The organism is Hyphococcus sp. D3-15, assembly GCF_055809375.1.
The window spans coordinates 1683266-1738199 of sequence record NZ_CM147910.1 but is presented as its reverse complement, the minus strand read 5'-3'; the positions used below and the strand labels follow the sequence as shown (position 1 = coordinate 1738199).

Genomic DNA, 54934 nt, shown 5'->3' with positions numbered 1-54934 from the left:
GATCGCCCTGCCCTTCATGCACGAACAGCAGCTGATCGCCGTCGCCATTGCGCGCCAGCGCCGGCATCGCCTGATCCAGTTTCCAGAATCGCAATTCCGTCGCGCTGTTGTGCAAAATGCGCGGCGCGCTCCAGGGCGACGCACTGGCGCCTTTCATCGCTGCAAGGTCAAAAGCGCGCGGGCGCAACGGGCCTTCGAAATTCACCCATCCTGTTGGCGGGCGCTTGTGATGCATAAAGGCGGCGGGGCCGAAAAACCCTTCTTTGGAAATCTCCCGCTCATAGGTTCCCGCCGGCATGTCCGCATGGGCTTGCCTTGAGCTCTCGCCCTCGACCCGGCTTGGGGTGATCCATTTTCTCGCCATAGCGTCTCCTTCAGGCGATCTCGCGTCGCCAAAATTAGTAACATTTGTTACCATTTATCCGATGCCGCCGCAATAGGCCCGTGAAGCTGCGGGGAAAAGCCGCCCTTTCCCTCATGCCGAGCCTTTGGTAACGCCTGTGCGAGCGCGGCTTGTCCGCTGAATTGGCGGGCCTATCTTTTAGGGCCTGATTGCATTTGAGGATCCCCGTGAAAAAGACCCGTTTGTTGATTCTGGGCTCCGGCCCTGCCGGACTCACCGCCGCGATCTATGCCGCCCGCGCAGGGCTGAAACCCCTCCTGGTGCATGGCATGCAGCCTGGCGGCCAGATGACCATCACCACTGATGTGGAGAACTATCCCGGTTTTGCAGACGTCATTCAGGGTCCATGGCTGATGGAGCAGATGCAAAAACAGGCCGAACATGTGGGGACGGAATTCGCGCAGGACCTCATCACCGATGTCGACATTTCCAAGCGCCCCTTCACCCTGAAGGGCGATGGCGGCGAAACCTATGTCGCCGAAACATTGATCATCGCCACGGGCGCGCAAGCGAAATGGCTCGGCTTGCCGTCCGAACAAAAATTCCAGGGCTTCGGCGTTTCCGCCTGCGCCACCTGCGACGGATTTTTCTATCGCGGCAAGGATGTGATCGTCGTTGGCGGCGGCAATACCGCTGTTGAAGAAGCGCTGTATCTCTCCGGCCTCGCCAAAAAAGTGACGCTTGTGCATCGGCGCAATGAGTTGCGCGCGGAGAAAATCCTGCAGACGCGTTTGTTCAACAAGGAAAATGTTGAGATTGTCTGGGATCACGCGCTTGATGAAATTCTCGGCGATGAAAACCCGCTGGGCGTCACTGGCGCGCGTCTGAAACATGCGCAGACGGGCGAGACGAAAGAAATCAGCGCAGATGGCGTCTTCATTGCGATCGGACACAAGCCGTCGACCGAACTGTTCGAGGGCAAGCTGGCGATGAAGGATCATGGTTATTTGATCACCAAACCGGACTCGACCGCGACCGAAATTCCCGGCGTCTACGCTGCGGGCGATGTTACTGACGACATCTATCGCCAGGCGGTGACCGCCGCCGGCATGGGCTGCATGGCGGCGCTTGAAGTCGAAAAATTCCTCGCAGCGGAAGACGCCGGTCTCGCCGCAGCGGAATAATCCGGCCAAGCTCTTTTACAGGCCGTGATTGACCATCCACTGGACGCCGAATTTGTCCGTGCACATGCCGAAATAGGAGCCCCAAAAGGTCTCCTGCATCGGCATGGTTTCCACTCCGCCTGATTTTAACTTGGCGTAGACCGCATCCGCCTCAGCGCGTGAAGGCGGCGAATAGTTTATTGAGAAGTTTGTACCGCGCACAAAAGATTCCGCATGGCCTTGCGCAGTGTCCGACCCTTGCAGCACGCCGCCATCGACAGGCAGCGACACATGCATGATGCGGTTCAACTCGTCTTTGGCGACACCCGCCATGTCAGGCGGTCCGTCGGCAAATCGTTGCTTGATGATGTAGTCGCCGCCAAAGACGGATTTATAAAAATCAAACGCCTCTTCGCAATTTCCGTCGAAGGTCAGATAGATATTCAAGCTCATGGTTCTCTCCCCGGTCGGGCGTCAGGCAAGCCCCAGCTTCGCGCGCGTTTCAGCCGCGTTTGTCACCTCGCGGCCAGCATTGCGCGCGCAGGCGGCCAATGCTTCGATCATCGGGCCATTTGATGACGCCTTTTCGCCGCTGGGCAAGTAGAAGCAATCTTCAAGCCCGGTGCGCAAATTGCCGCCCAGCTCTGCCGCGCGCTGATGCACGGCCCACACATCTTCGCGGCCGATCACCGTCGCCTGCCATGGCATGCCTTGCTTTTTGTATTTGATCAGGAAAGGCAACAGATCCGGATCCGCCGGCATGCCGCTCGCAACGCCCATAACGAAATTATAGTCAGCATGGTCGGTCATGCGATTTTCCATGTAAAGACCGACCGAACGCACGATGCCGATATCGAAACATTCAAATTCAGGAATGATCCCCACCTCGTTCATCACATCAATGAAGTCTTTCACTTTTGATGCGGGATTGTCGAACACCATGGGCGGCCAGGCCCAGGAACCATCCCGGCGCGTCTTCAGATAATTAAGCGTGCCGGCATTGCAGGCCGCCATTTCCGGTTTGCAGGCGCGCAGATAGTCCAGAACATATCCGTATTCCGAACCGACAACGCCAGTCGTCATATTGATGATGACGCCGGGGCAGGATGCGCGGATCGCATCGTTGATTTCATTGCAGATCGCCGGGTCCCAAGTCGGTAGATGGCCTTGCCCGGCTTCCTGACGACGGTAATGCACATGCATGATCGTCGCGCCGGCGTCATACGCTCTTTTGGCTTCCTGTCCCATCTGCTCCGGCGTCACGGGAACGGGATGCTGCTCGGGATTGGTGAGCACGCCGGTCAGCGCGCAAGTGATGATCGCCTTGTCCGCCATTTACGCCTCGCTTTCGAACGCCACCAGCTTTGCGCGAATGGCGATTTGATCGCCTTCCTTCGCCAACACCTCGGCGATAATTCCATCGCGCGGCGCTTTCAACTGATGCTCCATTTTCATCCCTTCGATGGTCGCAACGACAGCGCCCTTTGAAACACGGTCGCCGGACGCAACGCGAACGCCGGTGACAAGCCCCGCCATTGGCGCCTTCACCACATCGGCGCCGCCCGCGGCGTCACTTGCAGGCGCTAAAGTGAGGTCCGTATAGCGTTCCCATACGCCGCCCGCATCGAGTTCTATGGCGTCTCCGTCGCGCCAATAGCGCGCAACGCCAATTCGGCTTTCGTGACGGTAGCGGATCGTATCTTGTGTCTTCGTCAGGACTTCAATCACCGCGCCTTCGCCGCCTTGCGCAGCTTTGACCTTCGTCCCGTCAAGAAAGACCTCCGCTTTGCGTATTTCGCCGCCGCTGGCGACGAGATGAAGCGGAAAGCCCGCCTCGCCCCTTGAATGCCAGCCGGTGAGCATGTCGCCAAAGGGCGGGTCAGTGAACGCCGCGCCAGCCAGGGCCAGCGCCGCTGCGCCGCCCGGGGCCTCGCGCTTTGCCAGCCGCTCCAAATTGCGCTCAATATAACCGGTGTCGGCTTGGCCCTTCGCAAAGGTCTCATCTTCGAGCAGCGATATAAGGAAGTCCCGGTTATGAGCGAATCCGAGCAACACCGTTTGCCGTAGCGCCATGGCGAGCTTCAATCGCGCTTCGTCCCGCGTTGCGCCATATGCGATCACTTTTGCGATCATCGGGTCATAAAAGGCGGTAACGACATCGCCCTCTTCCACACCTGTATCGGTGCGCACATCCTCAATTTCCGGCAATGCAAGCAACCCGACCCGACCTGCATGCGGCATGAATCCATGGCTAGGGTCTTCGGCGTATAGTCGCGCCTCCATCGCCCAGCCTTCAACTTCAACATCATCCTGCTCAAGCCAGAGGCGTTTTCCCTGCGCAACGTCAAGCTGAAGATCGACAAGATCCAGCCCCGTCACCATTTCCGTAACCGGATGCTCGACCTGAAGCCGCGTGTTCATTTCCAGGAAATAGAATTCATCACGCGCCGGATCGAAAAGAAATTCCACCGTGCCGGCGCCGACATAGCCAACGGCTTGCGCTGCTTTCACGGCCGCCGCCCCCATCTCCGCGCGTTTGTCAGCATCTATAACCGGTGATGGCGCCTCTTCGATGACTTTCTGATTGCGCCGTTGCAGGGAACAATCGCGCTCACCCAAATGAATGCAATGTCCCTGCCCATCAGCAAAAACCTGAATTTCGACATGACGCGCAGCGCTCACCGCACGCTCTATGATGAGCCGGTCGTCGCCGAAAGCGCTTTTCGCCTCCTTGCGCGCGCCGGTAATCGCATCCTGCAAGTCAGCTTTGTCCTGCACAATGCGCATGCCGCGACCGCCGCCGCCAGCCGAAGCTTTCACCATCACCGGAAAGCCGATCTTGTCGGCTTCTTTGATTAGCGTTGCATCGGACTGGTCGGCGCCCTGATAGCCCGGCACGCAAGGCACGCCCGCCTCAATCATTCGGCGTTTCGATTCCGCCTTGTCACCCATGGCGGCGATAGCCGCCGCCGGCGGGCCGACGAATATCAATCCGGCGTCTACGCAAGCTTGCGCAAATTCGGCGCGCTCAGACAGGAAACCATAACCGGGATGCACAGCATCGGCGCCGGTCGCCCTTGCGGCTTCGATAAGGGCGACGACATTCAGATAGCTTTGCGACGGCTCCGATCCGCCGATATGCACGGCCTCATCGGCCATGCGCGCGTGCAACGCATCCGCATCCGCGTCGGAAAACACAGCGACGGTTTTATCCCGCGCGCGCGCGCAGTCCGCATGATGCGGCAGGCGATTTCGCCGCGATTGGCGATCAGGAGTTTGTTGATCTGCGTCATATCTCTTTCGGTGCGGAATAGGTTTCGACCCATGGCGCCGCCTCTTTCGCTGCGAACGCCATGGCGCCCTTGCGCCCCTCGCCGCGCAGGCATTTGGCGAAATCCTCCGCAGCCTGATCTAGTTGCAAAGGATCGATGGAAGCAACGGCGCGGTTGAAAATCGATTTGGTCGCTGCATTCGCCTCGGGTTCGCAGCGGCCAATGGCGGCGAGCACTTCCGCGAGCGCGCCGTCTATTCCCCGGCGCCGTCTGCGACCCTGTCAATTAGACCTATGCGCAGCGCCTCATGCGCCCCGAAATGCGCCGCCGTCAAAGCAAGCCGCCGTGCATTGGATAGCCCTAATCGCCGCACGACAAAGGGCCCGATCTGCGCTGGCGGCACCCCAAGCGCGGTTTCTGAAAGCGAAAAGCGCGCATGTGACTCGGCGATCGCCACATCAGAAACCGCAAGTAGTCCGTTGGCGCCGCCGAAGGCGGGCCCTTCAACAACCGACACCAGCACCTGCGGGATCGCATCGAGCCTCAACAGGACGTCCCCAAAAATGCGGTTCGATGCCGCCACCGGATCCGCGTCGCCTTCCGCAGGAGGCGGCGCCATCACCAATGATGCAAACTCTTTGATGTCGCCGCCGCCGCAAAAGGCGCCGCCCGCCCCGCGAAGAATAACGACGCGTATGTCGCGATTTTCCGCAAGCCAGTCACACAAAGACGACAAACCGCGCAAAATGGCGCTGTTGATGGCGTTTTTCGCCTTTGGACGATTAAGCGTTACAAACAGCGCCGACTGGCGCTGCGCGAGAATGATGTCATCATAATCCGGCAAGTCAGTCATGGCTCATGCCTTGTTCAATTTCCCCGGCAAGGTACCCATATATTTACAAATGATCGACAACATAACTTCATCCGCGCCGCCGCCAATAGAGCCCAACCGGCCATCGCGATAAGACCGCGACACCAGCGTTTCCTCCATGTAGCCCATGCCGCCCCAATATTGCAGGCACGAATCATTCACTTCGCGCGCCAGGCGTCCGACCTTCAACTTGGCCATGGAGGCGAACATGGTCGCGTCTTCGCCGCGCATCATTTTATCGACCGCGTCCCAGGTGAGCGAGCGCAACGCCTGAACTTCTGTTTTCAGTTCGGCGAGGCGGAAATGCACCACCTGGTTATCGAGGATGGGCTTTCCGAACGCCTTGCGTTGGCGGGTATAGTCAATGGTGGCGTCTATCGTGTTGTCCATGCTAACCAGGCTCGACAACGCCGCCCACAAACGCTCCTCCTGGAATTGAAGCATCTGATACATGAAGCCCGCGCCCTCTTCGCCAATACGGTAACGCTGCGGCACGCGGACATCCTCGAAATAGAACTCCGCCGTATCAGAACTCCGCATACCGAGTTTGTCGAGCTTGCGGGCGACGGTGACGCCTTTCCGATGTTTTCCTTTGTCGTCTTTCAGCGGCAGACACATCAGGGTCTTGTTTTCATGACGCGCGCCTTCGCCGGTATTGGCGAGCAGGCACATCCAGTCCGCCTGCGTGCCGCTGGTAGTCCACATCTTGCCGCCATTGACGATGTAGTCGTCGCCGTCTTTCGTCGCTGTCGTCTTGATCGAAGCAACATCTGATCCGGCGCCGACTTCCGACACGCCAAGACAAGCGACATAATCGCCGGAGATTGACGGACGCAGGAAATCTTCCTTCGCTGTATCAGTCCCGAATTTCGCCAGCGCCGGCGTCGCCATGTCGGTTTGAACGCCGATCGCCATGGGAATGCCGCCGCAATTGATATGACCCAGCGTTTCCGCAACGACCGCGCCATAAGACCAGTCGAGCCCCATGCCGCCATAGTCTTCAGGCTTGGTGACGCCGAGCAGGCCGAGATCACCCAGGCCCTTATAAACCTGATGGGCCGGGAACATGCCCGCTTCTTCCCATTCATCCACATAGGGATTGATTTCCGCATCAATGAAACTCTTCAGCGTCTTGCGGATCTGTTCATGTTCGGTGGTGAGTTTCATCAGCCTCTCCTACATCCTCGCTACGCCGAAAACATTCGGTCGTAGTTCACGCCGCGCGGCTTCCGCGACCGTATCAAGGCAAAACGCCAAAATCTTGCGGCTGTCGCGCGGGTCGATAAGCCCGTCATCCCAGAGCCGCGCAGTGGCGAACAGCGCCTGCGATTCCGCATCGTAAGTCTCGACAATCTGTTTCGCCATGGCGTCGAGAAAAGCCGTGTTCGGCTCCTCGCCTTTCCGGCGCGCGCCATCTTCGGCGACGATGCGCATGGTCTTCGCCGCTTGTTCGCCGCCCATGACCGCGATGCGGTTGTTCGGCCAGGCGAAGATGAAGCGCGGATCGAATGCGCGACCGCACATGCCGTAATTGCCGGCGCCGAACGACGCGCCGATATGCAGCGTCAGTTTCGGTACGCGCATATTGGTTACGGCCTGGATCATCTTGCTTCCGTGCTTGACGATGCCGCGCTGTTCCGCGTCCGTGCCGACAAGATAGCCAGTGGTGTTCTGCAGGAAGACGACAGGGTTCCCCGCTTGCTCCATCAACTGGATGAACTGCGCGACCTTCGCGGCGCCGTCGGCGTCGATCGGCCCGTTGTTCGATATGACCCCGACCTGATGGCCCGCAATCGCCGCATGGATGCAGACCGTCGCAGGACCATAGCCATCCTTGAACCCAAGCATGTCGGAGCCGTCAACAAGCCGCGCAATCACCTCGCGGGAATCGTAAGGCTGGCGATAGTCGACGGGAACGATGCCGAGCAATTCCTCCGCGCTATATAGCGGTTCATCAAAGGACCGGCGCTCCTGCGCCTTGTTCCAACCGAGCTTCGACATGATATCCCGTGCTATGCGAAGGCCGTCGCCGTCATTTTCCGCCATGTATTCCGCCGTGCCGGAGACGTGATAGTGCATCTCCGCCCCGCCGAGATCTTCGTCGGTGGCGATTTCGCCCGTTGCGGCTTTCAGGAGCGGCGGCCCTGCCAGGAACACTTTCGATTTGCCGCGCACTGCGACAACATAATCGGAAAGCCCGGTCTGATAGGCGCCGCCTGCAGTCGATGAACCATGCACAACCGACACGACCGGACAGCCGGCGGCGGAGAGCCGCGCGAGATTGGCGAAGGTGCGCCCGCCCGGCACAAACATCTCCGCCTGTCGCATCAAATTGGCGCCGGCGCTTTCAATCAGTTGAACGAAGGGAAGCTTGTTCTGCAGCGCCAGCTCCTGCGCGCGCAACGCCTTGTGCACGCCCATTGGCGTCGCCGAGCCCCCCTTGATGCCGCTATCCGACGCGGAGACGACACAACGCACGCCGGACACTAAACCGATGCCGGCGATGCCGCCGCCGCCCGATATGTTTCGATCGCCATCATCGTCATGCATCATGTAACCGCACAACGTAGACAGCTCGACAAAGGGCGCGCCGCGATCAAGCACGAGCGCCAGTCGTTCGCGTGGCAGCAATTGCCCGCGCTTTTCGAATTTCGGTTTCGCGCGAGCGGATGTTTCGGTTATTTTTCGCTCAAGCGCACGGAACTCTTCGATCAATTTCAGATGATCGCCGCGGTTCTTTGCAAAGGCGTCGCTCGCGCGGTCGATTTCGCTTTCAAAAACCGGCATTGCGTCCTTGGTCTTCCCTGATGCTGTTATTTTGCCGGGATTGTCGCCCGGCGCGGGCGTCAAGGTCAAACACTTCCAATGGCATGGGGAGGACTTTTAGCAGTTAACGCTGCGCCCGGTCATTGCGCGGGGAAGCTATCTGAATAAGGCTCATGCATCATCTAGGAGTCGTCGATGACTGACCCATCCGAGACTATGAATATCGCCGGCGAAGGCTATCTGCCCGGCCTGTTGGGGATCGCCTTCACCGCCGCTGGAGATGGCTGGGTCGAGGCGGAGCTTGCTATCCGCAAAGCGCTGATGGCGCCCAATGGATTTCTTCATGCGGGCTCGGTCGTCACCCTCGCGGACACCGCCTGCGGCTATGGCTGCGTGCGCGCCCTGCCCGAAGGGGCAAGCGGCTTCACGACGGTGGAACTCAAATCAAATTTTACAGGCACGGCACGCGACGGCGTCGTCACCTGCCGCGCGGAGGCCAAACATCTCGGGCGCACCACGCAGCTCTGGGATGCGACCGTCAAACATCGTGAGACTGGAAAAATCATCGCCCATTTCCGTTGCACGCAGATGGTGCTGTGGCCGAAAGGCTGAATTAGGAAACACAGGCCCGCTTGAAAGCCTCGCGCCCAGACAAACTCCCCCACCATTGTTCCACATTCGGCGTCATGGCTTCATCAATGCCAAGCGTATTGGCGAAATAGAGTGCATAGCCGACACAGATATCCGCCATGGTGAAGCGATCCGCGCAAAGATAGTCCCGATCCGCAAGCGCCGCGCCCACCGAACGCCAGCGGCCAAGAAACCATTTGCGATAATCTTCGACCACTTGCGGCAGACGGCGTCCTTCAGGCTCAAGCGCCGAATAGCGAAAGACTAGCGTCTGTGGAAAGGTAAGCGTCGCATCGGACCGGTGCAGCCAGTTCAAATAGACGCCATAATCCGGCTCATCCGGCGTCACGGCGAGCGGCGTCGGCCCATATTTGACGCCGAGATATTCGCAAATACCGGCGCTTTCCGTCATCATCACGTCGCCATCAATGAGGCACGGCACAGTGCCCAGCGGATTGACGTCCTTATAGGATTTGTCGAATACGCGCGGCGGGAACTGCAGCGTCACCAACTCATAGTCGAGCCCCAATTCCTCCAGCGCCCAAACGCAGCGTAAAGACCGAGCACCCTGACAATGATAGAGTTTCATCCCTAAGCACTCGCCCGCAGCGTGGTCTTCAATATTTTGCCGGAGGGATTGCGCGGCAAGGCCTCCATGAACTCCACATATTTCGGCATTTTGAACTCAGCGATCTTGCCTTTTAGAAATTTCTTGACTGCATCCGCATCGAGCTCGGCGCCTGCGCGCTTCACCGCGACGACTTTCACAACCTCGCCCCATTTTTCATCAGGCGCGCCGATGACGGCGACTTCGGCGATGCCCGGACATTTCGCCAGCACATTTTCAATTTCCGCCGGATAGACATTTTCGCCGCCGGAAATGATCATGTCCTTGATGCGGTCGACAACATAGATGTAACCGTTCTCATCCATATAACCAGCGTCGCCGGACCAGTACCAACCATCGCGTATCGCATCTCCCGTCGCATCGGGCTTGTTCCAATAGCCCTGCATGACAAATCGCGATCGCGCGACAATCTCACCGGTTTCGCCTTGCGGCATCGGCGCGCCGGTGGATGGATCGCAAATCCTGACGTCGCAATCCGGCAAAGCCTGACCGGCAGAAACGCGCTGTTTTTCACCTTTCGCGTGGTCATCATGGGCAAGCACGGTGACACCGCCCGTCGTCTCGGTCATGCCGTAAAACTGGGTAAACACAGCATTCGGCATGGCGGCCATGGCCGCATCCAGGAGCGGTTCCGGCATCGGCGCAGCGCCATAACTGACGCCTGCGAAATTGTGCAGCGGCGCACCCGCCGCTTTCGCGGCTTCCAAAATCATCATGATCATCGCCGGCACCAGGAACGCGTTAAGCGGCGCGCCGCCCTGCGCCTCTTTTACTATCGCCGCGGGATCAAACTGGCGATGCTGTATGATCGGCATAGAGCGGGCTATTCCCATCAGGCCAAAATTGACGCCCGCCACATGAAAATGCGGCAAAGCGTGGAGGACGACTTCATCCTCCGTCTGCGGAATGACGACGCCCGCCGTCTCCCCAGACGCGCCAACCTCGAAATAACAACGGTTCGGCAAGATCACGCCTTTTGGCAAACCTGTCGTGCCGCTGGTGTAGAGCTGCACCACAACATCATCAGACGTTAAAGCAATATTCGGGTCTATTGCTTCCTGCGCATCTATATGCGCGTCAAAGCAGTTCGCCGCGCCGGTCTCTAGCGTCATGGTTTTCACGTCGGCGCCGCCGGCTTGCGTCAGCGCATCCAGGAAAACCGTTTCCCCGACGAGCTGCACCGGATTGGCGTCATCGATAATTTGCAGCACTTCCGCCGGCGCCAGACGCCAGTTGATCGGCGTCATGACAGCGCCGATTTTCATGGCGCCAAAAAGCGTATCCCAAAATGTTGCAACATTGCGCGCGAGCCATGCGATACGGTCGCCGCGCTTGACGCCAAGGGCGAGCAATCCTTGCGCGGCGCGATTGGACCGCGCATCCATCTCGCCATAGCTGATGCGGCGACCTTCAAAAATCAGCCCCGTCGCGTCGGGCTGCCGGCGCGCCTGCTCCCGGATCAAATCGGCGACAAGGGGCGGATTGAGAATTTCGCGCTGGATCATTCGGGTCCCTATCTTTTCCTTGTTTTTGGCGATTATGACGCGAACATCCGGCAAGGCAATCCATATGCGGCCTCGCTTGGGAGCCCGTTTTCGGCATATCTCCTGTGTTTGCCGGTTGCGGAATGCGCCCGCTTTCCTTTAGCTATTGCAACGCTCAAGGAGACTTTCATGCCGTCTATCGCCGATCTCAAATCGAAAATGCGCCTGCCGGTCATCGGCGCGCCGATGTTCATCGTTTCAACGCCGAAGCTCGTTATCGCGCAATGCCAGGCCGGCGTGATCGGATCGTTTCCCGCGCTTAATGCCCGGCCTGCCGAATTGCTCGATAAATGGCTGGTGGAAATCAAGGATGCACTTGCCCGGCATGAGGACGAGCAACCCAATCTTCCGACCGCGCCCTTTGCCGTCAATCAGATCGTGCACCGCACAAATGAACGGCTGATGCATGATGTTGAAGCATGCGTGAAACATGAAGTTCCTATCGTCATCACGTCACTGGGCGCGCGCGAAGAAGTCTATGAGGCGATCCATTCTTATGGCGGCATCGTGCTACATGACGTCATCAACAATAAATTCGCGAAAAAGGCGATTGAGAAAGGCGCGGACGGATTGATCTGCGTCGCCGCCGGCGCCGGCGGACATGCGGGCATGCAGTCCCCGTTCGCCTTGGTGCAGGAAATTCGCGAATGGTTCGATGGGCCGCTCGCCCTGTCCGGCTCAATCGCGCGCGGAGAATCTGTGTTGGCGGCGGAAGCGATGGGCGCGGATTTCGGATATGTGGGCTCAGCCTTCATCGCAACCGAAGAAGCGAACGCCGATGACGCCTACAAACAAGGCATCGTCGATGCTTACGCGGATGATATTGTCTATACGAATTATTTTTCCGGCGTGCACGGCAACTATCTCAAACCCTCGATCCGCAATTCTGGCATGGACCCCGACAATCTGCCCGAAAGCGATCCATCAAAAATGGATTTCAAATCCGGAGGCGACAACGCCAAGAAGCTCTGGAAGGACATTTGGGGCTGCGGCCAGGGCATCGGCGCGGTCAAGGAAGTCACGACCACGGCCGCCCTTGTGGACCGGATGGCCCGGGAATATGACGCGGCCAAAGCAGGGCTTTGCACCCGATGAGCATGCGCGCGCCCTTGGCGCTGATCGGGCTCGTCGCCCTCGCCGCTTGCGGGCGGAATGAAAATGAGGTGGGCGAATTCAAGAACGATTTCGTCGGCAACGAGATCAAGGTGCAGGCGCTTGCGGACCCGAAGGTTGCCGGCGTCACCTGCCATCTCTCACATTTTGACCGCGGATTTTGGGACCGGGTCGCCAAAGGCAACTGGTTCGAAGACCCCTCCAACGCGTCTATCGCCTGCCGTCAGACCGGCCTGATTCAGATCGGCGACATCGACCTTGGCAAGGATGGCGAGGAGGTATTCTCCCAGCGCATCAGCCTGGTTTTCAAGTCGATGGCGGTCAGACGGATTTATGACGCCGACAACAAGACCCTGATCTATGTCGCCTATAGCCGCCGCCCGGTTGAAGGCTCCGCGAAAATGTCGATTTCGACGATTTCCCTCTACGGCCAGGATGCTGCGCCGCCCGCGCAGGATTGAGGCCGGCTTGTCAATTTTGGGTGTTCCAAGCCGCAGCGAAACCGCGTAGCGTCTGAACCATGCGGAACCGTCTTTGTAAAATCGTTGCGACTATCGGACCGGCGAGCGCCTCGCCTTCAATGCTGCGCCTGCTTTATAATGCTGGCGTCGATGTCTTCCGGCTCAATATGAGCCATGGGGACCATGAAAAGCTGGCGGGCGTCGCCCAGGCGATTCGCGACATTGAGCGCGATACCGGCACGCCGCTGGCGGTCTTTGCAGACCTTCAGGGACCGAAAATCCGCACCGGCGCCTTCGCAGGCGACTCCATCAAATTGCGCTATGGGGCGGAGTACAAGCTGACGCTTTCTTCAGAGTCGAACGACGAAAACGTCATTCCCATACCCCATAAAGAACTGCTCGACGTGCTCGAGCCCGGCGACATTTTAAAGCTCGATGACGGGCGGTTGCAGCTCACCATCAGCGAACGCACAGATCGCCACATCATCGCCAAGGCGGATACGCCGGGAGAGCTGAAAAACCGCAAGGGCATCAACCTCCCCGGGCGCCGCCTGCCAATATCCGCTTTGACCGAGAAAGACCGGAAAGATCTCGATTTCGCGCTTTCAATCAATGTCGACTATATCGCCCTCTCTTTCGTTCAGCAGCCGGATGATGTGCGCGAAGCCCGCGAACTGATCGGCGACCGCGCTGGCATTATCTCCAAGATCGAAAAGCCGTCCGCAATCGATCATATCGAGGAGATTGTCGAACTCTCCGACGCGATCATGGTCGCCCGCGGCGATCTTGGCGTCGAATGTGCGCCGGAAGACGTGCCGCTTATGCAGCGCCGCATCGTTCGCGCCTGCCGTCATTCGGGCAAACCCGTGATCGTTGCGACGCACATGCTGGAATCCATGGTCGAATCCATCGCGCCGACCCGGGCTGAGGCGTCGGATGTGTCGACCGCCGTCTTCCAGGGGGCGGATGCGGTGATGCTATCGGCCGAAACCGCCGTCGGGCGCCACCCGCCTACGGCCGTGGCGATTATGGACCGGATCATCGCAGCGACGGAGCGCGACGGCGAATCTGAAGGCTTCAAAAACGTCTCGCGCGAGGCGGAAGGCTATACGACAGCCGACGCCATCACGCTTTCAGCGCGGCGCATTGCAGAAGTGCTCGATTGCAAATTCGCCGTCGCCTATACAAGAACCGGCTCGACCGCGCAGCGCCTGTCCCGCGACAGGCCCCACTGCCCCGTCATCGCCGCGACCCCCGATGAGGATGTGGCGCGCAAGCTCGCGCTGTTCTGGGGCGTGCGTTCCGTCGTCACCAGCGACATCTCGCATTTTCATGAAATGATCGAAAAGGCGGACGCCCTCACCAAGGCCAATGGCGGCGAGGATGGCGACCGGATCATCATCATCGCCGGTTATCCTTTCGGACGCCCCGGAAAGACGAACACCCTGAAAATCAGCCGCATAGGCTCTATCGACTAGTTTCCCGCCGCCGGGAACCATTGCCCTCCCCCTTTGTTTGCTTGTTGTAGCAGGGATGAGGAAGCCATGGCGTTAGCGCAAGAAACCACCAAGCATTTCATAGTGATCTCGTCCGACAACCAGGTGTTGTCGATGGCGTGCAGAACACCACGCCGTCCAAATCCCCTCCGGATGCAGGAACAGGCGGCGCCAAAATCGCAACCGAAGATTGCCGATTCTGCGCGCGCCGCATTTTCGCGTCTGGCTCAACATTTATTTGCTCGCGACTAGCGTTCAAAAACGAAAGGACTAAATCATGACAACCCCAACAAATGACACCGCAGGCGGCGACCTTTTGCGCGTGCTCTTGTCCGTACTCCTCCCGCCGGTCGGCGTGGCGATGGAAGTCGGCTTCACCACTCAGTTCTGGATCAATGTCGTGCTGACGCTGTTTGGTTACATTCCGGGCATCATCCACGCGCTGTGGATCATCCTTCGTCGCTAGGAGGCAGCATCATGAAAATCGGTCAATCAAAATATCCCGATGATTCCTCGCTCAAACGCTTGCGGGTTTTCATCACCAAAACGCTTCGCCGCGGACGCGGCAGGCCGGGCGTGAATACGCTGCAGCCCCAAAGCGCCGATGCGAAAACAGTTCACAAAACTAAGGCTGACAAGCGCGCTTAAGAGTGGCAACATTTCTTGCGAAACCGATTTCCCCGCAGGAGGAGCGCTCAATGACCACCATAACGACCCATGCGTATGACTACACAATCGACGGCAAGGACTATGAAGCTTTTGTGGCGGCCCCGGTTGGCGCGCCCGCTCCACTGGTCCTTGTCTGTCACGCATGGGCCGGGCGGTCGCAATTTGAAAATGACAAAGCGCATGCCCTGGCGGAGTTAGGGTTCACTGCTGTCGCCATCGATCTCTTCGGCAAGGGCGTGCTTGGCAAAGCCAAGGAAGAAAACCAGGGATTGATCAAGCCCTTTGTCGAAAACCGACCGCTGCTGCAGTCCCGTCTCAAAGCCAATATAGATATCATGAAAGAGCTGCCCGAGGCGGAAGCCGACAAGGTAGCCGCTACCGGCTATTGCTTTGGCGGGTTGTGCGCGCTCGATATCGCCCGTTCCGGCGCGGATGTGGCCGGCGTAGTGAGCTTCCATGGACTTCTAAACGCACCGGGGAACACGGCCGACAAGATCAACGCGAAAGTACTGGCCTTGCATGGCTGGGACGATCCCATGGCGACGCCAGACGCGGTCAACGCCTTTGGCGAAGAGATGACCAAGGCGAAGGCGGACTGGCAGCTTCACGCCTATGGCGGAACCATGCACGCCTTCACCAACCCCGCCGCCAATGATCCCGGCTTCGGCACGGTTTACAACGCCAGCGCCGATAATCGCTCCTGGACCGCGATGCGGGTGTTCTTGAAAGAGCTGTTCGACTAAGCCTTTTTCTTTTTGGCTTTCTTTGCGGCTTTCTTCTTTGTTGGTTTTTTCGCGCGCGCCGACGCTGCGAGCGCCAACTCGGTCCAACGGCTCAACACGTCATTGTCGTCAAAAATATCTTCCGGCGCGTTGTAATAGGACATGGTCCCGGTCTTGCCGTTCATTTCAATTTCAAAGGGCGCAAGGCCCGCCGCCTCAAATTCGGCGCGCGTCACATCATCGACCTTGAACCAGATATCGTCGTCGCCAATGATCGCGAAGATCGCGCCGTCGCAATAAATCCCGGCGCCGCCAAACATCTTGCGGATGGAAATGTCACCGAAAGGCGCGAAAAGGTCTTTAGCGTAATCGAGAAATGACGCCGACGGCGCCATCAGGCGTCAGCCTTAGCCGGCACAATCGTCACGCTTTCACCGCAGCCGCAGGCGTCAGTCTGGTTCGGATTGTTGAAGACAAAACGCTGGGACAGTTTTTCCGTGACGAAATCGATTTGCGAACCGAGCAGAAACAGGATCGCCTTCGGGTCGATCAGAATTTTGATCCCGTTTTCTTCGACGACTTCGTCAAGCGGCCCCGCTTCGGTCGCGTAGTCCATGGTGTATTCCATGCCGGCGCAGCCGCCGTTTTTCACGCCGATCTTGACGCCGATATAATCTTCTTCGGCGGACGACATGATCTCGCTCATGCGCGCCGCAGCAGCGTCAGTCAGGGTTACAACTTTTGGTCTCGGACGTCTCGCCATTTACAACCATCCCAACTCTAGCTTCGCCTCATCGGACATGCGTTCCGGCGTCCAGGGCGGCTCAAACACCATCGTCACCGTCACATCCTCAACGCCTTCAACGCCGCGCACCGCGCCTTCGACCCAACCGGGCATTTCACCCGCGACGGGGCAGCCCGGGGCCGTCAGGGTCATATCGATGGCCAGCAGCCGGTCGTCATTGAGGTCAACCTTATAGATGAGGCCCAATTCATAAATATCAACCGGGATCTCAGGGTCATAAACCGTCTTTAAAGACTTGATGACGTCGCCCGTAATCCGCTCCAGCTCCTCAGCCGGAATGGACGCGCCGCCGGAAGTCTCCGCTTGCGGCGCGGGTTCATCCTTCGGCGGATTGACGTCAATAATGTCGCGTTGGTCTTCCATAATTTTTACTCAGCCCAGCATGTCATGTGTTTTGTGAAGCCCCGAAATCAAGGCCTCAATGTCTTCATGGGTGTTATAGGCGGCGAAACTCGCCCGCGCGGTTGCGGAAACGCCGAGGCGTTTCATCAAAGGTTGCGCGCAATGATGGCCGGCGCGCACCGCGACGCCTGTCCGGTCGAGAATCGATGACACGTCATGAGGATGCGCGCCCTCTACCGTAAAAGCGATAATCGGCGCCTTATTCGCCGCGCGCCCGAAAACGCGCACGAAATTCAGCTTCGCCAATTCCTCCAGCGCATGATCTTTCAGGCGCGCCTCATGGGCGGCAATCGCGTCGACGCCTTTCGACGCCATCCAGCCCAGCGATGCACCCAAACCGATCGCTTCCAGAATCGGCGGCGTGCCCGCCTCAAACCGGTGCGGCGGATCATTATAGGTGACGGCGTCCTGCGTCACCATGTCGATCATTTCCCCGCCGCCCTTGAATGGGGGCAACGCGGCGACCGCTTCGGGTTTGCCGTACAAAACGCCGATGCCCGAAGGCCCGTAAAGCTTGTGGCCGGTCAGCACGTAGAAGTCGCAATCAATATCGCGCACATCAACTGCGCCATGCACGCCCGCCTGACAGCCGTCAAACAGAATTTTGACGCCATGCTCATGGGCGATGCGCGTCATCTCTTTCGCGGGCGCAGGCGCGCCCAGCACATTCGACATGTGCGAAACAGCGACGAACTTTGTCTTGGCGGTAAACAACGCGCGATAGGCGTCCAGATCAATCTCGCCATCATCGGAGACATCAAGCCATTTCAGCACCGCGCCCTTACGCTCGCGCAAAAAATGCCACGGCACGATGTTGGAATGATGCTCGGCGACGGAAAGGATGATTTCATCGCCCTCCCCGATCTCCGACACGCTCATCGCGTAGGATACGAGATTGAACGCGTCTGTGCCGCCCGAGGTGAAGATGATTTCATCCGGCGAGCCGGCGTTCAAGAATGTAGCAACAGCCTTTCGCGCGTCTTCATAGGCCGCCGTCGTTTCATTCGACAAAAGATGCAGCCCGCGATGCACATTCGCATAGGAATACTCCATGGAGTGGCTCATTGCGTCGATCACCACGCGCGGCTTCTGCGCCGAGGCGGCGCTGTCCAGATAGACAAGCCGTTTGCCATAGGCGTCGCGCGCGAGGATCGGGAATTCCGCGCGCAATGCCTCGACGTCCAGCGTTGTGATGGGAGAACCGTCACTCATATCTGCGCCAGCCAATCATTCACGCGCGCTGCAAAAATTTCTCGCACGCCTTCTTCCTCGATGCTTTCCACCACTTCGCCGACAAACGCTTCGACCAACAATGCGCGCGCCTGCGCCTCGTCGAGACCGCGCTGGCGCAGATAAAAGAGCGCATCGTCATCGAGCGCGCCAACCGTAGAGCCATGCGCGCATTCCACATCATCGGCATAGATTTCAAGTTCGGGCTTGTGGTTCGCCTCTGCGCCATCCGACAAAAGCAATGCATTGGCCGCCATTTTCGCGTCAGTTTTCTGCGCATCGCGCAAGACGTGAAATTTGCCCTGAAATACATTGCGCGCGCGATCCTTCGCAACACCCTTATGCACTTGCCGGACTTTGCAATCCGGCGCCACATGACGCACTTCGCTGGTGAAATCGGAATGCCGCTCATCAGATAACAAGGCTGCGCTGCTTATCTGTGCGGAAGAGTTCGCCGCCCAGAAATGCGCGTGTGTTTCATGGCGCGACAACCGCGACCCCGTCGAAAGGCTGGTCTGTTCAAATCGCGCATCGCCATCTATTTTCGCCGCGCAGACCGCCTGAACGATGCTGTCGTCGCCAGAATCTTGCAGCACCGCCCGCCGGAATTCGCCGCCATCACGCACAACCATGTGGCAAAGGTGCGAGCAGAAGCCGGCCCCCTCGCCTTCATAGGTTTCAATAAGCTGAACCTTCGCGCCCGGTGAGACACGGATCATGGTCTGGGAAAAAGCAAAGCCTGCGCCGGAGTTGATATGCCGGATCAGGATTGGACGCGCGAAGTCGACGCCCTCCATAATTTCCATACCGAGCGATTTGCGTGTCATCGCAACATTGAGCGTTACAATTGCATGATTTTCCAGTTCAGAAATCGTCGCAACGGGGTCCATGACGCCATAGCGAATACCCTCTGGCATCTCTTCGGCCGGCATCTCAAGGCGGCCATCGATAATGCGAAACTCAAGTGGATCAAGCGCTGCAAAAGCCGACGGCGCGATCACGGCCGGCGCAGCGACATCTTCCGGCGCCATCGTGCGCAGCGCCGCATTCACATCCGTCCATTTCCAGCCCTCAAGGCGCCGGTTCGGCAAGCGCAGCGCCGCATAGCGGTCAAACGCCGCCGCTTGCGCTTCGCTGATTTTCGAACGCGCTGCAAAGGCGGTTTCAAGCGCCGCCTCAAAAGCTGAAGGGTTGGAAAGCGTCGTCACCTTATTCACGCTGCCTCAATAAACTGTTCGTAGCCTGACTTCTCAAGTTCCAGCGCGAGTTCCGGCCCGCCGGATTTTACAATCCGCCCGCCCGCCAACACATGCACCGCATCCGGTTTGATGTAATCAAGCAAGCGCTGATAATGGGTGATGACGAGGAAGCCTCGCGTCGGCCCGCGCAGCGCATTCACCACTTCGCCAACCATTTTTAGCGCATCAATATCGAGCCCTGAATCAGTTTCATCCATGATCGCAAAATGCGGCTCGAACATCGCCATTTGCAGCATTTCCATGCGTTTCTTCTCGCCGCCGGAAAAACCGACATTGAACTGACGTTTCAGCTTCGCATCATCAAGTCCGACCAGCTTCGCCTTCTCGCGAACGAGGCGAATGAAATCGGCGGCGGAGACTTCGCCTTCACCGCGCGCCTTGCGCTGGGCGTTCATGGCCGTGCGAATGAAATTCATCGTCTGCACGCCGGGAATTTCCATCGGGTGCTGAAACGACAGAAAGAGACCTTTGGCTGCTCGCTCATTTGGGTCGAGATCAAGCATGCTTTCGCCATCGAGCAAGACGTCGCCGGAAGCGACTTCGTAACCGTCTCGCCCGGCGACTGTGTAAGACAAGGTCGACTTGCCGGAACCATTCGGCCCCATAATGGCATGCACTTCGCCCTTCGGCACTTCCAGAGAAAGCCCCTTCAAAATTTCGTTGTCGCCAATCGCGACATGGAGGTCTTCAATCTTCAACATTACTCGTTTTCCGGTGTCTTCTTTTTTATGCGTGTATTGTGGTCATGGATCAGGCGCCATTCGCCGTCTTCAAGCTGAAACAACAGCAACAGCCAGGCCGCGCGCGGTTCGCTGTCCGCCGTGTCGCGATAATCATATTTCATATAGGCGGCGGCCATGTCGTCGCCTTCCATAATCTTCAGAACTTCTCCGTCCCAGCGCCAATCCTGGCCCTTGAACCATTCTTCGTGAAAGCCAAGGAACCCTTCGGTGGTGTCGATCACATCCCCATCAGGAAACACCAGATAAACATCATCCCGCGTGCTTACCGTGGGTTTGAATGCGTCAATATCCCTTGCGGCGATCGCCGCAAGATGCGCATCCAGCGCCGCACGAAAATCCGGGCGCGGGGCTTTTTGGGCCTCGCCGCTGCAAGCGGCCAGCGCCAAAGCGAGAATAATGATCAATCCATGTTTCATGATTTCACCGCCAGACATTCGATTTCGAGCGCCGCGCCCATCGCGAGGCCGTCAACGCCAAAAGTGGAGCGCGCCGGCTTGTTCCCCGGAAACGCTTCCGCATAAGCGGCGTTCATCGCCACGTAGTCGTTCATGTCTTCCAGAAACACCGTGCATTTGACGATGTCTTCGAGGCCGCTGCCGACACGCTCGAGCGTCGCTTTATAATTGGCGAATATCTGTTGCGTTTGCGGTCCGGCGCCGCCTTCAACGACAGTCGTTGTTCCCGGTGCGCGGCCAATCTCTCCCGACAGGTAAATCGTGTCGCCGACAATCACCGCCGACGAAAACGGCAAATCACCAAGGGAAGCATCGCGATCATAGCTGCGCGCGACCTCCGCCTCGCCGCAAGCGGCGAGCATCAGCGCGCCAACGCCAACCAACAAAATTCTCATTCCGCATCCCCCATCTTCACTGCGCTTTTCGGTTCAAAAATCAGATAGACGCTGGTCGTATCCCCGACATTCACCGCCTCGTGCCATTCAACGCCGGGGCTCCACCAGGAAGCGCCGTCATCGGTCTCCATGTCGCGGGTCCCGGTCGCATCGGTGATGCGCATGGTTCCGCCTTTCAGGATGTAACCGTAATGGGGCGGGTGATAATGACGCTCGTGCCCCACACCCGGCGCGAAGGTGCAGCGCGCGACGCGGGTTTCTTCATTTTCGAACAGGAGTTCGCAGACTTTTTCGCCCTTCCAGCCGGCATCAATGGCGTGGGGAAGCGAAGCGGCTTGCAGCACGATGAGAGAGGCGAGCAACATTATCCCACGCTCCCTTCCAAGCTCACGCTCACCAGTTTTTGCGCCTCGACGGCGAATTCCATGGGAAGCTCCTGAAGCACTTCCTTGCAGAAACCGTTGACGAGAAGCGCAACGGATTCCTCTTCGGAAAGCCCGCGCTGCTGGCAGTAGAAAAGCTGGTCTTCTGAAAGACGCGAGGTCGTCGCCTCGTGCTCCAGGATCGCGCGCGGGTTTTTCGATTCCACATAAGGCACGGTGTGGGCGCCGCAATTATTCCCGATCAGCAGCGAGTCGCATTGGGTGAAGTTCCGCGCGCCTTCGGCTTTCCTGTGAATGCTGACGAGGCCTCTGTAGGTGGAGTTCGATTTGCCCGCCGAAATGCCTTTTGAGATGATCCGCGACTTGGTGTTCTTGCCAAGGTGGATCATCTTGGTGCCGGTGTCGGCCTGTTGATGATTATTGGTGATGGCGATGGAATAGAATTCGCCTTGCGAATTATCGCCTTTCAGCACGCAGGATGGATATTTCCACGTCACGGCGGAGCCGGTTTCAACCTGCGTCCACGAGACTTTGGAATTGACCCCGCGGCAGTCGGCGCGCTTGGTCACAAAATTGTAGATGCCGCCCTTGCCGTCCTTGTCGCCGGGATACCAGTTCTGCACCGTCGAATATTTGATCTCCGCGTCGTCTTCGACGACGAGCTCGACCACGGCGGCGTGAAGCTGGTTTTCATCGCGCATGGGCGCAGTGCAGCCTTCGAGATAGCTGACATAAGAACCCGGCGCAGCGACGATGAGCGTGCGCTCGAACTGGCCGGTATTCGCTTCGTTGATGCGGAAGTAAGTGGAAAGCTCCATGGGGCAGCGCACACCCTCCGGCACGTATACAAACGTGCCGTCGGAAAAGACCGCCGAATTCAAGGTCGCAAAGAAATTGTCGGAGGTCGGCACCACCGTGCCGAGATATTTGCGCACCAGTTCCGGGTGCTCGCGCACAGCCTCTGAGATCGACATGAAAATCACGCCGGCTTTTTCGAGTTCTTTCTTGAAGGTCGTGGCGACGGAGACGCTATCAAACACCGCATCCACCGCGACTTTGGGCTTGTCGGCGCCAGTCCGCGCCTCGCCGGGGCTGGCGCCCGCGCCTTCGACGCCCAGCAACACTTCGGCTTCTTTCAGCGGGATGCCAAGCTTTTCGAAGTCAGCAAGAATTTCCGGCGGGACGTCGTCAATGGACTCATATTTTGCGCCCGATGTGGGCTCGGAATAATAATAGGCGTCCTGATAATCGATCTTCGGATAATGCACCATCGCCCAAGTGGGCTCGGTCATGGTCAGCCAGCGGCGGAACGCTTCGAGACGCCATTCGAGCAGCCATTCCGGCTCTTCTTTTTTGGCGGAGATGAAACGCACCGTGTCTTCATTGAGACCCTTCGGCGCCTTCACCGAACTCAATATCGGTCGTGAAGCCGTATTTATAGGTCTCCAGCGCCTTCGCCGTTTCGACGGTCTCTTTGGATATGGTTTCTTTGACTTCGGACATGACTATTCTTTGTTTGCCGTATTCTTTTGCCACCAGAAAGCGCGCCACAAAGCCTCAAGGAAGATCAATGCAGCTAATGTGATTGCGGGGATTGCTGCTGCTTTAAGTAGCGAACCAACAAATGTATCCGCCGATGGATAAACGTCGCTCTTAAAAACATAGATCCCGATTGTCGCGAGCATGAAGCCGGCCGTTATTGCGACTGCGTTTATGATCCGCTTTCTCAACCAATGCTTCTTCATCACGCCGCCCTCGCCTTGATGCGTGCGTAAGCCTTGGGCCATTCGCGGATGAAGGCGTCAGCCTCTTCCGCCGTCGAATTCCACCCGAGCGAAACGCGGATCGCCGACGTCGCCTCGTCGTCGCTCGCGCCCATGGCGGTCAGCACATGGCTCGGTTTGGTCTTTCCGGAAGAACACGCGCTGCCCGCAGAAATCGCGAGCCCTGCAAGGTCCATGGTCATCAATTGCGTGGCGCCGGAAAATCCGTCTGCGGAGAGACACAACGTGCCGGGCAAGCGGTCTTCGTTTGCGCCCCATAATTTTGCGCCAGCGCTGACCACCGCATCCTGTATGCGGTCGCGCAGCGCTGCGATTTCACCGGCGCGCGCAATGGCGTCTTTCGCCAGTTCGCAGGCGAGCCCGAGGCCGGCTATCGCGGCGACATTATGGGTGCCGGCGCGGCGGTTGCTCTCGTGACCGCCGCCGCGCATTTGCGGCTCAAGCGGCAGGTTAGGCCCGGCGATGAGCGCGCCGACGCCCACCGGCGCGCCGAATTTGTGGCCGGTAAAACTCATAAGATCGGCGCCGGACATGACGAAGTTCACCGGGACCTTGCCGACCGCCTGGGCCGCGTCGCAGAACATCAGCCCGCCCGCGTCATGGGCAATTCTCGCCGCCTCCGCCACCGGCTGAATGACGCCGGTCTCGTTATTGGCGAACATCAAGCAAACCATGAAGCCGCCATCGCGCGCGACGTCATAATCCTTGAGGCGCTCAGCGAGCCAGCCAAGATCAACAATGCCGGAACGCTGCGCCGGGATGATTTCGATCTCGGCGCCGGTCGCTTCCGCATTCGCCGCTACAGCGGAGTGTTCGATCGCGCTGATGAAAAACCGTTTGATATTGTGCGGACGGATGCCCCCATGCAGCGCATAATGGATCGACTCCGTGCCGCCGCTGGTGAAGATGACGCCATTCACCGGTGCATTGACGAGCGCGCGCACTTGTTCGCGCGCATCTTCCAGCACCTTGTGGGCGCGTCTTCCCTCTTCATGCACCGACAATGAATTGCCGTCATGGCGCATGGTCTCGGCGACGAGGTCGATCACCTCGGGGCGAATGGGCGCCGTGCCGTTATGGTCGAGATAATGGCGTGTCATTCCGCCGCCTCCGTAAAGGCAGGTTCTTTTAGCGCCGGCGCGTTCACCGCCGCCATGCCGGCGACACGTCTTTCGATAATGTCTTCCAGCGTCACAGCGTTCAGGAAAATTTCGATCTGGCGGCCTAGTTCGTCCCACAAATCATGGGTCAGGCAACGCGCGCTGGTCCCCTTGCAGCCAATGGACGATCCCGGCGCACAAGCGGTCGTGCGGATTTCCTCGTCTACGGCGGCGACAATGTCCGCGACCCTGGTTTCCGCCGCAGATGCGGAAAGCGCATAGCCGCCGGCAACGCCGCGAACGCTTTCAACCAGCCCCGCCCGGCGCAGCTTGGCGAAAAGCTGCTCCAAATAGGACAGTGAAATCCCCTGACGCAGGGCGATATCAGAAAGGGCGACGGGACCGTCAGCGCCCGTCGCGGCAATATCGGCCAGCGCCGAGACTGCATATCTGCCTTTCGTCGTAAGCTTCACGCTCTGCCTCTTTAATTGGCGCAGGGAATAGCGCCCTCTTTCGGGGCTTTGGCTGGCGCCGCAGTAAAAACATGCTATACGCGCCCGCCGACCATCCGATGTGCAGCCGAGATAAGAAATCCGACTATTTTAGTCAACATTAGCGCCACAGAATTTCGGCGAAAATGGCGATTTTCTGTCGGCTTTAAGCGCATCCCGACAGGTCAATGAGTGAACAGCTGGGAATTCGGGTTCCAGCCCAATAAGCCGTGTTTAGGCAGGATTGAAAAGGTTTACGATGCCAGAAGTGATTTTCGCCGGTCCGGAAGGACGCCTAGAGGGCCGTTACCAAAAGGGAAAAGGCGAAAACCCGCCGGTAGCGCTGGTCCTGCACCCGCATCCGCAGTTTGGCGGCACCATGAACAACCGCGCGACCTACGAAATGTATCAAATGTTCGTGCGGCGCGGGTTTTCGACCATGCGGTTCAATTTTCGCGGCGTAGGCCGCAGCCAGGGCGAATATGACCAGGGCCAGGGCGAACTTGCGGACGCGGCGACGGCCCTCGATTATATGCAGCAGATGAACCCGAATGCGCCCTTTAGCTGGGTCGCCGGCTTCTCCTTCGGGTCATGGATCGCCATGCAGCTTCTCATGCGCCGGCCCGAGATTGTCGGCTTCATCGCCGGGTCAACGCCCGCAAATCTTTACGATTTTTCATTCCTCGCCCCCTGCCCGTCTTCCGGCCTCGTCATTCATGGCGAGCATGACAAGATCTGCGCGCCGGAAGAGACCCGCGGCATGGTCGAACGCACCCGCACCCAAAAGGGCCGGAAAGTCGAGTTCGCCGTCGTTCCCGGCGCGGACCATTTCTTCGAGTCGCATATTGAAGCCTATATCGCGACCGCGGAAGAATATCTCGACGCCCGCCTCGCCTATGAAACGCCGGAAGGCGAATATCACGGCGAGAAATAGGCGCGTTAGCGGCCCATTTACCAACCGGCTTTCCCACGGGTTAACTTTTCCTTGCATTAATGTAAGGGGAAAAGCGCTGTCCGGGGGAAGCCATGCTTCAAACATTATTGAGAATGCTGCCGTCTGCGCGCGGTTCGCTTGCCGTGAAACTGATCGGCGTTGATGGCTTCACCGGACGCGGATCAATCCGTTTCTCCGCCGCCGAAAATGGCGGCGCTCTTTCGGTGTCGCTTACAGGAGTAGCCGGCTTGCGCGCGGACATCGTCGCGGATGGTGAGATTGTCGCCACGGCGCCGATTACAAACGGCCGCGCAGAAGCAACATTCTCCTCCAGTAAAGGTGATATATTGCCCGCGCTGCAAGAAGGCGCACAAATCGACATTCAGCAAAATGGCGATGTTGTTTTGACCGGAATTTTAGCGCGCACCTAGCTCATTTCAACGCAGGATCAGATGCGTTTTCTGCGCGTCATGTTATGCTTCCCATAGCGGTGAAGCGCGAGTTCAATGACGTTCAACGAACCGGATGATATTAGCGAGGACTTGCCCGTCCCGGACAAACCGGTGCGGCGCTTGCCAATCGGCTGGTTGCTGCTTGCGATCGGCGTCCTTGCCTTGATCGCGCTGCTTGCATTGTCTTACTGACGCATGCGCCCAACCCGCTCGCGGTTAGGCGAGACCGGCGCGACCGATTGCGAGAAACTTTTCGCGGCGCTGACGCTTCAACTCTTCCGGCGACAAATGTTCGAGCGCGCGAATTTCAGATTCGACGGCATCGCCCAACCGCTCGACGGTCAAGCGTATGTCGCGATGGGCGCCGCCAACCGGTTCTGGAATAATGCTGTCGATAACGCCCAGCTCCAGCAGATCCTGTGCAGAAATCCGCATCGCCTCCGCCGCATCCGGCGCTTTGTTGTCGCCTTTGCCGGCGGCGTCTTTCCAGAGAATGGATGCACAGCCTTCGGGCGAAATCACTGAATAAACGGCATGCTCAAGCATTAAAACCTTGTTCGCCGCGGCAAGCGCCACCGCGCCGCCGGAACCGCCCTCGCCGACGACCACGGAAATCAGCGGCGCAGCAAGACCCAGACATTTCTCCGTGCACGATGCAATTGCTTCCGCTTGCCCGCGTTCTTCAGCGCCGCGCCCCGGATAGGCGCCGGTCGTATCTACCAGCGTCACGACGGGCATGTTAAAGCGCTCCGCCATGTCCATCAGGCGTACGGCCTTTCGATATCCTTCCGGGCGCGCCATGCCGAAATTGTGCTTCACCCGCCCCGCCGTGTCCGACCCTTTTTCATGACCGATCAGCATGATGGAGCGGCCACGCAATCTTGCCGGTCCGCCAAGGATCGCCGCATCCTCGCCAAAGGCGCGGTCGCCGGCGAGAGGCGTAAAATCATCGACAAGCTGCGCCACATAGTCAGAAAAATGCGGGCGCGAGGCGTGACGAGCCACTTGTGTCTTCTGCCAGCGTGAAAGCTTTGAGTAAGCGTCCGCGAGCAGGCTGTCGGCCTTGCCCTGAAGCTTTTCGATTTCCTCGTCGACATTGACGCTGGTCTCGCCGTCCAGTTGACGCAAATCGTCAATCTTGCCTTCGAGTTCGGCGATCGGTTTTTCAAAATCAAGATAGGTGCGCATGGCTCTAAATCTAATATTTGGGGGTTAGCGAACAAGTCGATGATTGGCTGCAATTCCTAGTATTTCGCAAAGAGCCCGGCAACCCTCTCCTGTTTTAGCCGGTCCTGCGGCCCTTTTTCGCCAGCGGATGCTTGGTCATGACCAGTTCGCGCAGGCGATCCTGCGCCACATGCGTGTAAATCTGCGTGGTCGTGATATCCGCATGGCCGAGCATTTGCTGCACGCTGCGAAGATCTGCCCCGCCTTCCAGCAAGTGAGTCGCGAAAGCGTGGCGCAGCACATGCGGCGAGACCTTTGCCGGCGGCACGCCTGCCTCGACCGCGAGGTCTTTCAACATCTGCGCAAAGCGCGCGGCTGTGATATGGCCGGTCTTGCCGCGCGAAGGAAACAGCCATGGCGACGGCTTCCCTTCTTCGACAAAATTTCCCCGAAGGCCGATATAGGCGTCCACCGCATCGACGGCGCGCTGAGTCAGCGGCGCGAGGCGCTCTTTGTCGCCCTTGCCACGGATGATCAGGAGGCGTTCGCCCTTTCTCATGGCGGCGAGCTTCAGCCCCACCAACTCCGAAACACGCAATCCAGCGGCGTAGAGCACTTCCAGCATCGCGACGAGGCGCGCGCCTTTCGGGCCTTCAATTCTTTCCGCCGCCTCAAACAACGCCGTTACTTCTGTTGGCGTCAAAATTTTCGGAAGCGGCCGCCTGGTTTTTGGACGATCAATCGATGCCGTAGGATTGTCGCCGCGATACCCCTCCGCATACAGAAATTGGTAAAACTGCCGAAGCGCCGAGGTCTTGAGCGCAGCAGTGGATGCGGCGAGACCATCCGCCTCCAACACTTCCAGCCAACTGGCGATGTCGACGGCGCCGGCGGTTTCAAGCGTCTCTTTGCGCTTCAAGGCGAAAAGCGAAAACCGTTGAAGGTCACGGCCGTAATTTTTCAACGTGTTGGCGGCGGCGGCGCGCTCCACCGCCATCATTTCAAGGAACGCTTCGATCAAGCGCGCATTTGTTTCACGAGATTTTTCAGCGGCGGACGGCGCCGTCATTGTTGTTTCTTTCGCTTCTATATCAGCCTTTGGGCGGCTTGATGCGCGGCGCGAAACCACGCTCTTCGCTCGATTGTCCCGGTGCAGCCGCAGGCGATGTCGCGCCCGGCGCCGAAACAAAGCTCGCCGCCCATGCCCGTTCAAATGTATTGCGACGGCGTAATTCCGGCATGCCGGCAACGCGCAATCCTTCGTTCACCACCACAGCCTCGACCTCACCGGAAGCGTCGCCCTCGCCGGCGGAAGCGGCAAGAGCGGCAAGCCCCGCCTGTCCGAGCTTGTCGCCGCCGACCGCATCAAACGCAGCTTCCAAAATGCGCGCCGTCACCGCCTGGTCGCTATAGGCAGATCCCGCTGCGGCATAGGGGCTTTCTTCGGAAAGCAGCGATACGCCAGCGCTGCGCGCAATCCGCGCGGCGGTTTGCGGATCGAGCAGCGCCAAAAGATTGACCCGGTCGATAAAGGCGATGCCCAATTCTTCAGGCAAGGCTGCGACGCTCTCATTGGCGCCGATCATTGCGGCGAGCCAGCGGCCAGCGCCAACACTGTCGCCAACCGCCATCATCGCCAATGCAAACTCGCCGGCTTCCTCTGGCGTCACCAGAACACCTTCAAGCGCATTGATGTCATCAGCATAGACAAGGGACAGCGCATAGGCGCGATGGAAACTGTCCGCCCTCGACAGCGCCAGGGAAATGCGCATGGCCTTGTCGCGAATAAATTCCGGCGCCGTCATTGCGGCGATCGACTGATAAAGCAGCGCATCGGTCAATGGGTCATTTGGCCGGGCCGCGACCACATCAAGGATAGCGCCAAGATCGGCGACTTCAAATTGCGCCTCGCTGAAAAGCCTCCTGATCAATGCAGGTCTGACGACGCCCATGGCGACCGCCTGCTCAGCGGCCTCAATGCGCAATGCAGGATCTGCCGCCGCATCGCCTGCGATCGCAGCAAGCACGCCCCCTTGCGCCTGACTCAGCAGCGCAGGATTGATTTCCAGACCCGTCGCCTTGAGCGCGGCATATTGCAGAGCGCTTTCCACTGGCGGGATGGTTTTCGGCGGCGATTTCGTCAGCAAGGAAAAGAACAGCGCTTCATCGGCCGGCGCCAGCGCGCCGCGTTCGCGCAAAAGGTTCACGGTCAGGTCAAACGCGTCGAGTTCGCCTGCGCGGGCATAACAAAGGGCGCGCAAACGCACCCAAAACAATCCTTCACGCCCGCCGCTAAGTGAAGCGCCGCGACGGCAAGCAGCGTCAATCTCGCCGTCCAGCAGGGCGAGCGTCGCCTCCGCTTCAGCGACGGACAGATCATTTCGCCCTGTCGTCGCCAGACTCGCAATTGTGCGCGCCTCTTCAATGAAGCCTGCTTTTGCGAGCGCCAGAAGCTTTTTGCCGCCAAGCGAGGCGTCCGCGCCAGCAGGTTTCGTCCCGGGGGACAAAAGCGTGCGGCGCATAGCCTGCCCCAGGCTCGGCGAGGCCGGCCGGGATGGCGCATGGGAAAGCAGGAAATCGAGGGTTTGGGGATTGCTGCCAGACCAAAGAGCGCCCGGTAGCGCCCCTTCTGACGGCTCAAGATCACCGATGGAAAATGCGTCCGTCGGCAGTTGCGCGGTTTCCACCGATTCGGGGGTGGCGACCTGGGCGAAAACGGCGGGGGCGCAAAGGCTGGCTGAAACAGCCAGCGCGCCAGCGAGGAGGCCCTTATTGCGCGGCATGGCTGGCGTCCACTTCGATTTCGCGAATTTCAGGCTCCATCATTTGCCCGTAAACGAACAGGCCGATCAGGCCAGCCAGGACCAAAAGCACAATCACCGATACAAATCGCACGCCGCCACTCCTCCTAAACCCCCGCAATTTGCGGCGGGCCGCCCCGGTCTCATTCGCCCCAGCAGCGCCAAATCGCCTAAAGCTTCCCTGACAATCAGGCTTTCCGGCTAGCTTCGCGCTGCATGCTCCCCTACATCTAGCCGCCATGGGGCAACCTCGTAAACACCCTGAGCTTGAATGCGCCCGTCCAGTCGTTCTGGTCGGGATGATGGGTGCTGGCAAAACCACCGTCGGCCGCCGCCTGGCGCCGCGGCTGGGATTGCCATTTTATGATGCGGATCATGAGATTGAGAAAGCTTCTGGCATGAGTGTCTCGGACCTGTTCGCCGCTCATGGCGAGAAAAGCTTTCGCGAGGGGGAAGCGAAGGTGATTCGGCGCCTGCTCGAAGGCGAGCCACATGTCTTGGCGACCGGGGGCGGCGCGGTGACCAACCCCGAAACCCGAGCCTTGATAGCAGAACGCTCCGTCTCCATCTGGATCCAGGCTGATTTGGAGACCGTCGTGCGCCGGGCGGCGCGGCGCGGCACCCGGCCCTTGCTGCAAACCGGCGATCCCCGCGAAACGCTTGAGCGCCTGATCGAAGAGCGTAAGGAATATTATGCCGCCGCTGACATTCACGTCGAAAGCCAGCAAGGGCCTCATGGCCACACGGTCGACCTCATCATTGAGGCCCTGTCGAATCGGCCCGATCTTTTGACGGCGGTGAAGGAAGACGCCAAATGACATTCGAAACCGTCCGCGTGCCGCTGGGCGACCGGTCCTACGACATTCATATCGGCACAGACCTCCTTGATCGGGCGGGCGCCCTGCTGTCGCCCATGCTGAAACGTCCGCGCGTCGCGGTTGTGACGGACGACAATGTCCTCGCCGCCCAGGGCGAGCGCTTGAAGCAAGGATTGAAGGCCGGCGGGATCGATGCGGATTTCATTTCGCTCAAGCCCGGCGAAGGCACGAAGTCCTTTTCGCAACTCGAAGCCCTGACCGGCCGCTTGCTCGATCTCGGCATAGAGCGCGATGACATGGTCATTGCGTTTGGCGGCGGCGTGATCGGCGACCTCACCGGGTTCGCGTGTTCGGTGTTGCGTCGCGGCTGCCGCTTTACGCAGATCCCCACGACATTGCTCGCCCAGGTCGACAGCGCCGTCGGCGGCAAAACAGCGATCAACGCGCCGCAAGGCAAAAATCTCATTGGCGCGTTTTACCAGCCCGCCATGGTGATCGCAGACATCAACACCCTCGACACCCTGCCGATCAGAGAATTGCGCGCCGGCTATGCAGAGGTCGTCAAATACGGCTTGATCGTCGACGCGCCGTTTTTTGAGTGGTGTGAGAAGAACGGCAAAGCCTTGCTGGAGGGCGATGCGGCGGCGCGCATTCATGCGGTGAAAATTTCCTGCGAAACCAAGGCCGCGATTGTCTGTGATGATGAACGCGAACGCGGCAAGCGCGCGCTCTTGAATCTCGGCCATACATTCGGCCACGCATTTGAGGCGCATTTCGGCTATTCAGACCGGCTGCTGCATGGCGAAGGCGTCGCGCTGGGCATGGCCCTGGCGCTGGATTACTCGGTCCGGCTTGGGGTCTGCTCGGGGCAGGATGCAGAGCGCGCGAAAGCCCACCTCACTGCTTGCGGCCTGCCCGCCTCAATCGCCGACCTGAAGGCTGAAATTCCGGCCGACACGCTCGCCAACTACATGATGCAGGACAAAAAAGTTGAGCAAGGCAAGCTGACTCTGATACTCGCCAAATCCATTGGCGACGCATTCATCGCAAAGGATTCAGACCTTCGCGACGTCGCCGCATTCCTCAAGGAGAAAACCGGCTGCTAGGCCGGCGAAGCAGACCATGGCCAATCTCGATCCAACCTTATTGATTCCAATCGGCATAATATTCCTGCTGCTGTTGATGTCGGCGTTTTTTTCCGGTTCGGAAACGGCTCTCACGGCGACATCAAAGGCGCGGATGCACAAGCTTGAAAGCGATGGCGACATGAGCGCGCGCCGGGTCAACCTTCTGATCCGCGACCGCGAGCGTCTGCTTGGGGCGATCCTGCTCGGCAACAATCTCGTCAACATTCTCGCGACGTCAATCGCCACGAGCGTGCTCATTTCCATTTTCGGCGCCGGCGGCCTGGCCAACGCAATTGCGACGGCGACGATGACAATTCTCGTCCTGGTCTTTGCGGAAGTCACGCCAAAAACCGCCGCGATTGCGCGCCCGGATTCCTTTGCGATGTTTGTCGCGCCGCTCATGCGGTGGGTGGTTTTTGTCTTTGCGCCAATCACCCGGGTCGTTCAACTTATCGTGCGCGGGGTTTTGCACCTCTTCGGTTTGGATGTATCGAAAGACAGCGCAGTCTTTTCCGCCGCCGAAGAAATAAGAGGCGCGATAGACCTTCACCATTCTGAAGGCCGCGTCGACAAGGAATCGCGCGACCTGATCCGCGGCGCTCTCGATCTGAACGAGATCCGCACCGAAGAAATCATGATCCATCGGAAGTCAATTGAAATGCTTGACATTGACATGGCGAAAGACGCGATCATCCGGCAAGCGCTGAAAAGCTCGCATACGCGTTTGCCTTTATACAAAGAAAACCCCGACAATATTATCGGCATTCTTCACGCGAAAGACCTCCTGCGCGCGCTGTGGGACGCGGAAGGCAACGCTGACGCCATCAGTTTTGAATCGCTCGCGCGTAAACCCTACTTCGCGCCGGAGACGACAACGCTGCAAGAGCAACTCGACGCCTTCAAATTGAAGCAAGAGCACTTTGCACTCATCGTCGATGAATATGGCGCATTGATGGGGCTCGTCACACTCGAAGACATTCTGGAAGAAATCGTCGGCGAGATTGAAGACGAACATGACAGCCCGGTTCAGGGCGTGCGCCCGCAAGGCGACGGCTCGCTCAGCGTCGATGGCGATGTAACCATCCGCGATCTCAATCGCGCAATGGACTGGAACCTGCCTGACGAAGAGGCGGTCACACTGGCCGGCCTTGTCATTCACGAAGCGCAATGCATTCCCGATGTCGGGCAGACATTTTCATTCCATGGATTTCGTTTCAAGATCCTGCGCCGGCGCCGCAACCAGATCACGGCGCTGAAAATCACCCCCATCGCGTCTTAGGAAAGTAGCCAACAATGGCCAAAAAGGCAGGCAAACGCGCCTTCTTCTTCATTTTCGTTACGATCCTGCTCAACATGATCGGCTTCGGCGTGATCATGCCTGTAATGCCGAAACTGATCATGGAAGTGACGGGCGAAGGCGTCGCGCATGCGGCGAAATGGGGCGGCTACCTCTCCGTCGTCTACGCCATCATGCAATTCTTCATGATGCCGATCATCGGCGGGCTTTCCGATCGCTTCGGGCGCCGTCCGGTGATGCTGGCGTCTCTCGCCGCCTATTCCTTTGACTTTTTCATCATGGCCATCGCGCCCACGATCGGCATCATCTTGATCGCGCGACTAATGGCCGGCGCCTTCGCCGCGACATTCTCCACCGCAAACGCCTACATCGCCGATATTTCTCCGCCGGAAAAACGCGCTGCGAATTTTGGCCTGATCGGCGCGGCCTTTGGTGTCGGGTTCATTATCGGTCCGGGCATCGGCGGATTTCTCGGCGACCATTTCGGACCGCGCGCGCCATTTTACTTCGTCGCCGCGACTGGCGCGGTGAATTTCCTTTTCGGCTTTTTCACCATGCCGGAGACCCTCGCCCCGGAAAACCGCCGCCCGTTCGATTGGCGGCGCGCGAACGCCCTTGGCAGCTTCCGGCAGTTTTCGAAATACCCGATCATGCTGCCGATCGCGGCGGTGTTGTTCTTCGCACAGCTCGCCCATTGGACCTATCCGTCCATCTGGGCGTATTACGCGATCGAGAAATTCTCCTGGAGCGGCGCGATGATCGGCGCCTCGCTTATGTATATGGGCCTCATGTCGGGACTGGTCCAAGGGGGGCTGACGCGCGTCGCCATCCCCCGTCTGGGCGAGCGCAGAGCCGCGCTGTTCGGCATCAGTGTGACGGCAGTCGGCTATCTTTGTTTCGCTTTCGCCAATCAGGGGTGGATGATCTTCGCGATCTTGACCTTCACAGCCCTTGGCGGCCTTGCCCAACCCTCCCTTCAGGGGATCATGTCACGCACCATTCCGTCAAACGCACAAGGCGAATTACAAGGCGCGATTGCAGCGCTCAACAGCCTGACCATGGTGTTCAGCCCATGGATCATGACGCAAATGTTTTCTGCATTCTCTTCGCCGGGCGAACCGTTCACGCTCTTCAACATCACGATCTTAGAGAAAGGCGCGCCATTCTATTTCCCGGGCGCGCCGCTCGTCTTTGCCTTCGTGCTGGAGCTCTTCGCACTCGCGCTCTTGTTCATGGCCTTTAAGCACATTCAACGCCCGCGCGAAGAGCATGAAGAAGCAACTGCGGATCAACCCGCAGCAACGTAAAACCTAAACCGGTGCGCGATGGTAAACGCCGCCCATCATCGGGCGCGGCGCGCGCGTTGTTTTCGGATAGCTTATCGGCAGCTTTTTCAGCGTGCGGACCGCGAGATAGGCAAAGCACTCCGCTTCCAGATCATCGCCGCGCCAGCCGGCGTCTTCGGCGGTCACGACGTTCGCCTCAAGCCGGTCGCGCAAAGCCTGCATCATCGCCGGATTATGGCGTCCCCCGCCGCAAATGATGTACCCGCCGGGCAGATCCGGAAGAAGCTTTTCCGACTGCGCAATGCAGGCGGCGGTGAACGCCGTCAATGTCGCCGCGCCGTCTTCCGGCGTCAGCTTCATCACATGGTCGAGTTTGAAATCATACCGGTCGAGCGATTTCGGCGGCTTGCGACGAAGATACGGCGCCAGCAACATCATGCGCAGCGCTTCCTCGTTTACGGTCCCCGCGAGCGCCATGGCGCCGTCTTTGTCCATATGTTCGCCGGTTTTCATTTCGATCCATTCATCCACGAGGCCGTTCCCGGGCCCGCAATCGAAAGCGACGAGATCAATAGAGCGCGCGCCCTCGGGCACATAGGTGACATTGGATACGCCGCCGAGATTGACGACGCCGACTGCGCATTCGGGAAGCTCCGCCATGGATGCCACCAGCGCCCGATGATAAACCGGCGCGAATGGCGCCCCTCGCCCCCTGCGGCGACGTCATTACTGCGAAAATCATTGACCACATCAATGCGCGTTTCGTCCGCGAGAACGCGCCCATCACCGAGCTGCCAGGTGCGACCGGCTATGCCGGGCTCTTTCGACGGCCGGTGCAAAATGGTCTGGCCGTGAAAGCCGATGACATCCACATCCTTGCGCTTCAATCCAGCGTGCTCAAGCAACTGCTCCACCGCCAGGACATGCGCATAGGTGATTTCCCCGGCGGCCTTGCCAATTTCATCGGCGCCGTCGCGGCCCTCAAGCGCCGCTTTGATCGCCCGGCGCACCCAGATTTTGAGATCGCGGCTATAGGGGACATGGATCGCCGGCCCCGGCGTCACGACGTTCTCGCCATCTGTCGTCAGGATCGCCGCATCGATTCCGTCCAGCGAGGTGCCGCTCATCAGGCCAAGGGCAGTAAGGGTGTCAGGCATCCGTTTCTTCCGATAGCGCGTAAGCCATGCCTACAAAGAGTCGCGGCGAAGGCTGAAAGTTTTCTTAACCAGACGGACCAGCCCCCGCCAGTTCATTGGATTTTCGCTCCTGACATGCTACGGGGCGGACCTTCAAGCAGGCAGAGTTCGAAAATGAGCGGCAAGGCGACCTACAAATCCGATTTCCTCAACGTGCTCGATGAGCGCGGCTTCATCGCACAGGGCACGAATCTTGAGGGCCTGGACGAAAAAGCAGCGTCCGGCGTCATCACGGCCTATATCGGCTTTGACGCCACCGCAAAGTCCTTGCATGCCGGCAGCCTGATCCAGATCATGATGCTGCACTGGCTGCAGCAGACCGGGCACCGTCCGATCACCCTCATGGGCGGCGGCACCACCAAGGTCGGCGACCCGACCGGCAAGGATGAGCAGCGCAAACTGCTGACCGACGCCGATATTGACGCCAACATCGCCTCCATCAAAGGCGCATTCGCAAAGTTCCTGACTTTCGGCGACGGCCCGACGGACGCGCTGATGGTCAATAATGACGACTGGCTGTCAAAGCTCGGCTATGTTGAATTCCTGCGGGACTATGGCGTTCATTTCACGATTAACCGCATGCTGACTTTCGACTCGGTCAAGCTCCGGCTCGAACGTGAAAGCCCGATGACATTTCTTGAGTTCAACTACATGTTGATGCAGGCTTATGATTTCCATGAGTTGCTCAATCGCCATGGGTGCACCTTGCAGCTTGGCGGCACGGACCAATGGGGCAATATCGTCAATGGCGTGGAGCTTTGCCGCCGCAAGGACAGCACCGAAGTTTTCGGTTTGACCACTCCGCTCCTGACCACCGCCTCAGGCAAGAAAATGGGCAAGACGGAAAACGGCGCGGTGTGGCTGAACCCCGACATGTTCAGCCCCTATGACTACTGGCAATATTGGCGCAATGCGGAAGATGCGGATGTCGCAACCCTGCTCGCGCGCTTTACAACGCTTCCCATGGATGAAGTGCGCCGCCTTTCCGCATTAGAAGGCGCGGAAATAAATGACGCGAAAAAGGTGCTGGCGACCGAAGCGACGACGCTACTGCATGGCCGCGATGCCGCGCAAAGCGCTGCGGCGACAGCCCAAAAAACCTTTGAGCAAGGCGGCCTTGGCGGAGATCTTCCTACTATCGATATCGCCGCCGGGGCGCTTGTTGAGGCGGCGCTTGTCGATCAGTTTATCGCCGCTGGGTTATGCGCCTCCAAAGGCGAAGCGCGCCGTCACATCAAAGCTGGCGCGCTCAAGGTGAATGACCAGGCAGTCAGCGAAGAACGCAATTTGAGCGCTGACGATATCCGCGACGGCGCGGTGAAACTCTCAATCGGCAAAAAGAAGCACGCGATCATCCGCGTACAGTAATCACGGGCTTGGTTGCTCGGGTTCTGAAGGCGGCGACTCTTGCGCCGGTTCCGCGCCGTTTTGCACGGGCGCGTCCGCTTCGGTTCCGGCCTCCGGGACAGGCTCGCGTTGCGGCTGCATGATCTGACGGAATATGCCCGGGGTCAGCGCCGACAAGGGATTGACGAAGACCGATGGATTGCCGGTTTCCCCGCTCACCCGGTAGGAAAAGGCCAAAATCCCTTCGCCTTTTTTTCCGACAAGAATATCGCCAATGATCGGGGCGCTGCCGAGAATTGAGTTGAGCGCATAAATTGGCGCAACGGCGCCATTCAAATCCGTCACCCCGCCCGCGCCGACGCCGACCACCCCTTCCGCCGTAATGCCGACAGAGGAACCTGTTGCGCGCATGTCGGCAATGGAAACAACGCCATTGGCGTAGTCGAACTTTCCATATGCATATGAAAAATCGATGCCTTGCCCGTTCATGAGATTGGCGAGACCGTCGAGAGATCCAGCAGAGAAAATACGCGCCAAGAGCGGCGCATTCACGACTTGCAGGTTGCGCGCTTCAAGCTCGCCGGCAAAGCCTGGTTCGCCCGCCTGATGCAATGCAAGCCGCATGGAGCCCTCTCCGCCCGCAACGGATTTAACGCCCAGCAAGCCCTTCATCAATTCGCCGATTGCACTGGTGCGCGCTTCAATTGCGCGTTGCGGCCCTTCTTCGGCGCCGGTCAGCGCCATCGTGACGGTCACCGGCGCGCGGTCAGCGCCAAAGGCGGAGAAATCAAGCGCCTGCAAGCGTTCCGCGTCGCGATAGAGATCAAGGGCGCTGTCGCGATATATCACGCCTTCACGAAGGGCCACCTGATCAATCCGCGCGCGAACATTGACGCCGCGCCCCCAGTTGATTGTCTGCGCGCCGCCCTGCGCGGCCGATCCTTCCAGCGCTTCCTGCACCATCGGAGCGGCATTCAGGAAATCACCGACCGCGGTCAGTTCAAGCCCATCAGCGGAAGCGCGTTTCGCGGTGACTGAAAAATCAGCGCTATCCGCAAGATAGAACCTCGGCAAATCGGCCTTCTGAAGCGCGCCATGCGGATCGAACGTCAGCGTGCCGCCTATATTGACGCCCTCTCCTTCGATGGAGAACTGTTTCACATCTACTCCGGCATCATTGAAAACCATGGACAAAGCGCCGGTTGCAGCCGCGCCAATTGGCTTGCGCCAGCCCACCGCATCGACCATCAACGCCGCATTTGCAAAATCCGCGTTCACATCGAGGGTTTTAAAGGCGCCGATATCACCTGTTGCATTCGCATTGAAAGCAACCGGGCCGCGCAGGAACTGCCGTGTCGGCACGCCGAAGAGGTCTCCGGTCGAAGAGTTAAACACGCCTGAAATCGCAATGTCGGACGGGCCGTCTTCCGCGTAGAAATTCTGCCCCCAGACCAGTTTGATCGGCGCGCCATCTGCAAGATCCGCATCTGCAGCGACGGACATGGAGCGGGTCTTCAAGTCAATCGTTCCGGACGCATTCGAGAACTGGATGTCTCCGATCAGTTCGGAAATCGTCATGTTCTTGAAGGTGCCGGAACCTTTATACCCATATTCTTCCGGCGCGACGTCGCGCTTGTTCGGCCGCATGATCTCAATATCAGCGCGCGCCTCGCCGGAAAACTGATCCGCGCGAAGGTTCACCTTCGACAGCAACGACATCGGCGCTTCATCAAGAATGGCGAGCATGTTTTGGGCGGCGGCGGACGCTGTAAAGCGATAATAGGTCGGCTGCCATTTCGGCATGAAGACCGGAAACGACACTTCGCCTTTTTCAATCGCCACCTTGCCCACATTCGCCTTCGCAACATTCAGGCGAAATGAATTGCCGCGCAAAACGCCGCTGCCCTGTCCGTTTCGCAGCGGCGTCATTTGCTTGATGTAATACGCCTTCACATCCCGCGCATCGAAAGTCAGGCTCATGGCTTCATCGGGCAGCCCGCCGTCTTTTCTAACGGCGCCGGGAAGCAGGTTCATGGCGAAATCAATGTTTTCAATAGTCGCCGTGGCCAGCCGGTCCTCCACCCAGTCACGCGCGCCAGTCGCGATCCCCTTCGGCCAGATCGAGAGCAGGCGCTCCGGGTCAAGCGATCCGTCTATGTCGAAATCGGCGATGACGCCCGGTGATGGTGATGGCGCGCCATCAAACCCCCGCGGGCGCAACAGCGTCAGGACGCCGCTTGCGGCAAGCCCCGCCGCCTCAGCCTTGACCGAAGACAAGGTCAGCCGTCTGTCCGAAACGAAATACTGTCCGTCAAGCTGAAGCGCTGTAAGCGGCAATGCGGCGGGCAATTGATCGGGCGCGGTGACCAAAACCTCTTCCGACGCCAGTTCAAAGGAGATGCTTTCCGGCTTTCGAATATCATCGCCAAACGACACTGAGAGTTCGCCGGTAAGCGCCCCTTTGGCGCCTTCAACATCAAATTCGAAATGATCGATAGAAAACCGGTTCGTTCTCGGGTCAAAGCCGGTCTTCCACTCAACGCGGGACACTGCGCTGCGTACGCCGCCAAGCTTCAAAAACCCTTCGCCCAGATATGCATCGAATTTCGAAGACAAGACATCGCCGTCTGGCGTGAACGCCATGACCGCCTGCCCGCTCACCGGCGCATCTACGACGGCGGCTTCATCCCCATAAAATGTGCTGAGCAGATCGCCGACAGGAAAATTCTTCCCGTCCACAACCACGTTGATTACGCCTTGCGCGCTATCATATTCAGCATTTGCATTAATCCCGGCATTGGCGCCGTCCATGTCGATCCGCCCGTCCAGCAACGCCGACAAGCCTTTTTCATTGCGGCGTAAATGAACATGCGTGTTTGGCGCCGCCCAGGAACGACCGGAAGCAACATCCAGGAAAGTAATTTCCGCATTTGAAATCTCAGCGGATTCAAAAGCGCTTTTCAGCAAACGCGTGTCGAGAAGCTTCGTGACTTGCACACGCTTCTTTTTGGCGCCGCTCTTTTGACGATCGGAATATCGACTTTGAGGTTTTCGCGGCGAATGATGCGAAAATGCGCGCCATTTGCCTTGACGGTTCGCGGACCGATTTTGCCGGCGAAAAGATCACCCAGCCCAAAGGTCATTAAAATTTCAGGCGCGCTCGCCGCCTCGCGATCTTCGGCGCCGATAACCGTGACGCCTTTCAACTGGAGAAGGTATTCGCCGCGCGCCTCGGCGCGACGAAGCTCTATGCCCTCAATCGCCGCATCATAGCCGTTTGGCAGGCGCCGCTCGATGGCGAATTCTGCGCTGGGGCGCAGCGTATCAAGCGCCAGAGGCCCCTGCCCCAGCCGCCAGGAGAGGAAGATCACAGCGGCGGCGGCGATTGCGATGACGAGCGCAACGACTTCGAATGCAAGGACAGCTGCTTTCAACGCCCGCTTCTTCATGCAGCCGCAAACTCCAGAACTATGTAAACGCTGGTAAGCGCCTGTTCCGCATACAGACGCTACAAACCTTTATCGGTACCGGTCATTCGGGTCGGCGGCAAGGGATCATGGCGAATCGGCGCCATCGATATCCATGTTCACTCGCCGGGCTGGAGATTTTTTGCGACGCCGATATGGTGCGCCGCCACAACAGAGCATTCAGAGGAAACCGTAATGGCCAAAGCGCTTGCCGAAGGGGTCAAAGCCCCGTCCTTCACCCTTGCTGTCGATAGCGGCGAAACCGTCGCGTTGAAGGACTTTGCGGGCAAGAAACTGGTGCTTTTCTTTTATCCGAAGGACGACACCGCCGGCTGCACCAAGGAGGCGATTGGCTTCACCGAGGCCGCCGCCAAATTCAAGCGCGCCGGCGCGGTGATTCTGGGGGTTTCGCGAGATACCGTGGCCAAGCACCAGAAATTCAAGGAAAAACACGGCCTTAAGGTTGCCCTGGGCGCAGACGAAAGCGGCAAAGTCACCGAGGATTACGGTGTCTGGGTGGAAAAAAGCATGTATGGCCGGAAGTATATGGGCATCGAGCGCGCGACCTATCTGATCGATGAAAAGGGCGTCATCCGGACAATCTGGCGCAAAGTGAAGGTTGCCGGGCATGTTGACGAGGTGCTGGCGGCGGTGAAGGCGCTTTGACCGTAACGGTTCCCTCAACACAGCTTTCAGCAGCGCGCGGTGTTCTGGCGGCTGGCGGCATGGCGCAAAAGACCGCCGCCGCAGAACGGGCTAACACCCTTTTGGCCGGTGGAGCGCCCTTGGGCGTCGCCTCTGAGCTCCCTGAAAGGCCTGCGAGGCCCGCAAATCCAACGCTCGTGCCGCCAGGCGACGTGCCGCGCCGCAAGCTTGGATCCCCGGAAGGTCGCGCCGCCCTCCTTCATGCGGTCGCCCATATCGAATTCAACGCCATCGATCTCGCATTCGACATGGCCGCGCGTTTCACGCCGGCGATCCGCGCCGAAAGCCTCGACGACGCCCGGTTCGCCGCGGACTGGATCCGGATAGGCGGCGAAGAAGCCCGTCATTTCAATATGATAGAGGATGAGACTCCGCGAACTTGATTGCACCTATGGAGATCTGCCCGCACATGACGGGTTGTGGGAAGCCGCCCTCGTCACCCGCCATGACGTCCTCGCAAGGCTAGCAATTGCGCCACTCATTTTGGAAGCGAGAGGACTGGATGTTACGCCTGATATGATGGAGAGGCTGCGCAGTGTCGGCGACGCGAACAGCGCCGCCGTTCTCGCTGTCATTTATGATGAAGAAGTCGGCCATGTGGCCTGCGGCAAGCACTGGTTTGACGCGGTCTGCGCCGCCCGGGGGCTGGATCCGGTCGCGGCATTCCACGAACTTCGCGAGAATTTCTTCGCTGGCCGCCTGAAACCACCATTTAATTACGACGCCAGAGGCCGAGCGGGCCTTCCCAGAGAGTTTTATGAACCTATTGGAAACGAAAACCGCGTTTAATGGCGTTAAGGTAAAGGTGACTGGTGCGAACGGTGGAAAATAGCGTTACACCATCACATAACTGTTGCGTCACACATGGATTTGCGCTGCTATGCGACAAGGGTGGGCATCGTAGCGTGAGTAGACGCGTGCAAGGGGCGTTCGATTAATGAGCCGTCGTTCCGGCAAAATGAGGCGCGTACTTAGCCGTTTCTTTAAGGAACGGCAGATTTACCATCGTAGTGATGGGGTCGTTCACTTCATTTCCATGTCTTCCAAGACCCAGATCGCGCTTGCGGTGATCATTGGCGCCGCCCTGCTATGGGTCGCCTACGCGTCTGTTAACGTCGTTTTCAAAGAGCAGATTATTGTCGCCAAGGACCGGGACAGCCGGATCATGGAGACCACCTACTCCAAGCGGCTGCATGATGCCCAGGGCGCCTATGATGATGTCAGCGAGCTGAACCAGATCATCAAAGAGAATTTCGACGAAACGCTGAGCGATATTTCCGCCCGTCACCAGCTTCTGCAAAATATGGTCGAGCGCAAAGCGGCGATCGACCAAGGGCTCGACGCCCTCGCAAAGGGCTTGTCGGAAGCCGGCGGGCCGAACGGGCAGCGTCCGGCCAATGGCAACCGCGTGATGATCGATGTTGCGCCGGGCGAGCCTACGCCGCGCCAATCACGCATGTCCGCCGCCAGAAAGCTTGGCGCGGAACAAGTCCGCCAAAACGATGCGGAGCAGAATGGCACCGCGTCGGAAGCCATCAAGGAAATGAACAAAGCAGCGGCGGATTTGTACATGGAGCAAATGATGCTCCTCGCCACGCTTGAAGAAAAAGCCAATACCGAACGCGAGCAATTGACCATGGTGCTGACCAGCGCCGGCGTGCCGGTTGAATCGCTCATTACGCCGGCCAAGATCTCCAACACTATGCTGGCCCAGGGCGGTCCCTTTATCGACCTCGACGCCGGCGGTGAAGCGGCGTCGCTTTTCTACCAACACGCCAACCGCACAGCGATGGCGGTTGATGAACTGGCGGCGCTCAACAAGGCGTTGCAGAACGTGCCCCTATCCTCGCCGCTGATCGTCGCGCGCCGTTACACCAGCGGCTTCGGCATTCGGCGCGACCCGATCAATGGCAAATACGCCCGCCATAACGGCATTGATTTCGCGGCGGCCTGGGCTTCTCCCATTACCGCAACGGCAGACGGCGTGGTGCATTTCGCAGGCACCCGCTCAGGATTCGGACGCGTGGTTGAAATCAATCACGGTAACGGCTTCTTGACGCGTTACGCGCATATGAGTCGGATCAGTGTGAAGACGGGGCAAAAGGTGTCGCTTCACGATAAAGTTGGGGAACTGGGGTCCAGTGGCCGCTCAACCGGTGCGCATGTTCACTACGAAGTGCTGTACAAGGGCAAGCCGCTAAATCCTCGTCGTTTTATCGAGGCAGGTAGATATGTTTTCGAAAGCTAAGTCGGGTAAAAATTCTGACACAAAATCGATGAACAATGCGCCGCAGGAGGCGCCTGTTCAGCAAGCCAGTGTGCAAGCAGCCCCAAGAAAGGGATCAGGCGTCATGAAATCCGCCGGCGTGCCATCCATCATTTCCTCAGACGTCGTCATGCGCGGCAATATCAACTCTGCTGGCGAGATCCAGTTTGACGGCTCGCTCGAAGGCGATGTCAAAGCGGGCTCCCTCATCATCGGCGAAAAAGCTTCCGTTAAGGGCGAAATCATTTGCGAGACCGTTACGGTCCGCGGCCGCGTCGAAGGCGGCATTCGCGCCAAATCGGTGTCATTGGCGTCTACCTCTCATATTCTCGGCGACATTCTTCACAGCTCGCTGTCAGTGGAAACCGGCGCGCATTTTGAAGGCAATTGCCGTCACTCAGACGATCCGCTCTCTGAAACCTCAGCAAAAGATTTCCGTCGCGCGCGTCCGTCAGCGCCGGCTCCCGCTCCTGCCCCGCGGCCAGTGTCGACAGCAAGCGACGACGCCGAAGCAGGCGACCGCGCAACCGCTGGCGAGACACCATCATTTTTGAGCGTTGGCCGTTCGCCGCTTCGCTAGACCAAAGTCATTCTTCACGAAAAAGGCCGCCTCGATGAGGCGGCCTTTTTTGTTCAGGAACATTGATGCGGTTTATCGCCCGCGCATGCCGGACAAGCCCGAAATGGTTGTGAGGAGCGCCAATCCGGCCGCAAGATACGCGCCCCATTGCACCCCGCCGAGCCCGGCTTCCGACCCGATCATCGTCGTCATGAAAAGCCCTAGCGAGCCCAGCGCGGCAACCCCCGCCGCTACCGTTGCAATGCTTGTGATGCGCCCCAGAAACGGCAGCAATCCGGGGACGCCCAAAACCGCCGCAACGCCGGCCAGCAACGCCGACCAGGAGAGCGCACTGCCGACAAGCGCAGAGTCCTTCATTTCCCCTGTAGAAGCGCACTCTTCGCCGATCGGAAATTGCATTTTCCGGACGCAGTTGACGGTGTTGCCGATGAAGTAATCGCCGGTCACCGTCGACATGCTTTTGCCGCGCACGGGGTCTTTCGTCTCCACCGAAAACATCGGCCCGAAGAACAACGCCGCGATAATCGCCAGCGGAAGTAAAATTCGAATCATTTGATATCCCCGTCCTTGCCTTAACCACGTTGGCGGACATTACCGCCTTCAATGAGCCAAGCCAAGCGGCGGAAATAGCCGGGAAATGCTGCGCTGCAATCTGCCTGGCAGCTAGCCGAGCGATGGCAGGCTCACGCGGCGTCCTTTGTGCGGTGTGGCAGGCGCGATTGGCGCAGTTTGTCAGCAATCGCACCAAGCCCGTTAAAGGGGTTTGCCATCGCTGTTGCGGGTTCGCCTTCCTCTGTGGATTTCGGCGTCAGTCCGGATGCGACAAGCGTTTCGCCAGACGGGCCAAGAACGATGAGATATTCCGCATCATCACAACGGATCAGCGCTAATCGCCGGCGCGCATCGAGCGGCAACATTTCTGAGATCGCCAGTCGCCGCTTATTGCCCGTTGCGCCCGAAAGCGATGCAAGCCCCGCCTTGCGAGCGGCATAGGCGCATGCCCCGATCATGCCGAGGACAGCAACAAACCCAAACACAACTCGTAAGATTTCCGACGCTGGCATGGTCACGCCCTTTGCGATCTGCTCCAGCATCTAAAATACCAGCCTTATGTTTAACGAGCTGTTAAACAACCTCGCCTGTATCGCTATAGAGCGCCTGCAGGTCTTTGAAGGAGATGATTTCACCGCCCAGAGACTCGCGGAACCAGGAAAGGAACGCGGCGCTTGTCGCCAATATTTTCTCCACGCCTGCCTGATCCGGGGCATAGGGACTGGCGCCCGGGCTCAAGGACGTCGAATGAAGGGTGAAGGTCAGCACAGGGGCGCCATCTGCAACAATCTTGCGCGTCAGCGCCTGCATGTCTTCAAGGCCGGCGCCCTCAGGCGACAATCGCATGGGAATTTTCATTCTGGAAAACAGGTCATTCCTGTAGGGAGCAAATCCGGGTGCGGAGGTTTCGCCGGTCAGAAAAATTCGCGTTCCCCGCAAGGCCTTCGCCCCCGTGACAGGAGTGACGAAAATGCGCGGTCCATTCGCCTCCACCGCGAAAGGCCGGTTTGACATTGCAGAGAAATCCGGCCCGCCGCGCGCAGAAAAATCGAAAGCGGCGCTTGGACTGAAATCAAATTGAATGCCGGCCTCGCTCAGCAAAGCATAATCCGCAAGGCCAACCCCATAGCGCCCGGCGCGATGGGCGACAGGCGCCTCACCAAAAACCGCTTCAAATTCTTCTGACAACTTTTTGAGCTTCCGGGCATAGGCGTTGCGCGGCAGGTTTTTCTGAAATGAAAAATACTCGCCGCGAAAATCACCGGGCGGCGTTGTCCACTGATGAAGGTGCAGTCCAAAACCCGCCTCACCGGATTTGTGCATGCTTGCAAAGCATGATGCAGCGGCTTTGTCCTTCAGGATCGGCCATGTCAGGAAATAGAGCGGCGCGGTTCCCTCTTCCCGGCAAAGCGACTGAAATCGCTCAATGCCGCCCATAGCTGGAACCTTATGCGCATCGCCGTCAAAACAACTCCAGTCAAAAGCCTCTTCCGTATCCACCGTAACGATGAGGCGCGGACGCGCCTGAGGCTTATTGCTCACCAATGGCGTAATTTTAAGGGCCGCAGCTGCTTGGGATTTTTCAGCCAATTGACGAAAAATCAGATCCATCCCATCCGCGGTTTCATCCCAGGAATGTTTCTCTGCATAGAGACGTGTCGCCTTGCGTCCCGAAGGCGCGCTGAGAAGGTCCTTAACCGCAGCAGCGATTGCGCCGGGAGTGCGCTCGCTCGCAAGGCGCCCGGCTTCAGGCGCGGCGATCACTTCGCTATTTCCCCAGACATCCGTCGCGACGCAGGGCGTGCCGCACGCCATGGCTTCCAACAGCACATTCGGCCAGCCTTCGCGTGAGGAGGCCAGCACGAGAATGTCCGCGGCGGAGTATACGCCGTTAAGTTCGTCATGGCTGACCTCTCCGAGGAATCTGACGCGCGCCGCCACCCCTAGCGAATTCGCCTGTTCTTCAAGTATTCGCCGGTCCGGCCCCGCCCCGACGATCAGTAATGTCGCCGCAGGCAGATCCTGCAGGGCTTTAATGACAATGCCGTGGCCTTTGCGTTCGACGAGTTGGCCGACGCTTGCCAGCACCAATCCATCGAGCCCGAGAGCGCGGCGTTCCGTTTCACGGTCGATAGGAGAAAATTTGTCGAGGTCGACCCCGTTTCGAAGCACCGAGATTTTTTCCGCTGGCGCGCCAAGCCTCGCCAGTTCTTGCTTCAACGCGTCCGCCACTGTGATGACCGCATCGGCGCGCCATGCCGTATCGACAATTTTCCGTCGCGGCGCCTCGAAGGAAGGCAGCAGGTTCACATCCGTGCCGCGTGCGGTGACGACGAATGGCTTGCCTAATTCACGCGCAACTTGCGCCGCCGCCACGCTGTCCGGATAGAAGTAATGCGCATCGATGAAATCAAAGTCCCACCCTTCGGCGATCAGCGTTTCCGCCTGCCGGCGCAAACACCGCGTCAACGCGTAAGGCGTCGCATGCATCGCCCGTTTCGGCGGTATCAGAAAACGCGGGTGGTGAATATCGACGCCATGACGCTGTTCAAACTCCGGGGCGCGCGCATAGCTCGCATAGCGCCCGAAGATTGGATGTGAAAACGGAAACCACGGAACGGGCGCAACGACTCTCACCTCCGCATCATATTTCTTGCGATAGGCATTGAGGCGGTTTTCGACGAAGACGCCATGCGCGCGCGCCGCTTCATTCGGAAAAGAGTCGAAAAGAGTAATATGCGCATTGCGGCCAGTCCCGGTCAGCGCAGGTCAGGCGCCGTCGCCGCAAACCTACCTCGCGAGGCTTTAAAAAAGCGCTTGTGCGAAAATCTGCCGATCGCGCGCCTTTTCCCGAATTGGGACAGCGTCGAACAACGTTTGCGACATTGCTCTCTCACCGCAAAGCGCCCGCCGTCGCGCCTCATCTCAGTCTTTAACTTTTCGTTAGGCATGCTTTGTGCGGGAAACGCCGTGGATCGTCGCAATCCGGGACATTCACGGCGCAAGGCCGCATTCCCGGCGGATTTAAGGCTGGGAGATGTTGGCTCTTTACGTGATTGTCATTGCTTTGGCGGTCGGCGCTGCGGTGGCCTCGTCGCGTCTGATCACGCATCCGGACACACGCAGGCTCCTTCCCAGCCAACTGGCCCGCGACGGGCTTGGACTTCTCGAACCATCTTTCCCCAAGGGAACTGTCGATCTCGCGAGAATTGCCCCGCAAGACTATCAGGCGGCGGCCCGCCGGATAGCTGCTCCGTCATCCAGCCGAACCAAAAGGCTGCTCGATTTCTGCCTCAGCCTCGGCCTGGTTTTTTGCATGGCGCCGGTGCTGTTGGTCACCGCTTTGGCCATCAAGCTCGACAGCAAGGGACCCGTCCTCTACCGACAGCGCCGGGTCGGCTATGGCGGCGAGGAATTCGAGGTCTTCAAATTCCGGTCGATGTTTGTCGGCGCGGAGGCGAACGGGCCGCAATACGCGGCTAAAAACGACCTGCGGATTACCCGCGTTGGGCGCTTCATCCGGAAATTCAGGATTGACGAAATACCGCAAACAATCAATGTGTTGCGCGGCGAAATGAGCTTTGTAGGTCCGCGTCCGGAACGGCCGGAATTCGTGAGCGAACTGGAGCTTGAGATCCCGAATTACCACTGCCGGCATCTGGTCAAACCGGGCATCACCGGCTGGGCGCAGGTGAAGTACGAATACGCCGCCTCTGTTGAGGGCGCGCGCAACAAGCTGCGCTATGATCTTTACTATATCCGGCATTTTTCCCCGGTTTTTGACCTTCTGATCGTTCTGATGACGGTCAGGGTGGCGCTTTTCGGTCTTGGCAGCCGCTAGCGCGGGCCTTGTCGATTGCGACTCCTGATTTCGGCGGAATCAGCCGAGAGGATCGAGAGCAAAGCTGGGGAGAAGCCTTGTTTTTACGCGGTTTTGCGCTTCGCGCAGTTCAGGGGGAGGCATGGCAAAGATTTTGCGTTGCCTTTAGACTGACATGGGATTTCGGGGCCGTCGCGCCGGCCTGACGCTCATTGGACGCCATAGGGATATGACCATGATTAAGATTAATGACACGATCCGCGCTGCGGCTGCGATTGCCGCCGCTCTTACACTCGCCGCCTGCAATACGCTCGGGATCGGCGGAGAACAGCTTCAGGCCGCGCCAAGCAGCGCCACAGAAGCAGCGGCGGCGGCGCCCGACTATCTTGTCGGCCCGCTCGACCAGCTTGAGATTTTCGTCTGGCGCGCGCCAGAGCTTTCGACAAAAGTCACCGTTCGTCCGGATGGGCGCATTTCAACGCCGCTGGTGGAAGACATGGTCGCCGCCGGCAAAACACCTTCGCAACTCGCCAATGACCTTGAAGGCGTTTTGCGCGAATATGTTCGCGCGCCGGAAGTCACGGTGATCGTAAGCGACTTCTCTTCGACCTATGATCAGCAGGTGCGCGTGCTTGGCGAAGCCCAGCAGCCGATCGCCCTGCCCTATCAGGCCGGCATGACGGTTCTGGATGTGATGGTCGCCGTTGGCGGCTTGACGGAATTTGCGGCAGGCAATCGCGCCGTATTGATCCGCGGCCAGGGCGAAGACCGCCAGTCTTATCGCCTGCGTCTCAACGATCTCCTGCGCAAGGGCAACATTTCGGCGAATGTTCCGGTCTTGCCGGGCGATGTGATTTTGATTCCTGAAAGCGCGCTCTAACAGAGCGCGCCTTCGGGCCCTGGGGTAAAGCGTGGTGTTCAAGTTTTCCGATCTGCCTCAACCGGTTTTGCGCGGCCTTAACGGGCTCTGGCGCCGGCGCTGGCTGGTGGTCGCAATCACCTGGGGCGCCGTGCTTGTCGGCTTCCTCGCCCTATGGCTGGTGCCCGATAAATTTGAATCCCGCGCGCAGGTCTTTGTGCAGACTGAAACGATCCTCGAACCTGTCCTCAATGGATTCACGGCGCGTCCGGATTACTCCCGGCGCGTCGAAGTCATGCGCCTGCAATTGCTGACCCGGCCGAATGTCGAGGAAATCATCCGGCGGTCGGGGCTCGATAAAACCATTGAAGCGCGCAGCCCGATTGAACGCCGCGTCAAAATGCAAAACATGGTCGACTGGGTTGCGAGCCAAATCAAAATCGACAGCCCGCGAGAAATGTATTTCATCATTTCCTACAAGAACAACGATCCGAAAATTGCGCGCACGGTTGTTGATGCGGTTCTCAACATGCTGATCGAGCAGGATCTCGGCGCCAGCCTTTCTGAAAGCGAAGCCGCGCGCCGCCGCCTCGACCTTCAGGTGGAGGAATATGAGGAAAAACTCGTCGCCAATGAAAATGCGGTTGCCGTTTTTCGCGCCGCCCATTCATCTGAGCTGACGGAAAGTCAGGGCGCGCTAAGGCAGCGGGAGCTCAAGGAAAATGAGCTGGTTCGCGTCAATGATGAAATCGAACGCACCAAGGGCCGCGTCCTGACCTTGCAAAACCTGATGTCGGCGACGCCGCGCCGCGCCTCCGGCGGCGAACTGGATCGCTTGAAGGTCGAACTGGCCGCTTTGCGCAGCCAGTATGAAGACAATCACCCGGACATTCGCGGCGTGGTCGCACGCATCACCGAACTTGAAAAAGACAACGCGGCCTTGTCGGCCAATCCTGAATATGTGCGGCTCAGTTCCGAGCTTAAGGTCGCGCAAGATTCAGTGGCAATGCTCACTGCGCGCGAACAACGCCTGAAAGAAAAACTCAAGGCGCTCGATTTCGCCGCCGGCCAGGCGCCGGCAGTGGAAGCTGAGTTGCGCCAGATTGTGCGTGAATATGAGCAGACCCAAAAAACCTATGAGGAACTCCTGTCGCGCCGCGACCGCCTTGATCTGACGCGCAATCTTGGGGCGGCAGGGCGCGGCGTGGAATATCAAGTGTTTGAGTGGCCCGCCGAGTCCCTCGCACCCAGTGATCCGCCACGCTTCCTGTTGATTATGGGCGTCCTGCTCGCAGCAGGAGCTGTCGGCGCAGGCGCGGCCTTCGCCCTGACTCTGCTCGACAAAAGCTATACGCAAGCAAGCGAATTGCAGGCGGCGTTCGGCCTGCCTGTATTGGGCGCCATAAGCGAAACCCGGTCAGACTCAGTCTTTGCACTTCGCAAACAGGACCATATGCGCCTCGCCATGGCTGGCGCCGGTTTAGTCGCAATTATTGGCGTCTACGCATATCTGACCGTGTTCCGCCTGCCGGTTTTGGCGCTCGCGCCGGCTGACGCCGCGGTGCAGGTCTCCTTCCTTGAAGGGGGGCTGTCATCATGAGCTTGATTGAAAAAGCAGGCGCCACGGTCCTCAAAGGATCATTCGAGAAAAAGCCGAAGAAAAAAGATAAGCCCAACAAGAAACTATCGGTCGCCGAGGCTGAACCGGTCGTCCGCGAACGCGCGACCTTCGATCTCGACTTCGCGGCTCTTTCAAAAGAAGGCGTCTTCAATCCGGACGAACGCTCAACCCAACTGGCGCTGGAACTGCGCGCGGTCAAACGCCGGCTGTTGCGCCGCATCGGGTATTTGCGTGCATCAGGCGAGCGCCAGGCTTTTCGTCATTCCGGCAAGCAGCGAAATCTGATCCTCGTCACCTCCACGCGCGCCGGCGAAGGCAAAACCTTCACCGCGATCAATCTTGCGCTCAGCCTCGCTTTCGAGGATCAAATCGAAACGCTGCTGATCGATGCTGACCTTGCGCGGCCAAAAATCCGGGAACGGCTTTCCCTTCCCGCGGCGCCCGGCCTTGCCGACCGGCTTACGGATTCAGAATGCGATGTGGAAGCCATGGGCTGGCGCTCGGAGAAAGCGCCGCTCTCAATTCTGCCCGAAGGCGCCCGCGGCGATCGGCCGACAGACCTTTTCGCCACCGCCAAAGCGCAACAATTTTGGTCTGACTTATCTACGGCTGACCCAAACCGTCTAGTCATCATCGACGCGCCGCCTGTTCTGGCGGCGACAGACGCCGTAAGGCTTGCGAAATTCGCCGATGAAATCGTCTTCGTCGTCGAAGCGAACTCTACGCCCGAACCCGCAGTCGCAGCCGCCGTCGATGAACTGATCGACATCAATCCGAATATCAGCCTGATGCTGAACCGCTGTCAGATTGGCGCAGGCGGCGCACATTATGGCTCTTATGAATATTATGACCGCAGCGAGGCCGCGTCAGCGCCCGCTGCGTCCAAAATCTCAAGCGAAGGATAATTCCATGGGGCAGCATCGCAAATATCCGACTACGTCGTCACGCGCGAAACGAATATTGCTTGCATCCGCTGCAACGGTTGTTTTCGCGGGCGCAGCGCTCGCGCAAGTCACCGGACCGACAGCGCCGCTGAAATTGCAGACCAATTATTTCGGCTATTCCGCCGGCGTGTCGCTGCGCGCAGGATACACCGACAATATCAATCTGCAGCGGGGCGCGCTGAAAGAAGACGAGTATTACCTGTCCACCCTGCTCACCGGCGGCGCCATTGTTTCAACGCCGCGCGTCACAGCGCTCGTTCTCGGCGATGTCGATTTCTCCTACATGCTGAATCAGGATGAAATTCAGATCAGCCAGAATATCGGCGCGACAAGCACATTCACCGGTCTAGACAACTGGCTGTATTTCGACCTGTCCGGCTCCACTTCGCGCCAGTTGGTCGGAGACAATGCAAGATTTTCCGGCAACATCAATTCCGGCCGGAACCAGCAAGCCAATGTTCATTCCTATTCCGCCAGCCCGTATGTGTTTCACGAACTTTCCGATGAATCGACGGTTGAGCTGCGCTACCGCTATTCGCAAGTTTTCGTGGACGATGACAAATCACTGTCATCGCTCCTCACCGGCGGCTCCATCAACGATCTCGATCACGCATGAAATTCTTGCGCAGTATGACACCGGCCGAAAGTTTGACCGCGCCCGTTTGAAATTCACCGCCTTTGGCAGCGACACCACAGAAGACTCCGTTACACCGCTTTCCGATTTCGGCTTTCGCCAGGGATCAGTTTCCGTTTCGGGCCAATATGCGCTGACTGACCGTTTCGCGCTGTCCGGCGGCGTCGGCTATGACGAAATCGAAAATCAGGGCGCCGCCGCCATGTTCTTCGACGACAACGTGCTTTCCGGCTTCTTCTGGCGCGCTGGTTTTTCGGCAGACCCGGGACCGCGATCTTCGATCCGGATCGAATATGGCCAACGCTATGGCGACGACTTTATTGATGCTGACGCACGCTACGCGATCTCGCAGCGCTTCGTGTTCACCGCCGCCGCCAGCCGCTCCTTCCGCACGCGTGCGCAGTCCGTCACCTCTCAGTTCCAGTCGACACAACGCGGCGCCCTTGAATTCGCAGACCAGCTTCGCGCGGGACAAGAGCTGAACGCACGCGGGGTCATCGACGCTGCAAACTGGTACGCCCAGGGACAGGGATATGGCAGCGCGCAGACAAACGGCGTTTCAGTTTCCGATAATGCTTCCGCCACGCTGACCGGTGATCTTGGGCGCACGGAAATTTCCGCGAACGGGTATTATGGAGACGATGATTTTGGCTTCCGTCAGGTCAAATCCATTGGCGGCGGAATGAATATTCGCCGGCAAGTCTCGCGCCGCGTCACGGGGTATGGGTCGGTGCTGTATCGTCACATTGATTCAACATTCGATCCGACGACTTGCGAGGCGAACCCGCTTATCTTTGGTTTCGACCCGACGGACCCTGCTTTCAACGCCATGACCGATTGCGCAAACCTCGCGGCGAATGACGGCATTACGGACACTGTCGTCGCGCGTATCGGCGCGTCATACCGCCTGTATGAAAACGCTTCATTGTTCATCGAAGGGTCTCACTCAGAACGCTTCGCTGACAATCCCGCACTTGAATATGGCGAGAACTCCATCCTGGCCGGGATCACCCTGGATTTCTGAGATGTATGAAGAGTTTTTCCGACTGACCGACGCGCCTTTCCGGCTAAACCCGGACCCGCGCTTCTTTTATGGCAGCCGGAGCCACAATAAGGCGATGGCCTATCTCCATTATGGCGTGAAACAGGCGGAAGGCTTTATCGTCATTACAGGGCCGGTTGGCGCCGGCAAGTCAATGGTGATTGGCCACCTTCTCGACCAGCTGAATGCGTCGAACGTTGTCGCTGCGAATCTGCTCACCTCCAATATCGAGCCGGAAGATCTGTTAAGTCAGATCCTCTCCGCATTTCGTATCGAACCTGAAGGCGAAGGTCGCACCGGCGAAATCGAAGCCTTTGAAGATTATCTTTTCGACCAGCTCAATCGCGGACGCCGGGTTCTGTTGATTATTGATGAGGCGCAGAACCTTCCCTTCAAAACACTGGAAGAGCTGCGAATGCTGTCGAATATCGACTATGAAGGCACGCCGCTGTTTCAGGTGTTTTTAGTTGGGCAGCCTGAGTTTCGCGCCATCATGGAAGCGCCGAATATGGAGCAATTGCGCCAGCGCGTCATTGCCTCCTATCATCTGGAGCCGCTCTCCGAAGAAGAAACGCGGGACTATATCCAGCACCGCCTCGCCGTCGCCGGCTGGCGGGAAGACCCTGCTTTCACCAAGGGCGCGTTCAAAGCCATCTATGCAGAAACGAACGGGCTGCCCCGGCGCATTAATACGCTGAGCAATCGCTTGATGCTGTATTGCTCGCTGGAAAAGGCGCATGAGGTGACCGCCAAGGTCGTTGAAACGGTCTGTGCGGAACTCCGCGAAGAAAAACTCGAAGCGCGCAAGCCGGCGGATGCGATGCCGCCGGTCGCGCAGGTTGATGAGGCTGTGCATGCCGTTGCGCCGGCCGAAGAAGATGCAATGGCGGGCCTTAAAGACGCGGTTATTTTGTCTCTTGATGAAGCGCGGGCAAAGTCAGAGCCCGCACCCGGCGAAGCCGAAGTCGGCGATGAAGCGCCCGACAACCCCATTGAGGCCGCACCGCCTCGAGGTAGCGAGACCGTGCCGTTGAAGCCGCTCGCGTCAAAGACGGGCTTGCCCTCATCCATGAGCGTTCTTGATCGCCTTCGCGCCAAGAAATTGCCTGAAGACCGGCAGGAAGCGACCCTGACCGATGTCGCCAATGCAATCGCCGCCGCTGCAGAAGAGATCGACGCAGCGCCAGGCGACAATGAAACTCCCGCGACAACCGATGTGCCAGCCAAGCGTAAAACAATGTTGCGCACAATCGAAGACGCCCGCGAAGATTTGAAACAGGCGAACGGCAATATT

General features: G+C 58.6%; 60 protein-coding genes and 2 pseudogenes (2 of these 62 cut by a window edge). 29 read left to right on the top strand and 33 right to left on the bottom strand.

Annotated elements, in window-relative coordinates:
- On the bottom strand, window positions 1–364 hold the beginning of the coding sequence (locus tag AC0L8G_RS08605; RefSeq protein WP_473388379.1) for a homogentisate 1,2-dioxygenase. Its footprint begins 770 nt before the window's first position; only the first 364 of its 1134 coding nucleotides appear in the window; it begins with the start codon at window positions 362–364; its stop codon lies beyond the left edge, outside the window.
- A 206-nt stretch (window positions 365–570) separates the two neighbouring features.
- On the opposite strand from AC0L8G_RS08605, the gene trxB reads away from it, so the two are divergent.
- Window positions 571–1527: a thioredoxin-disulfide reductase gene (trxB, locus tag AC0L8G_RS08600; RefSeq protein ID WP_473388378.1), complete on the top strand. Its 957-nt coding sequence runs from the start codon at window positions 571–573 to the stop codon at window positions 1525–1527.
- Window positions 1528–1542: 15 nt separating this feature from the next.
- On the opposite strand, the gene AC0L8G_RS08595 is transcribed toward trxB, so the two are convergent.
- Genes AC0L8G_RS08595 through AC0L8G_RS08565 form a run of 7 tightly spaced genes read right to left on the bottom strand, consistent with a single transcriptional unit; the run spans window position 1543 to window position 8436 of the window.
- Window positions 1543–1959, bottom strand: coding sequence for a VOC family protein (locus tag AC0L8G_RS08595; protein WP_473388376.1), 417 nt, complete (start codon window positions 1957–1959; stop codon window positions 1543–1545).
- Between the two features lie 21 nt (window positions 1960–1980).
- Complete coding sequence (locus AC0L8G_RS08590; RefSeq protein WP_473388375.1) at window positions 1981–2841, bottom strand: beta-keto acid cleavage family enzyme; 861 nt, start codon at window positions 2839–2841, stop codon at window positions 1981–1983.
- Window positions 2842–4752, bottom strand: coding sequence for an acetyl/propionyl/methylcrotonyl-CoA carboxylase subunit alpha (locus AC0L8G_RS08585; protein WP_473388839.1), 1911 nt, complete (start codon window positions 4750–4752; stop codon window positions 2842–2844).
- Window positions 4753–4795: 43 nt separating this feature from the next.
- Window positions 4796–5014 carry a hypothetical protein gene (locus AC0L8G_RS08580; RefSeq protein WP_473388374.1) on the bottom strand — a complete coding sequence of 73 codons (219 nt, stop codon included), beginning with the start codon at window positions 5012–5014 and terminating at the stop codon, window positions 4796–4798.
- Window positions 5015–5031: 17 nt separating this feature from the next.
- On the bottom strand, window positions 5032–5631 hold the full coding sequence (locus tag AC0L8G_RS08575) for an enoyl-CoA hydratase/isomerase family protein (RefSeq protein ID WP_473388373.1): 600 nt from the start codon (window positions 5629–5631) through the stop codon (window positions 5032–5034).
- Window positions 5632–5634: 3 nt separating this feature from the next.
- A complete protein-coding gene (locus tag AC0L8G_RS08570; RefSeq protein WP_473388372.1) occupies window positions 5635–6816 on the bottom strand; it encodes an acyl-CoA dehydrogenase family protein in 1182 nt (393 codons plus the stop codon).
- 9 nt (window positions 6817–6825) lie between these two features.
- Entirely contained in the window at window positions 6826–8436 is a 1611-nt protein-coding gene (locus AC0L8G_RS08565; protein WP_473388838.1) for an acyl-CoA carboxylase subunit beta, read from the bottom strand.
- A gap of 174 nt (window positions 8437–8610) precedes the next feature.
- Here AC0L8G_RS08565 and AC0L8G_RS08560 point away from each other — a divergent pair, with 174 nt between their 5' ends.
- Window positions 8611–9027 (top strand): PaaI family thioesterase, encoded by a 417-nt coding sequence (locus AC0L8G_RS08560; protein WP_473388370.1) that lies wholly within the window; start codon window positions 8611–8613, stop codon window positions 9025–9027.
- A 1-nt stretch (window position 9028) separates the two neighbouring features.
- Here the strand turns inward: AC0L8G_RS08560 and AC0L8G_RS08555 are convergent, their stop codons facing one another.
- Together AC0L8G_RS08555 and AC0L8G_RS08550 are read right to left on the bottom strand one after the other, a co-directional pair.
- On the bottom strand, window positions 9029–9634 hold the full coding sequence (locus tag AC0L8G_RS08555) for a glutathione S-transferase family protein (RefSeq protein ID WP_473388368.1): 606 nt from the start codon (window positions 9632–9634) through the stop codon (window positions 9029–9031).
- 2 nt (window positions 9635–9636) lie between these two features.
- Window positions 9637–11178, bottom strand: coding sequence for a long-chain-fatty-acid--CoA ligase (locus tag AC0L8G_RS08550; RefSeq protein ID WP_473388366.1), 1542 nt, complete (start codon window positions 11176–11178; stop codon window positions 9637–9639).
- 168 nt (window positions 11179–11346) lie between these two features.
- On the opposite strand from AC0L8G_RS08550, the gene AC0L8G_RS08545 reads away from it, so the two are divergent.
- The 7 genes from AC0L8G_RS08545 (at window position 11347) to AC0L8G_RS08515 (ending at window position 15699) form a co-directional block, all read left to right on the top strand.
- Window positions 11347–12312 carry an NAD(P)H-dependent flavin oxidoreductase gene (locus AC0L8G_RS08545; RefSeq protein WP_473388365.1) on the top strand — a complete coding sequence of 322 codons (966 nt, stop codon included), beginning with the start codon at window positions 11347–11349 and terminating at the stop codon, window positions 12310–12312.
- Complete coding sequence (locus AC0L8G_RS08540) at window positions 12309–12791, top strand: CreA family protein (RefSeq protein ID WP_473388364.1); 483 nt, start codon at window positions 12309–12311, stop codon at window positions 12789–12791. The genes AC0L8G_RS08545 and AC0L8G_RS08540 overlap by 4 nt, the downstream gene beginning before the upstream one ends.
- A gap of 59 nt (window positions 12792–12850) precedes the next feature.
- Entirely contained in the window at window positions 12851–14269 is a 1419-nt protein-coding gene (gene pyk, locus AC0L8G_RS08535; RefSeq protein ID WP_473388363.1) for a pyruvate kinase, read from the top strand.
- 66 nt (window positions 14270–14335) lie between these two features.
- Window positions 14336–14539 (top strand): hypothetical protein, encoded by a 204-nt coding sequence (locus AC0L8G_RS08530; RefSeq protein ID WP_473388362.1) that lies wholly within the window; start codon window positions 14336–14338, stop codon window positions 14537–14539.
- A gap of 25 nt (window positions 14540–14564) precedes the next feature.
- Complete coding sequence (locus tag AC0L8G_RS08525) at window positions 14565–14753, top strand: YqaE/Pmp3 family membrane protein (protein WP_473388360.1); 189 nt, start codon at window positions 14565–14567, stop codon at window positions 14751–14753.
- Window positions 14754–14764: 11 nt separating this feature from the next.
- The gene (locus tag AC0L8G_RS08520) at window positions 14765–14935 is read left to right on the top strand and encodes a hypothetical protein (protein ID WP_473388358.1); all 171 of its coding nucleotides are present in this window, start codon (window positions 14765–14767) and stop codon (window positions 14933–14935) included.
- A gap of 50 nt (window positions 14936–14985) precedes the next feature.
- Entirely contained in the window at window positions 14986–15699 is a 714-nt protein-coding gene (locus tag AC0L8G_RS08515; protein WP_473388357.1) for a dienelactone hydrolase family protein, read from the top strand.
- Here the strand turns inward: AC0L8G_RS08515 and AC0L8G_RS08510 are convergent.
- The 13 genes and pseudogenes from AC0L8G_RS08510 to AC0L8G_RS08450 all read right to left on the bottom strand — a co-directional run bounded on the left by AC0L8G_RS08510 (window position 15696) and on the right by AC0L8G_RS08450 (window position 24707).
- Complete coding sequence (locus AC0L8G_RS08510; protein WP_473388355.1) at window positions 15696–16073, bottom strand: TfoX/Sxy family protein; 378 nt, start codon at window positions 16071–16073, stop codon at window positions 15696–15698. The two genes, AC0L8G_RS08515 and AC0L8G_RS08510, sit on opposite strands and share 4 nt — an antisense overlap.
- Entirely contained in the window at window positions 16073–16441 is a 369-nt protein-coding gene (locus AC0L8G_RS08505) for a HesB/IscA family protein (protein WP_473388354.1), read from the bottom strand. Before AC0L8G_RS08505 ends, AC0L8G_RS08510 begins: the two co-directional genes overlap by 1 nt.
- Entirely contained in the window at window positions 16442–16846 is a 405-nt protein-coding gene (locus AC0L8G_RS08500) for an SUF system Fe-S cluster assembly protein (protein WP_473388351.1), read from the bottom strand.
- Between the two features lie 9 nt (window positions 16847–16855).
- Window positions 16856–18097: an aminotransferase class V-fold PLP-dependent enzyme gene (locus AC0L8G_RS08495; protein ID WP_473388349.1), complete on the bottom strand. Its 1242-nt coding sequence runs from the start codon at window positions 18095–18097 to the stop codon at window positions 16856–16858.
- Window positions 18094–19332, bottom strand: coding sequence for a Fe-S cluster assembly protein SufD (gene sufD, locus AC0L8G_RS08490; RefSeq protein WP_473388347.1), 1239 nt, complete (start codon window positions 19330–19332; stop codon window positions 18094–18096). The genes AC0L8G_RS08495 and sufD overlap by 4 nt, the downstream gene beginning before the upstream one ends.
- Window positions 19329–20075 (bottom strand): Fe-S cluster assembly ATPase SufC, encoded by a 747-nt coding sequence (gene sufC, locus AC0L8G_RS08485; protein WP_473388346.1) that lies wholly within the window; start codon window positions 20073–20075, stop codon window positions 19329–19331. Before sufC ends, sufD begins: the two co-directional genes overlap by 4 nt.
- Window positions 20075–20533 carry a YybH family protein gene (locus AC0L8G_RS08480; RefSeq protein WP_473388345.1) on the bottom strand — a complete coding sequence of 153 codons (459 nt, stop codon included), beginning with the start codon at window positions 20531–20533 and terminating at the stop codon, window positions 20075–20077. The genes sufC and AC0L8G_RS08480 overlap by 1 nt, the downstream gene beginning before the upstream one ends.
- Window positions 20530–20967: a RidA family protein gene (locus tag AC0L8G_RS08475; RefSeq protein ID WP_473388343.1), complete on the bottom strand. Its 438-nt coding sequence runs from the start codon at window positions 20965–20967 to the stop codon at window positions 20530–20532. The genes AC0L8G_RS08480 and AC0L8G_RS08475 overlap by 4 nt, the downstream gene beginning before the upstream one ends.
- On the bottom strand, window positions 20964–21332 hold the full coding sequence (locus tag AC0L8G_RS08470; protein WP_473388341.1) for a cupin domain-containing protein: 369 nt from the start codon (window positions 21330–21332) through the stop codon (window positions 20964–20966). The genes AC0L8G_RS08475 and AC0L8G_RS08470 overlap by 4 nt, the downstream gene beginning before the upstream one ends.
- Window positions 21332–22853 (bottom strand): annotated as a pseudogene (sufB, locus tag AC0L8G_RS08465) (Fe-S cluster assembly protein SufB). Before sufB ends, AC0L8G_RS08470 begins: the two are co-directional and overlap by 1 nt.
- A 2-nt stretch (window positions 22854–22855) precedes the next feature.
- On the bottom strand, window positions 22856–23098 hold the full coding sequence (locus AC0L8G_RS08460) for a hypothetical protein (protein WP_473388339.1): 243 nt from the start codon (window positions 23096–23098) through the stop codon (window positions 22856–22858).
- The gene (locus tag AC0L8G_RS08455; protein WP_473388338.1) at window positions 23095–24234 is read right to left on the bottom strand and encodes a cysteine desulfurase family protein; all 1140 of its coding nucleotides are present in this window, start codon (window positions 24232–24234) and stop codon (window positions 23095–23097) included. Before AC0L8G_RS08455 ends, AC0L8G_RS08460 begins: the two co-directional genes overlap by 4 nt.
- The gene (locus tag AC0L8G_RS08450; protein WP_473388336.1) at window positions 24231–24707 is read right to left on the bottom strand and encodes an Rrf2 family transcriptional regulator; all 477 of its coding nucleotides are present in this window, start codon (window positions 24705–24707) and stop codon (window positions 24231–24233) included. Before AC0L8G_RS08450 ends, AC0L8G_RS08455 begins: the two co-directional genes overlap by 4 nt.
- A gap of 277 nt (window positions 24708–24984) precedes the next feature.
- Between AC0L8G_RS08450 and AC0L8G_RS08445 the strand changes: the two genes are divergently transcribed.
- The 3 genes from AC0L8G_RS08445 (at window position 24985) to AC0L8G_RS08435 (ending at window position 26303) form a co-directional block, all read left to right on the top strand.
- Window positions 24985–25659 (top strand): alpha/beta hydrolase, encoded by a 675-nt coding sequence (locus AC0L8G_RS08445; RefSeq protein WP_473388335.1) that lies wholly within the window; start codon window positions 24985–24987, stop codon window positions 25657–25659.
- Window positions 25660–25751: 92 nt separating this feature from the next.
- Window positions 25752–26090, top strand: coding sequence for a hypothetical protein (locus tag AC0L8G_RS08440; RefSeq protein WP_473388334.1), 339 nt, complete (start codon window positions 25752–25754; stop codon window positions 26088–26090).
- Window positions 26091–26165: 75 nt separating this feature from the next.
- Entirely contained in the window at window positions 26166–26303 is a 138-nt protein-coding gene (locus AC0L8G_RS08435; protein WP_473388333.1) for a hypothetical protein, read from the top strand.
- Window positions 26304–26327: 24 nt separating this feature from the next.
- Here AC0L8G_RS08435 and AC0L8G_RS08430 read toward each other — a convergent pair whose 3' ends face one another.
- The 4 genes from AC0L8G_RS08430 to AC0L8G_RS08415 all read right to left on the bottom strand — a co-directional run bounded on the left by AC0L8G_RS08430 (window position 26328) and on the right by AC0L8G_RS08415 (window position 30173).
- A complete protein-coding gene (locus tag AC0L8G_RS08430) occupies window positions 26328–27299 on the bottom strand; it encodes an acetyl-CoA carboxylase carboxyltransferase subunit alpha (protein WP_473388332.1) in 972 nt (323 codons plus the stop codon).
- A 94-nt stretch (window positions 27300–27393) separates the two neighbouring features.
- Window positions 27394–28347 (bottom strand): site-specific tyrosine recombinase XerD, encoded by a 954-nt coding sequence (locus AC0L8G_RS08425; RefSeq protein WP_473388330.1) that lies wholly within the window; start codon window positions 28345–28347, stop codon window positions 27394–27396.
- 22 nt (window positions 28348–28369) lie between these two features.
- Window positions 28370–30061, bottom strand: a complete 1692-nt coding sequence (locus AC0L8G_RS08420; protein WP_473388329.1) for a hypothetical protein — start codon at window positions 30059–30061, stop codon at window positions 28370–28372.
- On the bottom strand, window positions 30048–30173 hold the full coding sequence (locus AC0L8G_RS08415) for a hypothetical protein (protein WP_473388327.1): 126 nt from the start codon (window positions 30171–30173) through the stop codon (window positions 30048–30050). Before AC0L8G_RS08415 ends, AC0L8G_RS08420 begins: the two co-directional genes overlap by 14 nt.
- Before the next feature lie 145 nt (window positions 30174–30318).
- Between AC0L8G_RS08415 and AC0L8G_RS08410 the strand changes: the two genes are divergently transcribed.
- From AC0L8G_RS08410 to AC0L8G_RS08395, 4 genes are read left to right on the top strand one after another with little or no spacing between them, the layout of a single operon-like run.
- A complete protein-coding gene (locus AC0L8G_RS08410; RefSeq protein WP_473388326.1) occupies window positions 30319–30897 on the top strand; it encodes a shikimate kinase in 579 nt (192 codons plus the stop codon).
- Entirely contained in the window at window positions 30894–32003 is a 1110-nt protein-coding gene (gene aroB, locus AC0L8G_RS08405; RefSeq protein WP_473388325.1) for a 3-dehydroquinate synthase, read from the top strand. Before AC0L8G_RS08410 ends, aroB begins: the two co-directional genes overlap by 4 nt.
- Window positions 32004–32019: 16 nt before the next feature.
- Window positions 32020–33303 carry an HlyC/CorC family transporter gene (locus AC0L8G_RS08400; RefSeq protein WP_473388324.1) on the top strand — a complete coding sequence of 428 codons (1284 nt, stop codon included), beginning with the start codon at window positions 32020–32022 and terminating at the stop codon, window positions 33301–33303.
- Window positions 33304–33317: 14 nt separating this feature from the next.
- Window positions 33318–34628: a TCR/Tet family MFS transporter gene (locus AC0L8G_RS08395; protein WP_473388322.1), complete on the top strand. Its 1311-nt coding sequence runs from the start codon at window positions 33318–33320 to the stop codon at window positions 34626–34628.
- Between the two features lie 3 nt (window positions 34629–34631).
- Here AC0L8G_RS08395 and AC0L8G_RS08390 read toward each other — a convergent pair.
- Window positions 34632–35734 (bottom strand): annotated as a pseudogene (locus AC0L8G_RS08390) (anhydro-N-acetylmuramic acid kinase).
- Window positions 35735–35917: 183 nt separating this feature from the next.
- Here AC0L8G_RS08390 and tyrS point away from each other — a divergent pair.
- Window positions 35918–37171, top strand: coding sequence for a tyrosine--tRNA ligase (gene tyrS / locus AC0L8G_RS08385; protein WP_473388321.1), 1254 nt, complete (start codon window positions 35918–35920; stop codon window positions 37169–37171).
- Here tyrS and AC0L8G_RS08380 read toward each other — a convergent pair whose 3' ends face one another.
- Together AC0L8G_RS08380 and AC0L8G_RS08375 are read right to left on the bottom strand one after the other, a co-directional pair.
- Window positions 37172–40147 (bottom strand): YhdP family protein, encoded by a 2976-nt coding sequence (locus AC0L8G_RS08380; RefSeq protein ID WP_473388320.1) that lies wholly within the window; start codon window positions 40145–40147, stop codon window positions 37172–37174.
- Entirely contained in the window at window positions 40111–40584 is a 474-nt protein-coding gene (locus AC0L8G_RS08375; protein ID WP_473388318.1) for a hypothetical protein, read from the bottom strand. The genes AC0L8G_RS08380 and AC0L8G_RS08375 overlap by 37 nt, the downstream gene beginning before the upstream one ends.
- 228 nt (window positions 40585–40812) lie before the next feature.
- On the opposite strand from AC0L8G_RS08375, the gene bcp reads away from it, so the two are divergent.
- The 5 genes from bcp to AC0L8G_RS08350 all read left to right on the top strand — a co-directional run bounded on the left by bcp (window position 40813) and on the right by AC0L8G_RS08350 (window position 44168).
- Window positions 40813–41283, top strand: a complete 471-nt coding sequence (bcp, locus tag AC0L8G_RS08370) for a thioredoxin-dependent thiol peroxidase (RefSeq protein ID WP_473388317.1) — start codon at window positions 40813–40815, stop codon at window positions 41281–41283.
- Window positions 41280–41705 (top strand): DUF455 family protein, encoded by a 426-nt coding sequence (locus AC0L8G_RS08365; protein WP_473388315.1) that lies wholly within the window; start codon window positions 41280–41282, stop codon window positions 41703–41705. The genes bcp and AC0L8G_RS08365 overlap by 4 nt, the downstream gene beginning before the upstream one ends.
- On the top strand, window positions 41686–42111 hold the full coding sequence (locus AC0L8G_RS08360) for a ferritin-like domain-containing protein (RefSeq protein WP_473388314.1): 426 nt from the start codon (window positions 41686–41688) through the stop codon (window positions 42109–42111). The genes AC0L8G_RS08365 and AC0L8G_RS08360 overlap by 20 nt, the downstream gene beginning before the upstream one ends.
- 148 nt (window positions 42112–42259) lie before the next feature.
- Window positions 42260–43570: a peptidoglycan DD-metalloendopeptidase family protein gene (locus AC0L8G_RS08355; RefSeq protein WP_473388312.1), complete on the top strand. Its 1311-nt coding sequence runs from the start codon at window positions 42260–42262 to the stop codon at window positions 43568–43570.
- A gap of 103 nt (window positions 43571–43673) precedes the next feature.
- Window positions 43674–44168 carry a bactofilin family protein gene (locus AC0L8G_RS08350; RefSeq protein WP_473388310.1) on the top strand — a complete coding sequence of 165 codons (495 nt, stop codon included), beginning with the start codon at window positions 43674–43676 and terminating at the stop codon, window positions 44166–44168.
- Window positions 44169–44240: 72 nt separating this feature from the next.
- On the opposite strand, the gene AC0L8G_RS08345 is transcribed toward AC0L8G_RS08350, so the two are convergent.
- The 3 genes from AC0L8G_RS08345 to AC0L8G_RS08335 all read right to left on the bottom strand — a co-directional run bounded on the left by AC0L8G_RS08345 (window position 44241) and on the right by AC0L8G_RS08335 (window position 47357).
- Window positions 44241–44720 carry a hypothetical protein gene (locus tag AC0L8G_RS08345; RefSeq protein ID WP_473388308.1) on the bottom strand — a complete coding sequence of 160 codons (480 nt, stop codon included), beginning with the start codon at window positions 44718–44720 and terminating at the stop codon, window positions 44241–44243.
- 131 nt (window positions 44721–44851) lie between these two features.
- Window positions 44852–45262 (bottom strand): FliO/MopB family protein, encoded by a 411-nt coding sequence (locus AC0L8G_RS08340; protein WP_473388307.1) that lies wholly within the window; start codon window positions 45260–45262, stop codon window positions 44852–44854.
- A 31-nt stretch (window positions 45263–45293) separates the two neighbouring features.
- Window positions 45294–47357, bottom strand: coding sequence for a glycosyltransferase (locus AC0L8G_RS08335; RefSeq protein WP_473388305.1), 2064 nt, complete (start codon window positions 47355–47357; stop codon window positions 45294–45296).
- Window positions 47358–47757: 400 nt separating this feature from the next.
- Here AC0L8G_RS08335 and AC0L8G_RS08330 point away from each other — a divergent pair, with 400 nt between their 5' ends.
- The 7 genes from AC0L8G_RS08330 to AC0L8G_RS08300 form a co-directional block, all read left to right on the top strand.
- On the top strand, window positions 47758–48561 hold the full coding sequence (locus tag AC0L8G_RS08330) for an exopolysaccharide biosynthesis polyprenyl glycosylphosphotransferase (RefSeq protein ID WP_473388304.1): 804 nt from the start codon (window positions 47758–47760) through the stop codon (window positions 48559–48561).
- 214 nt (window positions 48562–48775) lie between these two features.
- Window positions 48776–49420 carry an XrtA/PEP-CTERM system exopolysaccharide export protein gene (locus AC0L8G_RS08325; RefSeq protein WP_473388303.1) on the top strand — a complete coding sequence of 215 codons (645 nt, stop codon included), beginning with the start codon at window positions 48776–48778 and terminating at the stop codon, window positions 49418–49420.
- A gap of 31 nt (window positions 49421–49451) precedes the next feature.
- On the top strand, window positions 49452–50999 hold the full coding sequence (locus AC0L8G_RS08320) for an XrtA system polysaccharide chain length determinant (protein WP_473388302.1): 1548 nt from the start codon (window positions 49452–49454) through the stop codon (window positions 50997–50999).
- Window positions 50996–51925 (top strand): P-loop NTPase family protein, encoded by a 930-nt coding sequence (locus AC0L8G_RS08315; protein ID WP_473388301.1) that lies wholly within the window; start codon window positions 50996–50998, stop codon window positions 51923–51925. The genes AC0L8G_RS08320 and AC0L8G_RS08315 overlap by 4 nt, the downstream gene beginning before the upstream one ends.
- A 4-nt stretch (window positions 51926–51929) precedes the next feature.
- Window positions 51930–52580, top strand: a complete 651-nt coding sequence (locus tag AC0L8G_RS08310; protein ID WP_473388300.1) for a hypothetical protein — start codon at window positions 51930–51932, stop codon at window positions 52578–52580.
- Entirely contained in the window at window positions 52519–53622 is a 1104-nt protein-coding gene (locus tag AC0L8G_RS08305) for a hypothetical protein (protein ID WP_473388298.1), read from the top strand. Before AC0L8G_RS08310 ends, AC0L8G_RS08305 begins: the two co-directional genes overlap by 62 nt.
- A 1-nt stretch (window position 53623) precedes the next feature.
- Window positions 53624–54934, top strand: partial view of an XrtA/PEP-CTERM system-associated ATPase gene (locus tag AC0L8G_RS08300; protein ID WP_473388296.1) — the 5' portion only. 111 nt of this gene lie beyond the right edge of the window; 1311 of the gene's 1422 nt are visible here — the first part of the coding sequence; its start codon is at window positions 53624–53626; the stop codon falls past the right edge of the window.

Excerpts from the sequence above, each read along its gene's own strand:
- tyrS (WP_473388321.1), top strand. The coding sequence starts at position 35,918 with ATGAGCGGCAAGGCGACCTACAAATCCGATTTCCTCAACGTGCTCGAT.
- AC0L8G_RS08455 (WP_473388338.1), bottom strand. The coding sequence starts at position 24,234 with ATGACACGCCATTATCTCGACCATAACGGCACGGCGCCCATTCGCCCC.
- AC0L8G_RS08445 (WP_473388335.1), top strand. The coding sequence starts at position 24,985 with ATGCCAGAAGTGATTTTCGCCGGTCCGGAAGGACGCCTAGAGGGCCGT.
- AC0L8G_RS08495 (WP_473388349.1), bottom strand. The coding sequence starts at position 18,097 with ATGAGTGACGGTTCTCCCATCACAACGCTGGACGTCGAGGCATTGCGC.
- AC0L8G_RS08595 (WP_473388376.1), bottom strand. The coding sequence starts at position 1,959 with ATGAGCTTGAATATCTATCTGACCTTCGACGGAAATTGCGAAGAGGCG.
- AC0L8G_RS08355 (WP_473388312.1), top strand. The coding sequence starts at position 42,260 with ATGAGCCGTCGTTCCGGCAAAATGAGGCGCGTACTTAGCCGTTTCTTT.
- AC0L8G_RS08345 (WP_473388308.1), bottom strand. The coding sequence starts at position 44,720 with ATGATTCGAATTTTACTTCCGCTGGCGATTATCGCGGCGTTGTTCTTC.
- AC0L8G_RS08575 (WP_473388373.1), bottom strand. The coding sequence starts at position 5,631 with ATGACTGACTTGCCGGATTATGATGACATCATTCTCGCGCAGCGCCAG.
- AC0L8G_RS08530 (WP_473388362.1), top strand. The coding sequence starts at position 14,336 with ATGGCGTTAGCGCAAGAAACCACCAAGCATTTCATAGTGATCTCGTCC.
- AC0L8G_RS08540 (WP_473388364.1), top strand. The coding sequence starts at position 12,309 with ATGAGCATGCGCGCGCCCTTGGCGCTGATCGGGCTCGTCGCCCTCGCC.
- AC0L8G_RS08325 (WP_473388303.1), top strand. The coding sequence starts at position 48,776 with ATGATTAAGATTAATGACACGATCCGCGCTGCGGCTGCGATTGCCGCC.
- AC0L8G_RS08560 (WP_473388370.1), top strand. The coding sequence starts at position 8,611 with ATGACTGACCCATCCGAGACTATGAATATCGCCGGCGAAGGCTATCTG.
- AC0L8G_RS08570 (WP_473388372.1), bottom strand. The coding sequence starts at position 6,816 with ATGAAACTCACCACCGAACATGAACAGATCCGCAAGACGCTGAAGAGT.
- AC0L8G_RS08480 (WP_473388345.1), bottom strand. The coding sequence starts at position 20,533 with ATGAAACATGGATTGATCATTATTCTCGCTTTGGCGCTGGCCGCTTGC.
- AC0L8G_RS08400 (WP_473388324.1), top strand. The coding sequence starts at position 32,020 with ATGGCCAATCTCGATCCAACCTTATTGATTCCAATCGGCATAATATTC.
- bcp (WP_473388317.1), top strand. The coding sequence starts at position 40,813 with ATGGCCAAAGCGCTTGCCGAAGGGGTCAAAGCCCCGTCCTTCACCCTT.
- AC0L8G_RS08350 (WP_473388310.1), top strand. The coding sequence starts at position 43,674 with ATGAAATCCGCCGGCGTGCCATCCATCATTTCCTCAGACGTCGTCATG.
- AC0L8G_RS08470 (WP_473388341.1), bottom strand. The coding sequence starts at position 21,332 with ATGTTGCTCGCCTCTCTCATCGTGCTGCAAGCCGCTTCGCTTCCCCAC.
- AC0L8G_RS08440 (WP_473388334.1), top strand. The coding sequence starts at position 25,752 with ATGCTTCAAACATTATTGAGAATGCTGCCGTCTGCGCGCGGTTCGCTT.
- AC0L8G_RS08420 (WP_473388329.1), bottom strand. The coding sequence starts at position 30,061 with ATGCCGCGCAATAAGGGCCTCCTCGCTGGCGCGCTGGCTGTTTCAGCC.
- AC0L8G_RS08395 (WP_473388322.1), top strand. The coding sequence starts at position 33,318 with ATGGCCAAAAAGGCAGGCAAACGCGCCTTCTTCTTCATTTTCGTTACG.
- AC0L8G_RS08555 (WP_473388368.1), bottom strand. The coding sequence starts at position 9,634 with ATGAAACTCTATCATTGTCAGGGTGCTCGGTCTTTACGCTGCGTTTGG.
- AC0L8G_RS08310 (WP_473388300.1), top strand. The coding sequence starts at position 51,930 with ATGGGGCAGCATCGCAAATATCCGACTACGTCGTCACGCGCGAAACGA.
- AC0L8G_RS08565 (WP_473388838.1), bottom strand. The coding sequence starts at position 8,436 with ATGCCGGTTTTTGAAAGCGAAATCGACCGCGCGAGCGACGCCTTTGCA.
- AC0L8G_RS08550 (WP_473388366.1), bottom strand. The coding sequence starts at position 11,178 with ATGATCCAGCGCGAAATTCTCAATCCGCCCCTTGTCGCCGATTTGATC.
- AC0L8G_RS08435 (WP_473388333.1), top strand. The coding sequence starts at position 26,166 with ATGACGTTCAACGAACCGGATGATATTAGCGAGGACTTGCCCGTCCCG.
- AC0L8G_RS08520 (WP_473388358.1), top strand. The coding sequence starts at position 14,765 with ATGAAAATCGGTCAATCAAAATATCCCGATGATTCCTCGCTCAAACGC.
- AC0L8G_RS08475 (WP_473388343.1), bottom strand. The coding sequence starts at position 20,967 with ATGAGAATTTTGTTGGTTGGCGTTGGCGCGCTGATGCTCGCCGCTTGC.
- pyk (WP_473388363.1), top strand. The coding sequence starts at position 12,851 with ATGCGGAACCGTCTTTGTAAAATCGTTGCGACTATCGGACCGGCGAGC.
- AC0L8G_RS08305 (WP_473388298.1), top strand. The coding sequence starts at position 52,519 with ATGACAAATCACTGTCATCGCTCCTCACCGGCGGCTCCATCAACGATC.
- AC0L8G_RS08410 (WP_473388326.1), top strand. The coding sequence starts at position 30,319 with ATGGGGCAACCTCGTAAACACCCTGAGCTTGAATGCGCCCGTCCAGTC.
- AC0L8G_RS08545 (WP_473388365.1), top strand. The coding sequence starts at position 11,347 with ATGCCGTCTATCGCCGATCTCAAATCGAAAATGCGCCTGCCGGTCATC.
- AC0L8G_RS08360 (WP_473388314.1), top strand. The coding sequence starts at position 41,686 with ATGAGACTCCGCGAACTTGATTGCACCTATGGAGATCTGCCCGCACAT.
- AC0L8G_RS08500 (WP_473388351.1), bottom strand. The coding sequence starts at position 16,846 with ATGGAAGACCAACGCGACATTATTGACGTCAATCCGCCGAAGGATGAA.
- AC0L8G_RS08340 (WP_473388307.1), bottom strand. The coding sequence starts at position 45,262 with ATGCTGGAGCAGATCGCAAAGGGCGTGACCATGCCAGCGTCGGAAATC.
- AC0L8G_RS08515 (WP_473388357.1), top strand. The coding sequence starts at position 14,986 with ATGACCACCATAACGACCCATGCGTATGACTACACAATCGACGGCAAG.
- AC0L8G_RS08525 (WP_473388360.1), top strand. The coding sequence starts at position 14,565 with ATGACAACCCCAACAAATGACACCGCAGGCGGCGACCTTTTGCGCGTG.
- AC0L8G_RS08510 (WP_473388355.1), bottom strand. The coding sequence starts at position 16,073 with ATGGCGCCGTCGGCGTCATTTCTCGATTACGCTAAAGACCTTTTCGCG.
- AC0L8G_RS08330 (WP_473388304.1), top strand. The coding sequence starts at position 47,758 with ATGTTGGCTCTTTACGTGATTGTCATTGCTTTGGCGGTCGGCGCTGCG.
- AC0L8G_RS08425 (WP_473388330.1), bottom strand. The coding sequence starts at position 28,347 with ATGACGGCGCCGTCCGCCGCTGAAAAATCTCGTGAAACAAATGCGCGC.
- AC0L8G_RS08505 (WP_473388354.1), bottom strand. The coding sequence starts at position 16,441 with ATGGCGAGACGTCCGAGACCAAAAGTTGTAACCCTGACTGACGCTGCT.
- AC0L8G_RS08315 (WP_473388301.1), top strand. The coding sequence starts at position 50,996 with ATGAGCTTGATTGAAAAAGCAGGCGCCACGGTCCTCAAAGGATCATTC.
- AC0L8G_RS08590 (WP_473388375.1), bottom strand. The coding sequence starts at position 2,841 with ATGGCGGACAAGGCGATCATCACTTGCGCGCTGACCGGCGTGCTCACC.
- aroB (WP_473388325.1), top strand. The coding sequence starts at position 30,894 with ATGACATTCGAAACCGTCCGCGTGCCGCTGGGCGACCGGTCCTACGAC.
- sufC (WP_473388346.1), bottom strand. The coding sequence starts at position 20,075 with ATGTTGAAGATTGAAGACCTCCATGTCGCGATTGGCGACAACGAAATT.
- AC0L8G_RS08430 (WP_473388332.1), bottom strand. The coding sequence starts at position 27,299 with ATGCGCACCTATCTTGATTTTGAAAAACCGATCGCCGAACTCGAAGGC.